Here is a 56,244-nt window from a genome sequence, read left to right as displayed (position 1 = left end):
CAGCAGTTCGTACGACCCACCGAATCCACCGTCCGATAAGCGGGACCCTGAGCAGAAGATCGAAGTTCAGTGAAACGAACGTCGCCGTGACGATATCCATCCCGACAACCCCGAGAAAGATGACCCATACCGGATAGCCGAGAGCGAGGGCGAGGGGGATGATCGTCTCCTTGCCAAACGGCGGCACAAGATAGGCGCCCATCAGACCTATAAGCCCGAGATACTCGGGACTTGGCGGCATACTGAACACGCCTGTCTCTGGAGGAAACACGAACCAGAACACACCGAGGAGAACGAGATAGACCAGGATCGGGGCGACCAGATAGAAAAAACGCAAAAGGATGCGGTATATCAGCTCCTTTCCGGTCCGCCCGTCTGTATTCATGCCTATGTGTTTGTGCGTGGATGATAAAGAGTTGGCGGGTGCCTTTTTGGATCTCCGATAGGATGCGGGCGCAAGGTCCGGCGTAAAACCATTCTGACTCCGGCTATGTGTGCGAATCATTTTTTGTGCGGGCAGGCAATATGTATTCATATGGACTACTCGATTTCGACGCACTGCCTTCACTCAGACCCCCTGGACACCGTGCTGGATACTCTCGCACCCCATACGGATCACGTCGAGATCATGGACGACGGCCCCCACTTCCTCACCGGCGCCGAACTCCTTCACTCATACTCATATACCTACAGTATCCATGCTCCCTCCCGCGGCGTGAACCTCGCGTCTGTCCTGGAACCGATCCGGCGGGCCGCCGTGGAGGTCATCCATGACACCTTTTCGATCGCCGCCGAAGTAGGCGCTCCCGTCGTCATCCACCCGGGATACATCGCATGGGAGTATGAACGCGAACTCGCCGGCAGAAACCTCCGCGCCTCCCTCGCCCAGATCCGCTCGGACGCCGCCGAGTTCGGGGTCACCTACTTCATTGAAAACATGGGGAACTGGGGGTATTTTTACCTCAAGACCCCTGACGACATCGGGCTTTTGGACGGCGCTCTGTTCTGTCTGGACGTTGGACACGCCAACGAGTGCGGCAACCTGCCGGCATTTCTCGAGGTCCCCTTCTCGCATGTCCATCTCCACGACAATGACGGAAAACACGACAGCCACTCAGCCGTCGGCGAAGGCTGCATCGACTTTGACGCTGTTATGAACAAAGTCCGGGAAAACGGCATCCGAAATCCTGTGATCGAGACAGGCACTCTTGAGGGGGCACTCCTGAGTCTTGCACTCCTCAGGGAAAAGGGGTATAAATGAAACCCATCAGACTCACCTGGGAGGCGCGTCTCGCGATTCTTCTTATCGCGATCTCGATCTGCGTGTACGCGGTAAAATTCCTCTTCTTCGGAGATAATGGAGAAAGCAACACCTTATCATACATTTTTAACAGTCTGGGCTTTCTGCCGATCAACATCCTGATCGTTACGCTGATCATCAACCGTCTGTTAACGATGCGGACGAAACGTGAACAGCAGGAAAAGACCCGTATGGTGATCGGCCTCTTCTTCTCCGAGATGGGTGACGCCCTCCTGCGAAAGATGGTCCAATGGGACAAAGCTCCGGAAAAACTGCGCGAAAGCATGCAGGTGACAAAAACCTGGAGCAAAACCGACTACGCTCTGGCGAAACGCCATGCGTCGCTCTTCTGCACCCAGACCCATCCGACCCATAAAGACCTTATCGCGATCAGAGATCTGTTCATGCAGAAGCATGATTTTCTGCTTCGTCTGATCGAAAATCCCGTGCTGCTTGAACAAAACAGCGTCTCCAAACTCCTGCAGGATCTCTTCCACCTGGGTGAAGAACTCGCCTGCCGCACCGATATCCTCTGCGTGCCCGCCTCCGATCTGGCCCACCTCACAGGCGACGTCAACCGGGTATACTGCCAGCTCACTGCCGCATGGCTCGACCACATGGAGTATCTGAGCAGAAACTACCCCTATCTTCTCTCCCTCTCTTTGAGGAAAAGTCCGTTCCTTGTAGAGGATCAGGTGGTTGTCACCGAATAAAAAAAATTTATTTCTTAAAAAAACCGCGGTGCGCGGGTCTGGCCGCCGCCGCATCTTTCTGCAGATTCAGCAGATGATGCATCACCCGCACCTCTTTTTTCAGCTCATCGATGTTTCGGACCAGCATATCGATATTCTTCTGCATCCGTGCCGTCTCTTTAAAGCTCCTCTCCCGCGGCGGCGCGACGATCCCTGCCTGTTCGGCCTGCACAAGGCCGCCTTCGATCAGACGGAGCAGGGCCTCGTTTCTCTCCAGCTCCTGTTTCTTTGCAAAAATATCCACCCGCTCTGCAAGCTCAGGATCCAGAGTAAAAGAAAGATGAAGTGCCATACTGTTACTACTCCATTAGTATTTCGACGGATTATATCTTATGGATGTTCCCGCGCCAGACCCCAGACGCGAAATGTCTGAACGACTCCGTCGGGAACCGGCACGCCGTCGGGCAGCCTCGCTGAGGTCCCGTCATTCAAAATCACGACCCGAAACGAGATATTCCAGCCGTCGATCAAAGCCGCCGATCTGGTTTCATACACCTCGCGTGCCAGATCGCGGGTCAGATAGACGGCATGCTCCGTATCTTCAAAGAGCACCTCCCTCATATAACGCATGATATACCAGCGCAGCTCGCTTGTGAGGGACAGACCGCTCGACACGGTCGCCACCTCGAGCGTTACGCCCCAGGGCATCTCTTTTGGATGGTAGAACCGGAGGATGTGCCGGCTCGTCTCGGAGTCCGAGAGGGTCCGGTACAGATCGATTCCTGCTTTGCCAATACAGACCAGACGCATCAGATATACATTATATCCCGGCGCTCATCATCCTTGTCCTGATGCTTGACCTTCCGGATAGCCTGCATAAAGTTCGTGCTGGTGATCAGATCATCATTGTTTCTGATGGCAAGCATACCTGCCTCGCGGCAGATCGCTTCGATCTCGGCTCCGGTCAGTCCGTCGCTCATACGAACCAGTTCATCGTAATCGACGCAGGAGACAGAGCCTGCCGCCTCCATCATCTTCATGTGGACCTTGAAGATCTGCATTCTTGCTTCGCTGTCGGGCGCGGGGATCTTGATCAGGCGGTCGAATCTTCCCGGGCGGAGGAGAGCGGCGTCCAGCATATCAGGGCGGTTGGTGGCCGCCATGATCCGGATGTTTCCGCGGTTGTTGAACCCGTCCATCTCGGCAAGAAGCTGCATGAGGGTCCGCTGGACCTCGGCTGAGCCGGATGTTCCGTCGTTGGTCCGCATACTTCCGACCGCGTCGATCTCGTCGATGAAGACCACGACGCCGTTGTTCTTTTCTGCAAGATCACGTGCCATCTCAAAGAGGTCGCGGACGAGCTGGGCGCCTTCGCCGATGTACTTGTGGACAAGTTCGGACCCGGCCATTCTCAGGAACGGAACGCCTGCATTATTTGCCACCGCTTTGGCGATCAGCGTCTTGCCGGTTCCCGGCGGCCCGTAGAGAAGCACGCCTTTGGGCGGGACGACGCCGAACTTCTCGAAGGATTCGGGCCTTGTCAGAGGATATTCGACCGCTTCACGGACTTCGGTGATCTCATTTTTCAGGCCGCCGATGTCGGCGAAGGTGATCGTCGGCTTTTCTTCCAGTTCCATCACGCGGACCCTCTCGTCGATGGTGTTTCCAAGGATCTTGACGACCGAAAGCGTGTTGTTGACCGCAACTTTGGTCCCTGCCTTGACTTCGGCATAAAGCACGGGGTTTGCCTGGGTCACATACTCCTGATTGTTGCCGAGCTGACGAAGATACAGCTCATTCTCGTCGAGTTTCTCCAAAACGACCGCAACAAACAAGGGCAGACGTTTCAGCTGGGCATTCTCCTTTTTCAGCTGGGCATTGTCCATCCGGATCTTGTTGTTTTCCTGTCTGAGTGAATCGTTCTCGGTTTTTGTTGTTTTGATTATTTTATGGAGAGAATCGTTCTCTTTTTTCAGGAAGTGTGCTTCTTCGCGTACCTTGGCGTATTGGTCATTGAGATCCCCGAAGTCAAGGGCATCCGGGGAGAAAGGGGACTCGCGCGTGCGGGCAGTATTGGGAGTTGTTATCTCGTCTTCCATATAGTGTAGATACGTTTAGAGTTCGTGATTTAAATTCTATCGCATCTGAGCACTTACCGTGAGAGGGCGGTCAGACCGGTGCGGCCGCGATATTTATCATGACGTATCCATATCCGTCCCGCAGGCTCCCCGTGTCCGGTGAAGGCGCCGCAAAAAACCTATTCGACTTAATACAAAAAACACCAACATAATAATACTATGAACGATGCAGAGGTCCTGATGAACCCCAACGACTTAGTACAGTATCTGAAAAAAAGTCCAGAATACTTTACAAAAGACGATATACTCCGTTTCTGTGAAGAAAATGATGTCAAAATGGTCAACTTCCGTTACGTTGCCTGCGACGGAAAACTGAAGACCCTGAACTTTGCGATCTCTTCCAAAGAGTATCTCGACACCATCCTCTCTGACGGCGAACGCGTCGACGGAAGCAATCTTTTCTCCTTCATCGACGCAGCAAGCTCTGACCTCTATGTCGTTCCGCGGTACAGCACCGCGTTCATGGACCCCTTCTCCGAGGTCCCGACCTTAAACATCCTCTGTTCCTACTATGACAGCACCGGGCGTCCCCTCAATTCATCCCCGGAGTATATCCTTCGTCAGGCCGAAACCGCATTCAAAAAACACACCGGCATGGAGTTCAAGTGTCTTGGAGAACTCGAATACTATGTCATCTGTGAAGAAGAGGCGCTCTATCCGGGACGCGATCAGAAAGGCTACCATGAATCAGGTCCCTTCTGTAAATTCGAAGCAATGCGCACCGAAGCAATGCTTATGCTTTCCCGTGCAGGCGGCCAGATCAAATACGGACACTCCGAAGTCGGCAGTTTCACCAAAGACGGCTACTATTATGAGCAGCATGAGATCGAGTTCCTGCCGACAAGCCCGGTGTTTGCCGTCGAACAGATCATCATCGCCAAATGGATCCTCCGCATGCTCGGCGCCCAGTACGGCGTAGAAGTCTCCTTCGCTCCGAAGATCACCGTCGGTAAAGCAGGTTCCGGCCTCCACTTCCACATGCTTGCCGAAAAGAACGGCAAAAACGTCATGATCAAAGACGGCGTGCTTTCCGACACCGCCAAACGCATGATCGTCGGTATCCTTGACGTTGGCGATGCGGTCACCGCGTTTGGAAACACCATCCCCACCTCCTACCTCAGACTTGTTCCGCACCAGGAAGCGCCGACCTACATCTGCTGGGGTGACCGGAACCGTTCCGTCGTCGTTCGCGTCCCTCTCGGCTGGACAGGTTCCACCGACATGGCGGCCGAAGCAAACTTCGGTCTCAAACGCAAAGCCGACAAACTCTCCAAACAGACCTTCGAATACCGTGTAGCCGACGGTTCGGCCGATATCTACGAAACCGTCGCCTGCCTCATCTGCGGCGCTATCCACGGACTCGGCATGAACGGCGCTCTTACCAAAGCAGATGAACTCTACGCTTCTGGCAACATCTTCAACGAGGAGTACAAATCGTTCCTCAAGACCCTGCGTCAGCTGCCGACCTGCTGTTCCGAGTCTGCCGACATCCTTATCGCCAAACGCAAGATATTTGAACGCGATGAGATCTTCCCGGCAGGCGTTCTCGAAGCGCAGGCTGCAAAGCTGAAGGCATTCAATGATCAGGGTCTCTCCGACCGGATCCTCGGCGACGCAAAAGCCTTCTCGGAACTTGTGGAAAAGTTCATCCACGTCGCCTGAACAATAATATCATATGGGATTATTAGGCAACATCGAACGTGCTCTGGGCGTCTGGTATCCGGATAAGGACACGGAACCAGACGACGGCAACCCCTTGGTAGCTCTGGCGTTTCGCGAGTATGTGATCAAACGGCTTGGCAGCGGCTGGACGGCGACCGGCCGCGAAGAACGGCAATCAGGGGAGCCGGATCTTCTTGCTCTGAGAGATGCGGACGAGGTCCGTTTTGATCTGGTCACCTGTTACCGGAGCAGGATGTTTGTCGGTGAGGACGGCGAAGCCTATCTGCCGTGGACGACGCAGGAGATCTTCGACAAATATCTTGCCTATGCAAAAGCCGAGGGAAATCCCTTCTACGTTGTCTTCGGTCTCCACGGATTTGCCGATGTCCCAAAGTTTCTCTTCGTCCTTCCTTTGGAAAAGGCCGTGACCGATCTGAAAAAAAGTGTTCTTCAGCAGTATGAGATCCCGGCAGACCGGGACCTGTTCTGATCTGCGCGGTTTTCCGGCACTGACCCCGGCGGGGTGCCGATCTCCCTGTTTTTTCGCATTTTCCCTGTTTTCACTCAGTGACCTGCTGACCTGAACCGAACGTGTTATATGTCAACACGTGTCATACTAATGATATGATATTAGGATTACCCGATATTACGGTTTTCGCTGTTGGCGGAGCCATTTTATTGTGCATAATCCTCCTACTGATCTGGGGATTCACGTTCCCTGAGGAGAAGGAGGAGTGATATGGCACTTGCCGGAGAAAGCACACTTATCACGCTTGTACTCATCGCTGTGTACTTTGTAGTTTTACTTGGTATCGGCGTGTGGGCCTCGAAGAAGATCAAAAGCTCTGAAGATTATATGCTTGCGGGCAGAAGTCTCGGGTTCTGGCTGTTTACCCTGCTGATCGTCTGTTCGATCTGCAGCGGCATGACGCTTGTCGGAACCAGCGGGTTCGGTTTTGCGTCAGGCTGGCCGGGCATCTGGGAGCAGATATTCGTCCCCCTGTCAGCAGCATTCTGTATCATCTTCTTTGGGTCCAAACTCAATAAGATCGGAAGAAAAAACGGGTGTATGACCGTTGTGGATTATTTTTCACTCAGATATGAAAACACCCGGGAACTGCGCGCTCTTTCGGCTCTTGCCAGCATCGCCGTTTCTCTGGTTTATCTCGTCGGGCAGTACACCGCCATCAGTATCGTTTTGATCTGGGTGTTCGGTCTGGAACACTGGCAGGCTCTCCTGATAGCCGGAGTCATCATCACCGCATACACGGTCATCGGAGGTCTTTACGCCGTTTCATGGACCGGACTTGTCCAGGGTCTGATCCTTATCTTCGGTGTCATCCTGGTTGCCCCCTTTATCCTCACCTACGCGGGCGGTCTCGAGCATATTAACACGGTTCTCGCAACGATCGACCCGAACCTGGTCATGCCGTGGTTCCCGTCGGGAAGTACTGCGGCGTATGCATACTGCACGCCTGAATATCTGTTCTCGTTTGGCGTGCTGCTGATAGTAGGTCTCGCCTGCGCCCCGCATGTTCTTTCGAATGTGTTTGCCGCACGAAAAACGTCCTACTTCAAGTGGGCGCCGATCGTAGCATTCCTGATCTATCTCGTGATCATGCTGCTCGTGAAGCTCTGCGGCATGGCGGTCAGGTCGATGCAGGTAGACGGACTCCTCGCGGGTGTTGTGCCGGAAGGGGGCAAGGTCGCGGACTTTGCGCTCATGTACGGTATCCAGGCGGCAAGCCCGAGTATCCTGATCACCGGGCTTTTTGCCGTGATTGTACTCTCGGCAGTCATGTCGACGACTGACCGCCTTATGCTGACGGTCGGAACGACCTTCTCCTGGGATATCTTCAAGACCATGCTTCGGCCGAAAGCAAGCGAACGTCAGGTCGTTCTTGTGAGTCAGATCTGCGTTCTTCTTGCCGCAGTCATCTCGCTGATCCTTGCGATCAACCCGCCGGAGATGCTCGCCTTCCTGATCTGGCTCGGTATCGGTCTGATGCTTTCTGCATTTGCCGTCCCGATGATCGCCGGTCTTTACTGGAGACGGGCGACCGCAGCGGGCGCTATTTCCAGTATGCTGATCGGTCTGATCACCTGTCTCGCGTTCGGCGCTTACTACAACTTCGTGGAGAAACTGCCGATGCACTTCTCGATCTATTCGCTGGCCTGTTCGATCGCCGCGATGGTCATCTTCAGTCTGATTACGAAGAAGAACTCCGAGAAGGCGCTTGATCTGACCTACACAGGCATGTACCTTCACCCGAAGGATAAGCCAAACTCATTGACCGAAGAGTCAAAAGAGTAACTTCTTTTTTTTACGCGAACGATTCGCCGATTGCGGACTTTTGCCTTTGCTGAAATATTTTCTATGCTGCCAACGACTTCGTTGACAATTTCACTGAGATGGGGTGGCTGAAAACGTGTGTGGCCCTCGAAAATAAGATATCTCACCGCGGGCCGCTCCGCGCCGAAGTCGCGGCCCCGCACCCCGAGATCAGAAAAAAATTGGGAAATGCGAGATCTATTTTGAAAAGTATATTTCTTGGATCACACAAAAAGAGAACTTGCTTAAAAAAACGGCATGAAAGCCAACGAAGCGAAACGGAGAGTAAATTTCAGATTTGCGAGCAGTTTTTCCGATAGCATTGTTCTAAGAACCAAAGCCTCATGAGACGTTTCGCAAGCTTAGAGTTCGTGGTGTTTTTAATATACAATCGTGAGCCAGTTACTTTTTTAATCCCGGGGTGCGGGAGGGGACTGGCCAAGGGAGCGAAAGCGACGTGAGCCTTGAGCAAATCTTTGATTTGCGATCCGGCGTGGAGCCCGACGCGGTGGAAATATCTTGTATTTCAAATCACTCGCTTTGACTAGAGTAAGTTATCAAACCACAGAAAAAATGCATACGAAAAAAGAAAAAAATGAGAGGCAGACCAGACCGTGCAGATCAGCGATCCGCAGTCCAGCTCAGGTGTCCGAGGGCACGGTAGGTGAACTCCAGCTCCTCGAAGACCAGGATATTGTTCTTCTTCAAAAGATCGACACCCGGCTTTAAGCAGTCTCCTCCAACGAAGGTTCCGACAAGGAGATTATCCGTGCGTTTCGAGTTGTCGATCAGGATCTGGGCGACCCGGTCTGGGGCCAGGACTTTGTTCGGGAAGTTGACGAGGATCGCCATATCCCAAAGATCCTCGTTCTTGCACAGAACATCGAAGACCCCTCTGAAACGTGCCTCCGTGGCATCGCCTAAGAGATCGATCGGGTTGTTCTTGTTCCAGAACGGCGGGAGGAAACTGTTCAGCTCATCGAGCACGTGCTTTGGCAGATCGATGATCTCGATACCCCAGGTCTCAGCGTAATCGTTGGAGAGAACGGCAAATCCTCCTGCATTGGTGATAACGACCGCACGGCGGCCGGTGAGCGGCTTTTTCAGATTTCCAAGGGCCTTGGCGACCTGGAATGCGCCCGGAAGCGTCTTGACCGGAACAACGCCGCACTTTCTGAACGCCTCCATGTAGACCTCAAACGATCCTGAAAGGGAACCGGTATGCGAAGCTGCGGCAGCCTGACCTCTCTTGGAGGAACCTGCTTTGATGGCAACGATCGGCTTTGTCTGGGTGATCTCCTTTGCCATTTCCATGAATGCCACGCCGTTTTTGATCTCCTCAACGTAGAGGATGATCGATTTGGTGTGCGGGTCGCGGGCAGCATAACTCATATAGTCAAGGAAGTCCAGATCACACTGATTGCCGACCGAAACGACCTCTGAGTACCCCATCTCGGAGCCTTCCGACAGGGAGATTCCTACGACTGCGTTGACGATAGCTCCCGACTGGGAGATGAACGCGATGTCGCCCGGCAGGGGCGAGGTGGAAACATACGTCGTATCAAGTTTGTAGGGTGGCAGGATCAGACCAAGACAGTTCGGACCGACGATCCTGATACCGTAGTTCTTGGCGATCTCGACCATCCGGTTTTCAAGGGCGCGTCCGTCCTCGTCCATCTCCTTGAATCCTGCGGTGATAACGACCGCCATCTTCACGCCTTTCTGGCCGCACTCACTCATGATCGCCGGAACCAGCTGAGCGGGAACGGTGATAACGACCATATCCACGTGGCCGGGGATAGCTGAGAGGGTCGGGTAGCATTTGACACCCTGGATCTCGTCGCGTTTGTTGTTCACCGGGTAGACTTTGCCGGGGAACTGAAGGATATTGCGGAATACTGCATAGCCCATCTTGGTCGGATCATCGGATGCTCCGATAACTGCCACGCTTCTTGGCTTGTAGTAGTCGAGCGGCACGATCTTGTTTGGATCATAATGTGCCGGCAGTTCGACCGGACCATCCTGAACGATGACGCGTGCATCGACTGCGCAGCCGCCCTTTTCGTAGAGCCGGAGAGGATTGATATCGAACTCGACAACATTATCGTTTTTCTCGAAGAATGCGCAGGCGTTCTTCAGCGTCTGGAACAGGAACTCCTCGTCGAGCGGAGCCTGGCCGCGGTATCCTCTGATAAGGGTATATGCTTTGATCTGGTGGATGAGGGTCCTGATATCCTCGTCGTCGCAGGGTAAGAGCCGGATCCCGACATCTTTATAGAACTCGACCAACGTGCCGCCAAGACCGAAGGTAAGGACACGGCCGAATGCCGGGTCGATCTTTCCGCCGATGATCAGCTCGAGACCGGGTTTTGCCATCTCTTCGACGATGACTCCTTTGATCTCTGCCGAGGCATCATAGGCTTTTGCCGAAGTTACGATTTTATTGAATGCCTCTTTTGCCTCAGCATCCGTCTTGATCCCGACGATCACTCCGCCCGCATCGCTTTTGTGGATGATCTGGGGGGAGACGATCTTCATTACTACGGGATAACCGATTTTTGTTGCGGCTTTTGCAGCATCGTCTTGTGTCTGGACGATCTCAAAGGCCGGAGCAGGTACATTAAACTGACGCAGAAGGTCATATCCATCCGCTTCAGAGAGCATTTTGGTAGCTTTGACTGACATGTCGGTACTCCAGTAGGTATCTCGTTCGCAGGAGTCATCTCCCGCGAATCCGAATTATACATTATTTATCATGTAGATTTGATATATACTCTGTGGTTTGAGATAATTATTCTGTGATCGCCTGTGCCGTATTTCAACGTTTGTCGAAGGTGCGCGCACATTCCGACGACACACTTTTTGAAAAATACCGGGATATCCTGCGGATCAAAAGTTGCAAATGATGCGGTTTGGCTTTTCAACGATTTTGCAGTGCTGATTCGGTAAAAAAAGATGAAGGGATTTTGAGGTTTAATAACCCGTGTTTTCGGGTTCTGTCTTTTCATACTCTGCTTCGACCGGATCCAAAACGGGTTGTTCGGCCGCGTCGCACCGTGCGGTCTGTTCCTCGGCAAACCGGCTGCGGTAAGCTGCAAAAGCATCCGCACACTCAGAGGAAGAGTAAAAGTCTTTCAGAAGCTTTTCTTCTGCCAGCTCGGCGAGCAGTTCATCGTTCGAGACCTCGATTGCGGCCTGTTCGGTCAGATAGGTGCTCAGGGATCGGCAGTAGTCGATCAGACTCTCAGCGGCCTTTTTCTCTTTCTTGAGCTGTTTTAAGGCTTTCTTCGCCGATTTCGTCTTTTTGGAAAGCTCTCTGGAGGCTTCCCTGCTTGCTTTTTTCTTGTCTTTATCTTTGTTTGATGCCATACTTGTGACTCCTCCGATAAACATCAATTAGGAGTTTCTCTATTAATAGTGTTTGGATGGAGTATGGCAGTGACAGATCCAAAAGCATACGATGCTTTGTAGCTCCGCGTCCAACGGGTATGCAGAAGTATGAAAAACGGAAATCTGCGCAGTAATATTCATCCGGGGGATGCGGTGGCGATAATTCTAAAAAAAGATCAGGGAACGGGGGCTTTGACGTTTGGGCGGGTCGCAGATATTCTGACCAACTCCCCCAATCATCCTCACGGGATCAAAGTCAGGCTCACCGACGGGTCGGTCGGCCGCGTACAGGAGATCTACTGACGCCGGAGAATAGCGATCATCCCGCCTTTTTTTGCGCCGACGTCCCTGCCGACCGCGTCGCATTTTACCATCAGCAGATAAGCGACCGGCGGTCGGAGGGTATACTCGGTCAGACTCTCGTAATTGGCAAGACCCTTTGCTATGATCAGGGTTGCCTGATCGACCGCGTCACGGACTTCAGGCGGGAAGTGCGGGGGATGTGCGCCAAGCTGCGCCCCGCCACCCGAATGGAATACGGCGTCTGCGGCATCTTCGAGACGGATATCTGCCGCTTCTTTCACCGTCACGTCGTTGAGCATCGGTTTATCCTTCACGACAATAGTCACGTGTGAGCCGTTCTTTCGCAGTTCTTCGCAGAACATTTTGTCGAAGATGACCTCGCCGCAGTTGTCGGTGAAGTAGACCACACGGTCAGCCAGCTGGAAAAACTCCTCCGAGTCGTCGAGCGCCAGATCCTTTGCAAGCATTTTTTCGAAGAATGCGACAAGATCTGCCGAGATCTCGTGCCCGGTCACACCGTAATCGATGGTGTTCCCGATGATCGCGGCGGTCATGTAGTCATGCAGGGTGGAAAGTTTCGGACGGACGGCCGAGGCCACACGGATCGCGGCGGCGTTGTCCTCTTTTTTCATAGCAGCATACGGATCGTCTGAACCGATCGCGGCATAACAGGTCCGGTGGACCTCGCCAGCTGCGATCGTTATCCCGGTGTCATGGTCGATAAACCGGTCATACACTTCCGTGCATCTGGCCATGACCCTGGCCAAAATCTCCTCGTCATTCGTTACTATCTGTGATTGTGAACGGACTTTTGTCAGCAGACAAGTCCTGCATTCAGGTGCTAACTTCATAAAAATACTCCAAAACAGGTATGGGGCCGCCGCGATTTGAACGCGAGTCAGAAGACCCCCAGTCTCCTAGGATTCCAGGCTACCCTACGGCCCCTTGCTCCACTAATATTGGCTGTCATCTCTTTATTAAGTTGCGGTTTTGCCGGCTGGAAAAATCCCGGATTCTCTATTTGTCACGTGCCGGATCTTTCACGACCGCCGAGAAGATCAGCGCCGCGGCTCCGATCAGGATACCGACCGCATTCGTGATATGGAATCCGTACATGAAGGTCGCGTAATCCAGATCGGCAAATGAAACGACGCTGCCCGCCGCAGAGGTCATAGCGGTGAAAACCGCGGCATACAGCGCGATCCCGACCACACAGCCGAAGTAGAGGGTCGTGATCATCAGTGAGGAACCGGTCCCTTCTTCGCCTTTCGGCATCTGCTCGACGATCCGGCTGGAGGCCGCCCCCCCGCCGATACCCCAGACGAGACCCATCAGGACCAGACTGCCGACTAAGGGGATCAGACCCCATTCAGGGACGATGAACGCATAGATCAGGTTCGTTGCGGCCAGCACGCCGAACGCGGCGATAACAAACCCGCGCCTTCCGGTCATATCCGACCAGTGACCAAGAGGGATACTTAAGAGAGCAGTGACCGCGGCAGGGATGAAGAGAAGGAGACCGCTCGCTGCCGGATCGAAGTTCATCCCGGCCGATAAATAAAACGGCAGAAGATAGAAAAAGCCGGCACTGGTGATCTGAGCAATCAGAAACGCCGTCACCACGAATGTCAGCGGCCGCTTTTTGAAGACGCGGATGTTGAGGATCGGATGACTGCTCCTCAGTTCGGCTGCACAGAAGAGGACGAGCGAGACAAGAGAGACGCACAGTGCACCGATGATCAGCGGGTCGAAAAGACCCAGATGCGGCAGACGCTCCAGCGCAAACACGCCTGAGACCATCAGACAGAAGAGAGCGAACGCGCCGGTGAAATCGAAGGGGGAACGATCCGGGACCGTAGCACGCGGGATTATTTTGAGGGCAAACAGGACGGCAAATATCCCTATCGGGATGTTGATGAAGAAGATCCAGTGCCAGGAGAGGAAATGGGTGATGATGCCGCCGATCGCGGGACCGATCGCAAACCCGATGGAGCTTGCGGCGGTGAGAACACCCATCGAGACCCCGAGCATCTTTGCCGGAAGATACTTGACGCAGATCATCGGCGTGGAGGCTGCGATCATCGAGGCCCCGACCCCCTGGAAGACCCGTGAGATGATGAGGAGCGTGAGGTCGGGGGACAGCCCGCAAACGACTGAGCCAAGCGTGAACAGAATGAAGCCCGCGATGAAGAGGATCTTTACGTACCCGCGGTCCGCAAGTTTTCCAAAGATGAGAATGAGACCGGCGAGCGTCAGGAGATAGGCGACGCTGACCCAGGAGATCGTGCCGGTATCGGCCCCGAACTCCGCGGCGATCACCGGGAGGGCGATGTTGACGACCGAACCGTCAAGTGCGTCCATGAAGACCGCGATGCCGACGGCTATGAGGAGCAGTTTCTGACGGAACGGGTCTAGAATGATCGCGGTCATAGAGCAGTACTAGGTTGATCTGTGGAGATATAAAGCCCTCCAAAGGCCATGGATACCGCGCATATTTTCGGTTTTCTGCCTGATTTGCCGTAATTTTTCCGGCCTGCAGAATGAGCCCAAAACTCCTTCGGCTCCCGGATATACGTGCCGAAGAAGAGAATAATTTGTATGCAAAATGAATCAGTTCGGTTATGCGATATTCCGACAGGAAAATCCGCATCGGTCCTTGGATTTATCGATGGAACAAATCTCGGCTTCCAGAGCAGGCTTCTCGAACTCGGACTTACCCGCGGCTGCTGCGTGCGGGTAACCGGCGTCGCCCCGTTTGGAGACCCTATGATGATATCGGTCAGAGGATGTCAGCTTGCCATACGAAAAGATGATGCCGCAGATATCTGCGTGGCCGCCGTATGAAAAAGATCACCGTAGCATTGGCCGGCAACCCGAACTGCGGGAAGACGACGCTTTTCAATAACCTCACCGGGATGCGTCACCATGTGGGAAACTGGCCGGGAAAGACCGTCACGGTCGAAAAGAAAGAGGGGAAGATCATCTATGACGATACGATACTCGAGATCGTGGATCTGCCGGGAACCTATAGTCTGAGCGGAAGATCTCTCGAAGAAGAGATCGCAGTCAACTATCTTCTGAACGAAAAACCGGACGTTGTTGTCAACATCGCGGACGCGGCACATCTGGAGAGAAATCTGTATGTCACCCTTCAGCTGATCGAGCTTGGCGTTCCCCTCGTCCTTGCATTAAATATGAATAGATATGCCGATGCCGAAGGGCTCGTGATCGATACCAAGCATCTTTCAAAGATGCTCGGTGTCCCGGTCGTCCAAATCGAAGCGATCGACGAGACCGGAAAGGACGGTCTGATCAAGGCGATCCTTTCACGGCCTGCCCCCTCCACGATGGGCACCAGGTATGATCACGAACTTGAGGAACACATTCGTGAAGTGACCGCGATCACCGGGTCACGCTGGTCTGCGATCCAGGCGCTGATCCACGGATCAGAAGAGCCGGAGATCGAATCGGTCAGGACCCACCTTGCAGGAATCTACGGCGTTTCGCCGGGAGAGGTGTTTGCGGATCAGAGATACGGGTTCATCGCCGGCATTCTGCACGAATCCGTAGATCATATGGAAGCTGGCGGCAAAAATCAGTCCGAGCGGATCGACAGGATCGTGACCAGCAGATGGTTGGGGTTCCCGATCTTTCTGGCCGTGATGTATCTGATCTTCCAGATCGTGTTCACCGTCGGCGCTCCAATCATGGATCTGATCGATGAAGGGTTCGGACTGCTTGCGGGTTTTGCCTCGGCAGGTCTTGCCGGAATCGCCGCTCCCGACTGGGTCGCCTCGCTGATCTGCGACGGAGTCATCGGCGGGGTCGGGTCGGTAGTCGTCTTCCTGCCGAATATATTCCTGCTGTTCCTGCTTCTTGCGATCCTCGAGGACTCCGGATATCTCGCAAGAGTTGCCGTGATCATGGACCGTGTCATGCATAAACTCGGTCTGCATGGAAAATCCTTTATCCCGATGATCCTCGGATTCGGGTGCAGTGTGCCGGCTATCATGGCGGCCCGGACGCTGGAGACGAAACGCGAACGGTTTCTGACTATCCTGATCACGCCGTTTATGTCGTGCGGAGCGAGGCTGCCCGTATACCTGCTGCTTGTCGGGATCTTCTTTGCCGGCTGGTCTCAGGGACTGGTGATGTTTTCTTTGTATCTGCTGGGGATCCTGGTTGCGCTGATCTGCGGGATCCTGCTGAGGAAGACGCTCTTTCAGGGGGAGTCGTCGGCGTTCGTTCTGGAGATGCCGCCTTACCGTCTCCCGACGGTGAAAGGCGTGCTGATCCATGCGGGGGAGCGTTCATGGGAGTTTCTGCGTAAAGCAGGGGTGATCATCTTCCCTGCGGTTCTGCTGATGTGGCTGCTCGCTTCTCTGCCGTTCGGTGTTGAGTATGCCTCGTCGGAATCGCTGATGGGTATTGCCGGGTCAACGATCGCGCCGATCTTTGCACCGCTCGGTTTCGGTTTTGCCGAGGCCGCGATCGCGATCCTGATGGGTCTTGTCGCAAAGGAGGTGGTTGTCGGGGCATTCGGGACACTCTACGGCGTAGGAGAGGAAGGTCTTGCCGATGTGCTGATGAATGTGTTCACGCCGCTTTCGGCCTACTCGTTCATGGTGTTCATTCTGCTCTACATGCCCTGTCTTGCGGCGATGTTCACGATCCGGCAGGAGACCCGGTCGTGGGGGATGACGGGGCTTGCGGCGTTTGGGATGTGTGCGGTCGCCTGGGTCGTGTCCTTCGTCGTGTATCAGGGAGGTGTTCTTCTTGGTTTTGCCTGAAGGGTTCTGGATGATCCTTTTTCTTTTTATCGCGGCAGGGATCGTTTTTCTGTTTCTGCGGGCGGTGAAGAGGAATCTGCGGGGCGAAGCATGCGGCTGCGGGGGAACGTCATGTAAAAACTGCAGTTCGTGTAAGAAGAATCGAAGATAGGAGGATTATTCGGGGTTGGTGTGGGTCCAATTCGGGAAGGGTACGGTTTGGTGCGGAAGCATGAATATATTTAACCGCGAATAAGCCCTAGCGGGCAAAGCCCGCTTGAGGCGGCACGCAAGCCTTTGGCTTGCACGCATCAGCCGGAGCAGAGCGCCCGAACGCAAGAAAAATGCGATTCGCGAGGATTCGCGGTTGGTTTCTCTCTTATGTCTGCACTAATACCTTACACGAAATCGACGTACATCTCATAATGACTTCAGTTTATCTCGGTCGAAATCACAACCCCGCGTAAGTTCTATGAGAAAAAAAGAGGGTGGTTACTCGTTGAGAACCATTTTCGTCAGATCCAGCGGTAAGATGTACTCGCCGTTTCTGTAAGCACGCATGTTTCCGCCGGAGATCTCATCGATCAAAACGACCTGATCACCGATCTTACCGAACTCGAACTTAATGTCATAGAGATCGATGTTCTTGGTTGCAAGCTCTTCCTTCATGATGGTGGCAATCTTCTGAGTCAGGATCTTGAGATTCTCATAATCCTGTGCGGACATGATCCCCAGGATCTCCAGCGCATCTTTGGTTACAGGCGGGTCTTCGCGTGCATCATCTTTGAACGTCGTTTCGACAAATGCCGGCAGAGGAGCTGCCTCTTCCACATAGTCTCCGTAGCGGCGGTAGAAGCTGCCTACTGCGCGGAATCTGCAGATGACTTCCAGACCCTTGCCGAATGTCTTGGCGGGTTTTACGGTCATCGTTACATTCTCGATGTCTGCACTGATGAAATGGGTGGGGACTCCTTTTGCGTTCAGGATCTCCATAAAATACTGTGTCAATCTAAGACCTGCACGTCCGGCACCTTCAATAGTTAGGCCGACTGTGTTCATCCCAGGATCGAATACGCCATCGGCGCCAGTACAGTCATCCTTAAATTTCAGCAGATAGTTCCCATCGTCAAGTGAGAATACATCTTTTGTTTTGCCGGTGTATACCAATTTCATGGTACTTATATGTTGGAACTAACCACGTATAATATTGATGCTACATGACAACAAGTAACACGGCGTAAACCGTTATTTGTGGTAGGGTTCACCGTTCAGGATACGAAACGCGCGATAGATCTGTTCAAAGAGAATCAATCTGCTCATGGTGTGAGTAAAGGTCATTTGGGATAAGGAAAGCTTTTTTTCGACCGATTTGAGCAGTTCAGGCGACAAACCAAGGGGTCCGCCGATGATGAAACAGATATTCTTCCCGGATAATTTCGCCTCGCGAAAAATCCCGGAAAACGCTTCACTCGAAAGAGAAAGCCCATACGGATCAAGAGCTATGGTGACGAATCCCTCTTTCACATTTGCGAGGATCAGCTCTCCCTCCTTCTCTTTTACACGGATCTCTTCCGATGCCGAGGCATTTTCCGGGATCTTCACCTCGGCAAGTTCCGTGATGAATATCTTCGCATACGGGCGCAGACGTTTTTCAAACTCGGCAATGCCTGCGGAAATATAGGAGTCCTTGATCTTTCCTACGCAGAGGATCTGGACCTGCATCTACTCCTCTCCGGATGTTTCCGGATCCTCGCGGGTCTCCGAAAGCTCGACGATCCGGTCGTAGTAGCCGACGGCTTCTTTGAGTCTGCCGACGGACTCGAGCGACCGTGCTTTCAGATGCATGGCGGGGAGGTGATCCTGATCGGTTTTCAGGATGTGATCCGCTGCTTTTTCCGCCATATCGAATCTGCTCTGCTGAAGATAGATGATCCCGCGGCAGAAGTTCAGGTCAGGATCTTTACATCCTGCAGCCTCTGCTTTGTCGAATGCAGCGAGAGCCTCGGTTGGATGGCCGGTGACCATCTGCATGAATCCAAGACCGGAAAGTACATACGGATTTTTTGGATCTGTCTGGGCCGCGGTCGTCATGTCGCTCGTGATATCTTTTGGTTCGCCGATCTTGATCGAGGCAAGGGCTTTTTCGAGATGGAGCAGACTGTTTCTCGGGTATTTCCCGATGAGTTTGTCAAAGTATCTGATCGCTTCGGGATATTTTCCCATGCGTGAAAGCATCTCGGCATAGCCGAAAAGAGCGGCGGTGTTTTCCGGGTCTTTGAGGGTCAGCTCGGCGTACTGTTTGAGCGCTTCTTCCGTTTTTCCGATGTTGGCAAGAGATGCCGCATACATGGATCTGATATTCTGGTCGTTTGGGCGAAGAGCCAGCATCTTTGCACAGGCTTCTGCCGCCTCTTCATCTCTTCCAAGGAACCTGAACGCTTCTGCTCTCAGACGGTGTGTGATAATGTCGTCTGGGTTTGATTCGATCAGAAGCTCATAGCCGGAGAGTGCCTCTTCATACTCTCCTCTCATAAGATAGATCGAGGCAAGTTTCCTGACAACGTCTGCGTTGGGAACGCCTGCATTGAGATATCTTGCATAGACCTCGAGGACCTCGTCATAGTTATGCAGCTGTTCAAGGATCTCTGCGAGTTGAAGCAGGGCTTTTGTGTTGGTTTCGTCGATCTCGGTGAGATGCCGCAGGACTTTTGCCGCATCCTCAAGTCTGCCGAGGTTTACGTAAGCCGCTCCTTTGTCGAACAAAGCCTGGGAATGCTCGGGTGCAAGGCTCAGACACCGGTCCATATATTCGGTACAGAGTTTGAACTCGCCTTTTAACAAGTGGACATGTCCGATCGAGTAAAGATTATGGATGTTATCAGGGTCTGCTTTGAGGGCTGCAGTATAGCAGTCCTGTGCCTGATCAAGCCGGTCGATCGATCTGCAGAGGTCTCCGCCGAGGGTCAAAAGGCCTAGGCCCCCTTCTCCTTTGGATAATGCAGCGGACGCCGCATCCGCCGCCTGTTCGTTTAGACCGAGATCGGCGCAGAGTGTTGTGACGTGGGATGCCGCTCCGGCGATGTCGGGGTGGTCGGTCATGATCCTGATATAGGTCTCGGCAGCTGCCTGACTCTGTCCCGCTGCTGCCCGGGCCCTGCCGAGATCGAGCAGGATCCCGGGGTGATCCGGCAGGATCTCGTCTGCGGAGCTGAATGCTTCCACGGCTTTTTCATACTCGCCGAGCATTTCATATGCGGAGCCGAGACCGAGGTATGCTGCCGGCGTATTCGGGGATAAGATCGCGGCATTCTGGTAATGGATGACCGCCTCCTCATAATTTCCGGCAGAGGCCGCAGCTTCTCCCGCGAGCAGGGTGACTGTGATGTCGCGGGGAAGATACTCTTCACTTAACAGAAGTTTTGCGATCTCCTGTGCCTCTTCGTATCTCCCGGTCCCGCTGCATGCTTTGAGGAGACCGATGTAGGCAAGCGTGTTTTCCGGCGATGCCTCGAGGAGTTTTTTCCATGATCCGGCAGCTTCCCTGTATTTGCCGGCAAGCATCATGGATGCGGCATGCTGCTCTAAAGCGGCGATATTTTCAGGGGATTTTGCAAGAACGCGTGCCGCCGCATCTCCGGCGTACTGATATCTTCCAAGTCCCGCAAGGCATCTGCTGTGCAGAAGTTCCATGTCGAGCCTTGCAGGGGCATGACTCAGCACAACGCCGGCGGCTTTATCGGCTTCGCCGTATCGGCCAAGCGCCGCAAGGGCGTATCCCTGCATAGAAAGAAGCCCTTCGTTCACGACGCCGACCTCGACTTTGATCTGCTCTTTCTGCGATGGGCCGCTGTCGAACAGATCAAGTTCGCTGTCCTCGAACCATTTCATTTTCGCAGGCGAGGGGCCGGCGGAGCCGAGTTTACCCATCTTCCCGAAACTCTCGAGTGCTTCTTTGTATTTTCCGGAGAGGTACTCGGCGCAGCCTTTCATATACCAGACCGCGTTATTCGTCTGATTCAGGTGGATGTATTCGACGAACGCTTCAACGGCACGTCGGAACTCTCCGTTCAAAAACGAGATGGTCCCAAGCAGATGCCAGAGTTCAGCGTTCGCATAGCCTTTTGCCAGGACCTTTTCAAGCTGGATCGCGGCTTCTTTTCCGTTTCCATCCCAGTAAAAGGACAATGCCCGGCGAACCGTGATGGTCACATCATCTCCGGTCGTATAATGCTGGATCATCCCGTATGCGGCGGAAGCGTTCTTAAAGTTTCCAAGACTCTCTTCGAGTCGTGCTCTGCGGTACCAGCCGACCGTATCATTTTCTGCAAGATTGGCATACCGTTTCAGCGCACCTTCGACATCACCCGTCATCTCGCAGCAGAATGCGGCATTGGAGAACATCTCGGTTTTCCCAAGCGAGGAGGCGAGATCGTCGTACACGGATCGTGCTTCGGCAAACATCCCGCTTCTCATCAGCAGATCGGCATATCCGGCGCGATACTGAATATTTCCCGGAAAAACGGCGATGAGCTGCGAGCATACCGCTGCGGCATCCCGGTATCTGCCGCTTTGACGGAGCCACTCGTATTTTCTCTCCTTGAGATATACTTCGCTGTCGGGCAAAACGACATGACCGAGAGCAGAGAGCGCTTCTTCGTATTTTCCTGCATCTCCGAGGAGTAGGGCAAGTGATTTCCAGGCCTGACCGTCATCCGGATTCAGTTCGACAGCTTTGGCATATGACCGGGAAGCCGCATCGCATTTCTGGCAGAACCGCTGGCTTGCGGCAAGGCGTGTCCAGAGTTTTGCCGAAGCCGGCTCAAGTTCCAGGGCTTTTGTAAAATGCTGGGCCGCATCCTCATACTGCCCTTTGTCATATGCCTGTTCTCCGCGTGCTATCCAGGGATTCTGTTTATCATTTTTGCCAAAAAGACCGCCAATATCCACCATCCAATCCTCCTGATACTTTGATACCACTATTTTCGTCCCATGGATATAAAGAATATTCGTGGAGCGTCAGTGCCAGAAACGTTTGGACTTTATAGGACGAGACACAATAGAATTACTATGGAAACCCGTGAAACTGACAAAGATCTGCGTGATGCACAGAATTTGCCGTATGACCCGGAGACACTCCGGAGAATCAATGAGCACCCATGTTACAGTCCGGAGGCACGACATACATTTGGCAGATGCCATGTGGCCGTTGCGCCGAAATGCAATATCCAGTGTAATTACTGTGTAAGGGATTATGACTGTGTCAATGAGTCCAGGCCCGGGGTGACAAGCGAGATCCTTCTCCCCGGTGATGCTCTGGAGCGGATCGATGAAGTCGTTTCACGGATGAAGCACATCAAAGTCGTCGGTATCGCAGGACCCGGGGATCCGCTTGCAAACGAGGAGACGTTTGAGACGCTCCGTCTCGTCCACGAAAAGTATCCTGACGTGATTTTGTGCATCAGCACAAACGGTCTGCTTCTTCCGGAAAAGATCGATATCCTCGAAAAGTACGGGGTCAGAAATATCACGGTCACGCTGAACGCGATCGATGCCGCGATCGGCGAGAAAATTTACTCATTCGTCGAGTATGGCGGGAAAAAGTATCACGGCCGTGAAGCTGCCGAAATTTTACTGAAGCAGCAGCTCAAAGGTATCGAAGAGGCGGTAAAACGCAAGATGCTCGTGAAGATCAATACCGTGTACATTCCCGGCGTAAACGACGGGCATATCCCTGAGATCGCAAAAAAAGTCGGAGCAATGGGCGTGTTCAACTTCAATATCATCCCGCTGATCCCTCAGTACAAATTCAAGGACGTCGTTCCGCCGACCAATGCAGACAAGGCGCGGATGCACGAGCTTTGCGCTCCGTATGTCCGCCAGATGCGTCACTGTCAGAGATGCAGAGCTGACGCGGTCGGATTGCTTGGCAAGGATGTCCAGAATGAGTTCGGCTGCTGCGGAAAAGGCGACGGATCAGGAACCGGATGCAGCGGCGAGTGATCCGTTTTCGCCGGGGCATCCCCTCACCTTTTTTTATTTGCTGATCTTCCGCTTCTGCTCTCTAACATCCTGCAGGTCTGGTATTTTTCCCTTTTTTGCTCCGCTCGTTTGCTCTCCACCCCAACAATTAAAGCCTTTCCCTACCAATAATAATATACCTTACATACACCCGCCCCACGCTTCACAGGTTTGGCGGACAAAAACGGTTAGATGGGGAATCTGGAAATCTTCCCATTATATAACAATGATATCAAAAATACCGGCAGAGCCTAAGGCTACGGAAAAGTCTGTGCGGCTCTCAACACTCTCGGGTATATTTTATCCAAAAAACGGCGATGAGCTGGATGAGCAAATCTCCGCTTTTTTTGCATCTACGGTGACGTCTGTTTCGAATCCATACGGGATCCTCGTTCCGCATGCAGGTTATGTATACTCCGGCACTACGGCAGCATGCGGATATGCAAAGATACCTCCGGCATTTGCCGGGACCTTTGTTCTGATCGGTCCAAGTCACGCGGGAGTGGAAACCTCCACTTCGGATATGATCTGGGAGACACCGATTGGAAATGTCCTCCCGGATCTTGCCTTCATCGAAGCCCTGAGCGGATCAATACCGGTGGATAATGATCTGGTCTCGGTAAAGGAAAACTCTCTCGAAGTTCAGATGCCTTTCATCCGGTATCGGTTCCCGAACGCAAAAATCGTCCCGATCCTCATGGGCGATCAGTCTCCACGCGGAGCAGAACGGGTCGCCCGGGCGGTAATCACCGTTGCGAAGGAAACTGGAACACGCCCGGTCATCATCGCGTCAGGCGACGGTTCGCATTATGTTCCGGCAAAAATTGCTGAGCAGAATGATCTGACGGTCCTTGCGGCTGTGCGGAATCTTGACGTCAACGCTTTCTATGATGCCCTGGTTAGGATCCGCCCCTCCATGTGCGGATACGGCTGTATTGCCGCCATGGCAGAGATATGCGCCGCGTTCGGTGCAAAAGAAGCCCGTGTTCTTGTATATCAGACATCAGGCGATGTCACCGGCGATCAAACCGAAGTCGTAGGATATGCGGCGATGGAAGTGGTCTGACATGGCAACATGGAGCGCTCCGGGCAAAGTCATTCTCTTTGGAGAACACGCTGTCGTCTATGGAAAACCTGCCATCGCGATGGCGATAAAACCCCGCGTTCAGGTCACCGTCCGGCATTCAAGATATTATCAGAAACCAAACTCCCCCTACATCTCGGAATGTTTCCGGATCACGGATGTCAAAGGCAGCGTGTATGTCAGATCCCAGCTGCCGAGTGCGTCCGGTCTCGGCTCTTCGGCGGCCGTTACGGTGGCAACGCTTTTTGCGATCAACGATGAGTTCGAGCTCGGCTACACCCGTGAAGAAGTCGGCGATCTGGCCTATGAGGTGGAAAAAGTCACCCAGGGCGGGCGGGCAAGCCCGACCGACACGTATGTTTCGACATTCGGGGGTCTGGTCTTCATCCGCGGCAGTGAAAAACGCCGCCTTCTTCCTCCGCAGAACCTCTCGATCGTGATCGGAAACTCTCTTATCTCCCACAACACCGCGGAGATGGTGGAAAAAGTTGCTGAACTCAAACGGACGTCGCCGGTTGTTGCAAACGGCATCATGGATGCGATCGGCGGCGTGACCATGGACGCCATGCACAATCTTGAAAATCCCAAAGATCTGGGCGTTCTGATGAACCGGAACCATGCTCTTCTCGATGCTCTCGGCGTTGGTCATCCGGTCTTGTCCCAGCTTGTTCTCGCGGCCCGGAATGCCGGCGCATACGGAGCAAAACTGTCAGGCGCCGGCGGCGGAGGATGTATCTGGGCGTTATGCTCAAAGGGTTCCCGCAACCGGGTCGCCGGGGCGATCGAAGACTGCGATGCCCGCCCGATAACCACGACCATCGATACGGAAGGAGCACGGAGAGAAAAAGATGAATGAACCAGTCATTATCAAACTCGGCGGAAGCATCGTTACGAAAAAATCCGAAGACGGGGTCGTCGATTCGGCAAAGATCAAACTCCTTGCCGAGCAGATCGCGCCGTTTGCCGGAAAATTCCCCCTCATCATCGTGCACGGGGCAGGTTCCTGCGGGCATCCCGAGGCAAAAGCCTATGATATCCCGGGCGGGGTCACGAAAGAAAACGCCGCAGGTATTTTTGTAACGCACACGGCAGTGTCCCGGCTCAACCGCTCGGTCGTTGCCTCGCTTCGTGAAGCCGGCATGGAAGCCGTCTCGCTTCATCCGTTCGGATGCTGCCTTGCGGAGAACGGCCGCCTTGTCTCGGCAGGCGTTTCGCAGATCAAAGAGATGCTTTCCCTAGGACTCATCCCGGTCCTGCACGGAGATGTGGTCATGGACACAAAACGCGGCGCCTGTATCGTTTCCGGCGATCAGATCGTCCCCTACCTTGCCGTCAAACTCGGCGCAAAACGCGTTGGGATCGCGACCGATGTGGGCGGCGTTCTTGCAAACGGCGAAGTCATCCAGGAGATCAACCGGAAAAACGTCGGTGAGATCGATCTCGGCGGCTCTTCGAGCACCGACATAACCGGCGGCATGCGTGGAAAGATCGATGAACTTCTCCTTCTCGCCGATGAAGGGATCGACTCGCACATTTTCGCCGCGAACCGTGTGGCGGATTTCCTCTTGGGAAAAAATTACGGCGGGACACTGGTAAGAAAATGACCACAGACAAACGTACATCATCAAGAAAACTGGATCATCTGCGTCTCTGCAGTGAAACAGACGTTACTGCAGGTAGTGCTGGATTTGAAGACGTCATTCTTGTACACAATGCATTACCCGAATGCGACCTCGATACGATCGACCTCTCCGTCGACTTCCTTGGAAGAAAACTCTCCTCGCCCCTCTTCATTTCTGCGATGACCGGCGGTCACCCGGACACGAAAGAAGTGAACCGTGTCTTAGGGTCTGCTGCGGAAAAATACGGTCTTGGAATGGGTGTCGGTTCCCAGCGTGCGGCTCTCGAAGATCCTGATCTTGCTGACAGTTTCAGCATCGTGAGAGACGCTGCTCCCCATGCATTCCTCTGCGGGAACATCGGCGCAGTCCAGCTGGTCAGCCACGGGATGGAATGGGTCGATGCCGCGGTCGAGATGATCGACGCCGATGCACTCTGTATTCACTTAAACTTCCTGCAGGAAGCCATCCAGCCGGAAGGCGACCACAATGCGGCAGGATGCCTTCGCGCAATCGAACAGGCCTGTAAAGAATCAAATGTTCCTATAATCGTAAAAGAGACCGGATGCGGTATTTCGTCAGAAGTTGCCGCCCGGCTTTTCGATGCCGGTGTTTCAGCTGTAGACACCGGCGGATACGGCGGTACGTCGTGGGCGAAGATCGAGGGTGCCCGTGCACAGAAACGGGATGCTGCCGGTGATAAGGCCCTGGCCGGGTTAGGGAATTCTCTCATATCATGGGGGATACCTACCGCGGTCAGTGTTTTTGAGGTAGCGAAGGTGAGTAAAGGACCGGTCATTGCTACCGGCGGGTTGAAGACCGGTCTTGATATTGCAAAAGGGATCGTGCTCGGTGCAACGCTTGGAGGGATGGCATTATCTCTTCTTAGCCCGGCACTTTCCGGCGAGGAATCCCTTGGATCTGCAATAGACACAATTCACACGGAACTCAGGGCTTCGATGTTCCTCTGCGGGGCAAAAGATATTCCTTCCCTTTCCAAGGCAAGGTATTACCTCTTAGGGGACATCAGGCAGATGATTCGGACATAAAAAAATCAGGAAACACAAATATGGTAGACATAGAAGTAATAGCCGTAGGCGGATACAACGAGGTCGGAAGAAACATGACCGCGGTCCGCGTCGGCAAAGAGATCGTCATTTTTGACATTGGATTATATCTGGACCCGATCACGGGCAGCAACAACGTGGATATGGAGAATATGCACTCTCTGGATCTTATCCAGATGGGGGCAATTCCCGATGACACCGTGATGAACTCGGTCGAAGGGACCGTAAAAGCGATCGTGTGTACACATGGTCACCTGGACCACATCGGTGCGATCCAGAAACTCGCTCACCGATACAACTGCCCGATCATCTCGACCCCGTACACGAACGAGCTGATCAAACAGCAGATCGAAGGCGAACGCAAGTTCTCGGTGATGAACAAGACCTTTGCTCTCAAAGCCGGGGGAAAATATACCATCTCCCAGAGTCTGACCTTAGAGTTCATCCGTGTTCAACACAGTATCATCGATTCGGTGATGGCTGTTCTCCATACCCCGGTCGGCTGCGTCGTGTATGCAAACGATTTCAAGTTTGATATGACGCCGGTCATCGGTGAAGCTCCCGACCTCGCCCGCATGCGTGAGATCGGCAAGCAGGGCGTGAAGGTTCTGATCGTTGAATCCTTAAACCTTGATGACCGCGGCTACTCCCCAAGCGAACAGGTTGCCCGTCTTCGGGTCCGTGACGCGATCATGCGGTGTGAGGACGACAAAAACGCCGTCATCGTCTCGACCTTCGCTTCGCAGATCGCGAGGATCAAGACCATAACCGAGTGCGCCCGTGAGATCGACCGTATCCCGGTCCTTCTCGGACGCAGTATGGAGAGGTACAATACCACTGCCGAGGTTTTAAAGCAGGTAGCTTTCCCGCAGGGGACAAGCATCTACGGAAACAGAAAGACGACGGACCGCATGCTCCGCCGTGTTCTCAAAGAAGGCAAGGACAAGTTCCTTCTCGTCGCGACCGGTCACCAGGGTGAACCCGGATCCATGCTTTCGAGGATCGCATTAAACGAGACTCCTCTTAAGATCGAGAAGGGCGACAAGATCCTGTTCTCGGCAAACATCATCCCGACACCTACGAACTATGCCCAGCGTGCCGAGGTCGACCGCCTTTTGATCCGGCAGGGCGCCCGGATCTTTGACGGACTCCATGTAACGGGTCACGCCTACTATCAGGAGCATTACGATCTTCTCGCGATGCTGAACCCCGAACACATCATCCCGTCCCACGGTCCGTTCTCAATGAAAGCCGGCCATGTGACGCTTGGTTCCGAGTTCGGCTATGCACTGAACAAAGAGATCCATATTATGCAGAATGGTGACCGTCTGGTCCTTCCCAAATGAGATGATCCAATGAAACTTGATGAATATCTGAAAACTGTTGCCGCCAAAGTCGATATGGAGGCGGACGAGTATAGTAAAGCGGTTGACTCGACTCTGCAGAAAGCAGCGTCCCATCTCCTTGTGAGCGGAGGAAAACGTCTTCGCCCGGCTCTTGTGCTGCTTTCGGCAGAGTCGATTCGGAGCGGCGCGTCGGAGGATATTTTTCAGGCAGCCCTTGCTCTGGAATGGACGCATACTTTTACTCTCGTCCATGACGATATCATGGACGGGGATTCACTGCGCCGCGGAAGGCCGACTGTCCATGTTGTCTGGAACGAAGCCACCGCGATCCTTGCGGGCGATGTGTTGTATGCGAACGCATTCGAATACCTCTGCCGCGTGAAAAACGCCACGTCCGAGTCCAAAGTGATCGCCGTCCAGATGCTTGCCCACTCCTGCCATGAGCTCTGCGAAGGTCAGCAGGAGGATGTCTCCTTCGAAACACGGTCGGATGTGACCCTGGAAGAGTATCTTTCGATGGTCCGGAAAAAGACCGGCGTCCTCTATGCGGCGGCAGCCGGGATCGGGGCCGCCCTTGCCGGCGGAGATGTCAAGCAGATCTCTGCTCTGTATACTCTCGGTCTGAACACGGGCATTGCCTTCCAGATCCAGGATGATATCATCGACCTTCTCGCACCGTCCGAGGTTTCCGGGAAAGATCAGGCCTCTGATCTCCGGGAAAACAAGCAGAGCGTGCTCGCAATCCTTGCCCGCGACGGGGGGATCGATCTCTCCGCTTACCACAAGCCTGACCTTTCGAAAGAGGAGATCGCGGACGCGATCAATCTTCTCGAGACGTCCGGTGTTCTGGACAAAGCCCGGGGGATGGCGGAAAAACTCATCAATGACTCCAAAGCAGGCCTGTCTGTTCTTCCGGACTCGGAAGCAAAGACGCTGATCATGGAGATGGCGGACTTCTTCATCGCAAGAAGATACTGACTTTTTTCTTTTTTTTGTGCAGATATTTTCCGGATCGTGTTTTGATCCGGGGTGCGGAGACGCCGATCCGGGACGATCACGGCAGACTTATTACATCGCCAAAGCAAACACAGAATAATGATTCATATCATCCCCAAACCGACCGATACACCAACTGACAACTCCACCGGCATGGTCCAGGCCGAACTCAGACGACGGGGAGTTCCGTTTATCAACCTCGACCTTGCCTCCGTCGATCCGTTCGATCTCCCCGTCTCCGGAGAGACCATCTGGGCCTGCGGTATCAAACAGGACGGTGTCCAGTTTGAACTCCTCAAAGCCCTTGAACTGGAAAACCATGTCATCAACTCCCCGGAAGCCATCGCGATCTGCGCAAGCAAAGTTACGACGACCGCAAAAATAATCAGATCAGGAGCTCCCAGTCCGGCAACCTGTTTTACCAACAGCAAAGAAAAGGTCCAAAAATTTCTCGACGCACACGGCGGAAAAGCGGTCTACAAACCGGTCTACGGCTATGACGGAAACGGGATCTATCTGTTCACCTCCGTAGACGAGATCAAAGAAGAACCGCCTTACTATGTTCAGGAATACGTGAAAAATGATCGTGACTACCGCATCTTCGTCATAGACAACACTGCCGTAGGAGCAATCAAACGTGAGTCCGCACATCTTACCCACAACATCCATCAGGGAGGGTGCGGACAGGCCGTTGAGATCCCCACAGAAATGGCTGACGCCGCAGAAGGAGCCGCACGCGCAGTCGGCATCGACTACTGCGGCGTTGACCTTCTCCCGCTTGAAGACGGAGGATACACCGTCCTTGAAGTAAACGGCACCCCGAACTGGCACTGTATGACTGCCCCCATCCCCAAACTTCTTGCCGATTATCTGATCCGTCAGGATAAAGAAGGGAGAAAATAGAAAGGAGCTATTATTATCTCTGCGGCCGATTCTTCCTCATGGAGAAACACACCGTAATTCTATTCCTGCTTGTGCTTGCCGTACTGACGGGAGGGATCTGCTCTGCAGGCTGCCTATCCTATATGACGGTCAGTGATCCCGAGATCGAATACGAACCGGGACTTGGACCGACGGTGAGCCAAAGCGACCCTCTCGTCGGCACCTGGGTCGGAAGAACAACAAACCCCAACGGGTATGAGGAAAAATATACCCTGATCTTCAACACAGGCGGCACCGGCAGATTGACGGCCGCGACCATGGGATTCACCCAGTCCTCGGATTTCACCTGGACACCGATCGATGACCATACCTACAGAATGGACTTTCCGATCGCCGCATCCGGATTTTCCCAGAAAAATACCCTTACACTCAGTAGCGGCAAAAAAACCTGCTCGGTGATCGGGATCGAGTTCACCAAGAGCTAAAATAGAAAAATCGAAGGCGGATCATAGAGATCCCCGCCTTATTTTACTGTTCCTTTTCGGCTTCCATCTCTTTGAGCGTGCGGTCGGCAAGCTCTTTCATCCGGGTCGGGATCCCGCGTGAAGAGATCGTCTCGATCTCCTTCATAGCGGAGGCGATCTCAGAACCGAGAATAAATATTGCATATTTGTGCTCGAGTTTACTCCGATTGACCATATCCGGAGTGATTTTCAGGGCATTGTATTGAGGAAACTTCAGATCGGGATTCAATGACTCATAGTAGACCTTTATGTCAAAAAATATCTGGTGAAGCTCAAGTAGTTCTTCCTTGTGCATAATGCCAATTAGATAAGGGGTGAAGCGTCTTAATAATTTGCGTGACGAGAAAAATCCCGACGGAAAAAAGTCTATCTAATACACCGCCAAACTATACGCATATGTATCGTCAGGAGAGTCTGAGTTGAAGTCAATATATGTCCTGGGTCATCGTCATCCGGATACAGACAGTATATGCAGTGCTATCGGGTATGCCGCATTTCTGAACAGAGACGGGAAGGACACCTATATCGCTGCACGCTGCGGAGACCTGAACGCCGAGTCGAAGTACGCTCTCGCCAAGTTCGATGTCGAAGGGCCTGCCCTTGTCCTGAGCGTTGAACCGTCTGTTGCCGACATTCCTTTTACTCACCCGGAAAGCGCATATGCCGAAACGCCGACGATCGATGTCATCGAACTGATGGATACGAAGGATCTGCGGAATCTCCCGATCACGGATCCAAACGGGAACCTGATCGGGCTCGTGAGTGAACACGGTCTTGCGCGGGCATATGTATCCAATACCAAAATGGAGACCCTCGCCGTCTCGCCGGTGAGCGTCGATACGCTCGCACGGATCCTGCATGGGACAGTGCGGGTCAAAAATCATACTGTGCTTGAAGGAGCCGTGTATATCTCGATCGATGCCCTGCATGTGATCCTCTCCCGCATCACGAAAAAGGATATCGCGATCGTAGGAGACGACGAACCGACCCAGCTCGCTTTGGTCTCCGCCGGGATCGCGGCACTGATCATTGCGGATTCCGCCCCGGTCGGCCAGCGGCTGCTCGCGTCAGCCTCGGAGAAGGGCGTGACGGTCATCTCGACCGAGGTCGACGCGTTCGGGGTCGCGAAGATGATCCACTTGACACTGCCCGCCGAGACGATCATGACGAAGGACGTTCCGACCGTCCGGATCGCCGATACGATGGAGTATGTCAAACAGATCGTCTCGAACTCGAAGTACCGGACGGCCTGTGTCGTGGACGAGAACGGAAAACTGCTCGGCACGATCTCCCGGAACTCGCTGATGGAGGATGTGGCGAAGTCGGTGATCCTCGTCGATCACAACGAGTACAGTCAGGCGGTCGAGGGGATCGAAACCGCAGACATCATCGAGATCATCGATCACCACAGGCTTGGAGCGATGGCGACCCTTCGCCCGATCCGTTTCGATATGGAACCGGTCGGTTCGACCTCGACGATCGTTACGAGACGGTTCATGGAAGCGGGGATCAAACCCAAAAAGGAGGTGGCAGGGATCCTCCTCTCAGGGATCCTTTCCGACACGCTCGGTCTGAAGATGTCGACGACGACAAAACAGGACGAGGACGCCGTCCTGTTCCTTTCGGAGATCGCCGGCGTCGATCCGATCGCCTACGCAAACGAACTGATCGCGGAAGGGATGTCCCTTTCCGGGGTCTCGCAGGACGAGCTTCTCGAGCGGGACACAAAGGAGTATAATCTCTCGGGCAAACGGGTGATCATCTGTCAGGTCCTTGTCCCGTCGTATGCTTATGCGAAGACCAATGAGGAGGCGATCTTTGCGGCACTGGAGGCAAAGCTCCGCGAGCCGCATGCCCCGGACATTTATCTTGCATTATATACGAGTGTCTCGGAGATGGGATCGGATCTGTTTGCGGCAGCGGACGACGCGACGATGCTTGCGATGCACTGGGAGAGAAAACCCATGCATCTTCCGGGCGTCGTGTCCAGAAAGAAGGACTTCGTGCCCCACATCGGCAGAAGACTGGATTCCACATTTTAATTTTTTTTATCTGGTTCTTTTTTATCCTTCAGATACCTATAAACAGGATATATGTCACGCATTTTGGCAGTACTAATCGTACTATTCGCTGTGCTGCTGGTATTTTCCAGCGGCTGTGTGAGTCCGACAGGATCATTCAACACAACCGAACGCACCGTGGTCCCGGTCAGTCCGGGAGAGAACCTGACCATCACGCCGGAAAATCTCAGCATCTACCATTACAACGGGTTTGGTCAGTGGGCAGACGGTGCGGGCGTGCCGGTCTCCGTAAGAGATGATATCGCAGGCGGAGCGACTCCGTCGGGTGAGGGAACACAACTTCTTTCGTTTGCAGCGATCTCGGATATCCACATCACGGATGAGGAGTCACCGGTCCAGGTGATCGCTCTGGGCTATCTCAGCCCCTTCCCTTCGGCATACTCACCGGTCTCGATGTACTCGACCCAGGTGCTGAATGCGGCAGTACACACGATCAACACCATAAATAAAGAGAATAAGCTGGATCTTGTCCTGTCCCTCGGCGATGCGGCAAACAATAATCAGTACAATGAACTGCGCTGGTTCATTGATGTTCTTGACGGAAAAACGATCGATCCGACATCGGGAGGAAATGCAGGGAAGGAGAATCTCGATTATCAGAAGACGTTTACGGCAGAAGGTCTGGATATGCCCTGGTATCAGACGATCGGCAATCACGATCAGTTCTTTACGGGCGTGTTCGCGGTGGATGAAAACATCAGCAGGATGTATCGCGGCGATACGGTCGCAAATATGCGGCTCGACGTAACGGTGACCGGAGATCCTTCGCTTACCGGCTATTATATGGGTGTCTTTAACGGGTCGGACCAAAACGGCGCCATTATAGGTATTGGCAAGGCTTCAGAATTTGCGTCTGCGCCAAAGGTGGTTGCGGATGCAAACCGTCACGCGATCGCGGAGAACGGGACCCGGATCGGGTTCATGCAGGAGTTTTTGAACTCGAGCTCGCTTCCGTTCGGTCACGGATATACGGAAGAGATGATCGCGGACGATTTCGCCAGCTACTCGTTCGACCCGGCGGAGGGTGTCCGGATCATCATGCTGGATGATACGACGGTCGAAGGTTCAACGATCGGCGATATCTGGGCACACGGCCGCGGTTCTCTGGATGAGGAGCGGTTTGCCTGGCTGAAGGCGGAGCTGGAGAAAGGACAGGAGGAGGATGTTCTGATGATCATCGCGGCACATATCCCGATCGCGACGATGGAGGAGGGAGCACCTTCGGGCTGGAGTCTGAACTCGGAAGTGTCCCAGACGGAACTGATCACGGAGCTGCAGAAGTATCCGAATCTGCTGATGTGGGTCGCAGGACACAATCACCGGAATACGATCATGCCGATCGCGTCGCCGGATCCGGCTCACCCTGAGTATGGATTCTGGGTCGTGGAGACGGCATCGCTGAGGGATTTCCCGCAGGAGTTCAGAACGTTCGAGATCATTCGGTATTCGGATGAGCTTGTGGGGATCAAGACGGTGTGCGTGGATGTGGATGTGGAAGGAGACACGTTAGCGGAGAAGTCACGGTCCTATTCGATCGCGGCGGCACAGATGGTTGGAAATACTGATGTCGCGATCGAGAATGCGGAACTCCTTGTCCGGGTGAAGTGAGAAGCGGGCTTTGACGAGGTCTGCGGCGGATCTTTGTCATGCATCCATTCTCATTTTTTCAGTACACTTTTTTTTGTGTTTTTGTGTACGTCAGTTTCCCTGCCCGGGTCCCGCCGGTCATATGCTTCGTTCCGTCTGCTTCGCAATAATCCGCATACAGAGAAAACATACGGTGCAAAGCAACTGCCTGCATCAGTAAAACAACTTGAAAAAGAAAAAGGGTGAGTTTGTGAGGTGTATTTAGAGGGTGGATCTGTGAATTATCAGGCTGAGGCGTGAGTTGCCGCCGCAGTCATCTTTGGCATATAAATTGCCTGGCGTGCATCGCGGAAGTTGAACTTCTCGATGATCATGCCATTTTCCTTCAGACGTCTGAGCGCATAACGGACCGTGCGCGGGGCAAGTCCTGTGCTTAAGACAATATCTTTGTGCGTCTGAGAACCGGTGCGTTCCAGTAACTGGAAGATCGTGAGACACGACTTGGGCATGTTTGTTCTCTGCATACATCATAATTGACTTAAAAGTATATAATGCTTTTCTACATCTGTTCGTTATAGTTTGAACAAAAATAGACATTGATGCAATATTGTTCGAAACACCTCGAACTAAATTGCCTCCATACCGGCCTTCTTTGGGCAGAATCGCGCCACAGACGAAGATTAATCACGCTTGGATACATACACAAAAATCAGCATGCTCACCCGCCCCGAACGCCGCGCTGCCGGTATCCTCATTCTTGTTATCCTGCTGCTTGCCCTCCTGTATCTTGGCACTGTCCATCTCATACCGGATCAGGGAGCCGCAGATTATCGTCCCGATCTTCCCGACGGAACACTCGTTCGTCTCGAAGGCATCGTGCTGGAGACAAAGATCACCGGGACCGGCGGACATCTGATCGCAAACATCTCGGGAACGGATGTGTTTATCCCAAACGGCGGGAAAGATCCCCTCCTCGTATCAGGAGACCGCGTCAAGGTCATCGGCATTATCGAAACCTATGCCGGGAAAAAAGAGATCATCGCAAACCGGCTCTCCGACATCACGATCCTGGTGTGATCTTAATACTTTCTGCCGACAAACATGACTGGTATGACAGACCTTCCCGCACCCGGCGAAAACATCGACCTGCTGGAGCTTATGGACCTCCGGCGGCGCGAACGGATCAATGTATATCTCTATATGGATGCAGAAATCGCCAAGACCTCGGATCTAACGGCCGATCTGGAGAAGTACCGTCTGACCGATCCGGACTTCCGCCCTGTCCTGGAGATCGAAGACTGGATGAAAAATATGCAGAAACATATGAAGCAGATCCAGGGTCCGGGAGTCAAGGTCGAACAGATGCTGAAAGAACAGCCCCTTGCGGCAGAGATCCTGGAGACCGGAACGATGCAAACCGCCGTCGGTCCGCGGGGATATATCAAAGCGCTTCTGCCGTACCTCGACGAGATGGAAGAGATCGAGGTTCGGGAAGCGAAAGGATTCAAATAAAACCGGTCAGCGTCTCCGCCGGATAACAATGCCTATCAAAAGGATCACGATCCCTCCGGCAAGCAGCAGCCGGAGATCGAAGCCGAGCCCTGCCGAGACCGGATCTTTTTCATACTCCCCGTTCCAGTCAGCAGAGAAGACGGCCGTATAATATCCGGCCGCTTCCCTGCTGTGGATGATTACTCCCGCCTCGCGGTTGTTGTTTGGGGAGTTGAAGTTCCAGTTTATCGAACTGATCAAAACATGCTCGCCGTCAACGATCATCCCTTTATTATGCAGTTTTGTCAGATGCGCGCCCGGCAGAAGGAGCCGTGCGGAGACATCCCCTCCGTATCTGTTGAGCGCGGCCGCCAGTTCATCATTGTCGGCATCATCGGCGGTGTTATAATACATCCCGTCAAGCATCACCCGGATCGAAGCGCCGCGGTCTGCGGCACCAAGAACGGCCGCCATCCAGATGTTTTCCCCGTCTTGATAGGGCGAGATGTAAGCCTGCTGGAGGTCGACTGTGCGGTGTGCCGATCTGATCAGATCGAACACAAGGCTGCTCGTGTCCGGGGAAATGACCGGAGTTATGCTGACATCATACAGCGTCATACCGGCAAAATGCGGAACGATCTTCTCATCGGACCAGGGTGCCGGGAGAGGTTCGTCTCCCGGCACATAGGGATACATGTCGATCCCTCCCAGATCGGCGGCGAACACCTCTGCAAAATATTCTGCCGTCTCCTCATCCCGGATCACTGCTCCCCATCCTCTGTTGCCTCTCGTCCCCGGGAGCGGGATCCCGCTCGGCTTGAAGTTTTCCGAGAGGATTACCGTTGAATACCCGTCGGCCACCAGATACTTTGCATGCAGATACCGGTATCTTGCCGGGATACTGCCTTCGCTTTCGATCGTCAGAATCGAAACACCGCGGCCGGCCAGATAATCCATCACTCCTTTCTCTTCATCGGAGATGCCGCCGACCGGCCCGCCTTCGAGAAGGAGCGTCACATCGACCCCGCGCTTTGCCGCGTCTGCGATCTCGCGGGCGATGTCAGCGTGCGTGAACTCATACATCGAGATCAGCAGAGTCTCTGAAGCTTCACGGATCACGCCGCTCACCGCCTCATAGGACGAATCAGGCGAGACAAACAGCGTCACCGAATCGGCAGTGAACGTTTCCGGTGAAAATCTGCTCTGCCCGATCTTATAGATCCGGTCATCCCAGACCCCGTCCGTGTAAACATGGACGCGGCCGTTTGAACTGCTGAGTTCACCCGGCCAGGAAACGGTCTGGATGACTTCACCCAGATGGAGAAGTGAAAGATCATCGCCGGTGTTTGCCATCTGAAAGCGCCCGGTCTGCAGAACATTTTTCACCGCACTGATTTCCAGGATCTCGTAATCAGGCAAGGTCCCGTGGATCGCGAAAAAAGCCTCTGCGCTTCTCGCGACGACCACCCGCCCGCTTGAAACGGCGCCGGCAGGAAATGTCAGGCTCCCTTCACCGTCAAAGACCGTCCACCCGCTCAGACTGCCGCTTCCTTCCAGGATGAGATACTCATCCCCGTCGCCTGCAGCATATCCGTCCGGACAGAACTCCGCAAGAACGAATCCCGAGGCGGGCGAGATGCACAGGACCAGAAGAAATAGGAGGGCGAGCAGTCTTTTCATACTGGTTTTTCTTTATTTACGTTCTACTATATAGTGTATGACGGCTCGGACGGTGGTCAAATTCGGCGGGAGTCTTATGGACAAAGCAGGAGAGATCCTTGCCGAGATCCCCGACGGGCCGATTCTGATCGTCCCCGGTGGCGGGATCTTTGCGGATTTTGTCCGTGCCCAAGGCGCCGATGACGAGACTTCGCACTGGAAAGCGATCGATGCCATGGAAATCTTCGGCAGATTTCTCTCGACGTTCGGCTATCCCGTCACCCGGGAACTGACGATCCCAAAGGAGCCGTCGATCCTTCTGCCAAAGCGCCTGCTGGAAAAAGCGGATCCTCTCCCCCACACCTGGGACGTCACCTCCGACTCGATCGCGGCATGGATCGCGGGCCTTACCGGCTCGCGTCTTCTGGTCATAAAATCGACAGACTCAGGCGAGGATCTCCTGGATCCGGTTTTTGGCTCTCTCATTGCAGAATACGGGGTCTCTGCCGAGATCCTGAACGGGCGTGTTCCCGGCAGTGTTCGAAGCTGGTTTGAAGCCACACGTTTATAATAATCGGACGCTAATTAACTAAGGAGTTTGATCGTATGGCAACTATAAAATGTACATCATGCAATGCCCCGCTCGCAGAGCGCGGCGCAACCGAGTTTAAATGCCCGGACTGTGGAGAGGTCATCTACCGCTGTGCACGCTGCAGAAAACAGAGTGTAAAATACACCTGCCCGAAGTGCGGATTCCAGGGGCTCTGAGTCTTCAATGGGTGAAGTCGTCGTTATTATGAAGATCATGCCGGAGTCCCCGGAAGTAGATCTCGAAAAACTTCAGGCAGATATCAGAGCTGCCGTGACCGGTATCGAAGATATGAAAGTCGAACCGATCGGATTTGGTCTGTCTGCAATCAAGATTGCAATGATCACCGAGGATGATGAGGGGGCAGGCGACAAGATCGAGGCTCTCTTCTCCCAGATCCCGGGCATCGACCGTGCAGAGATCGAGTCTCTGAACCGGTTGCTCTAAATATCTTTTTTTTTCTTTTCCGCGTAAGGATCCGATCTGCTGTATGCATTTTCGGCACGCTTAGGTCACTGTGGAAAATTATTAACGGCCCCCATCGTATATACATCTACCATGGCGGAAATCACACTTAAAGTGGACAGTGCCTACCCGGAGGATCAGGGGAACGGCAAGGCACGGCTCGACCCGGCGGCGATGCAGGCGCTGGATGTCAGTCCGGGCGATCTGGTCAGGATAACCGGAAAAACACCCACTGTCGCGAAGGTCTGGCGTTCATTTGAAAGCGACTGGAATCAGGATAAGATCAGAATCGATAAATATACGCGGGCGAATGCAGGCGTCAGTCCGGGAGACCGGGTCACTGTGGAGAAAATCGTTGAGGAGATCCCCGCGACCTCGGTCACGCTGGTGGCGCCAACAGAGCTTGCGGACTCTTTCCCGGACGAAGAGGATGAATATCTTGTATCCCTCATCAACTTCCCGGTCGCACTGGATGATATCGTGCCGGTAAAGACGTTCCATCCCGGCCATCCGCCCCTGGAGTTCAAGGTCACGACACTTGAGCCGGAGAATGCCTGCATCCTGACGAAAAATACCGAGCTCATCTTTGACGATGATGATGTTTTTGACGGGACGAAGCCGATAACCTATGAGGATATCGGCGGGCTGAAAGGCGAACTGAGACGCGTGCGTGAGATGATCGAACTGCCGATCCGCCACCCCGAGCTGTTTGAGACGCTGGGTATAGAGCCGCCGAAAGGTGTCCTTATGTACGGGCCGCCCGGGACCGGAAAGACGCTGATCGCCAAGGCCGTGGCAAGCGAGAGCGGGGCGCATTTCATCTCGATCGCAGGCCCGGAGATCATCTCGAAGTATTATGGCGAGTCGGAGCAGAAACTTCGCGAGATCTTTGAAGATGCGGAAGACAACGCTCCGTCGATCATCTTCATCGATGAACTGGATTCGATCGCACCCAAGCGGGAGGATGTCAACGGCGAGGTCGAGCGGCGTGTGGTCGCGCAGCTTTTGACGATGATGGACGGGATCACGGACCGCGGGCAGGTGATCGTGATCGGGGCAACGAACCGGCCTGATGCGATTGATCCTGCGCTCAGAAGACCCGGGAGGTTCGACCGCGAGATCGAGATCGGGGTGCCCGCCGAGGCGGACCGGATGGAGATTTTGCAGATCCACACAAAGGATATGCCTTTCGAAGGGATGGCAAAGCTGAAGGAGCTGCGCAGTCGTGATCCGACACAGGCGGCTCTTGAAAAAGCTCTTGCGGCATATGAGCTTTCCCGGGACAAACTCCTGCAGACACTTGCGGCGCAGGCGAAAGGATTTGTCGGGGCCGATCTCGCAGCATTGGTACGCGAAGCCGCGATCCGGGCGCTTCGGCGGCAGGTGGATGTTTCGGATCTCGATAATGAGACGATTTCTGACGAAGTCCTGCGAAAACTCGAGGTGACGACGGCAGATTTCATCGCGGCTTCCAGAGAGGTGGCGCCGTCAGCTATGCGGGAGATCGCTCTTGAGACGGCTGATGTTTCCTGGGCCGATATCGGCGGAAGCAGAGAGGCTGTTCGCGATGTGCGCGAGTCGGTGGAGTTTCCGCTGACCAGAAAGGAGGTGTTTGCCGAACTTGGGATCCGTCCGCCGAAGGGCGTTCTTCTGTACGGTCCGCCCGGGACCGGGAAAACGATGATCGCCAAGGCAGTAGCTTATGAGAGCGGAGCCAATTTTCTGGCGGTGAAGGGGCCGGAGCTTTTGTCGAAATGGGTCGGCGAGTCGGAGAAAGCCGTCCGAGATATCTTTAAGAAGGCGCGGCAGGTGGCGCCGTCGATCATCTTTTTTGATGAGCTGGATTCTCTCACACCGGCGCGCGGCGCTTCAGACGGGAACCGGGCGACCGAGAATGTGCTGAATCAGATCCTCACCGAGATGGACGGGATCGAGGAGCTGAATGATGTGATGGTGCTTGCGGCTTCGAACCGTCCGGATATCATCGATCCTGCGCTTCTCCGGAGCGGAAGGTTTGACCGGCTGGTGTATATATCCGAGCCTGATGAGGCAGATCGCCGCGAGATCCTGGCCTTGCATATGCAGAATATGCCAATAGAAGGTTCGGTGTTTGATGAGGCAGTGATCTCTACAGCAGGTCTTGACGAGGCGTCGCTTGCAGCGCTGGCGCAGAAACTTTCCGGAAAAACGGTGACGGTCCGTCAGCTGAAAACAGCCGCCGAAAAGTACGGGGCCGGAACGGTCCTTCCGCTTTTCGAAGCCAGAAGACGGCTTTCGGCAGCTCTTTGCAAGGCGGGCATAACACTGAAGGATCCGGTAAAATCAGAACGTATCGCGTCACTTGCCCGTGAAACGGCTGGTTATGTAGGGTCAGATCTGGAAGGGCTCTGCCGCGAGGCGGCGATGCAGGCTCTCAGACAGCAGGCATCCGTCGTGACGGCGGCCGATTTTGATGAGGCGCGAAAGAGGGTCCACCCGACGATGAATGAACGCGTGCGTGAGTATTACACTGCCGTTTCGCAGAAGTTTAAAGGCGGCCTGCCCAAAGAAGCGCAGAATCTGATCGAGTATCAGTGAAGCACAGCGGTTTTAGGAAAGGAGGGGCTGTACACTCTGCTCTTTTTCTTCTGCCTGCGCCTCCATCACGCCCCAATTTTTTTCGCGCTTTGCTGTCCCTTTTCATTGACGACCCTGGCCGGAAGGTCTCTACACAACACATAAGAGTTAGCCGGCCCTAATTATAGGTCAGAGATACCCTCTATATAAGGAAAGAAACAGAATGTTACAGATCGCTCTCGCCGGAAAACCAAACTGCGGCAAATCAACGTTTTATAAATCGCTGACGCTTGCAAATGTCGATATCGCGAATTATCCGTTCACTACGGTGAACCCGAACAAAGGCGTTGCGTACGTCCGGACAACGTGCCCGTGCAGGGAGCTTGACATCGAAGGATGCACTGAATGTGTTGACGGAAACCGGTTCATTCCGATCGAACTGATCGATGTCGCCGGACTTGTGCCTGATGCGCACCTTGGCCGCGGGCTTGGAAACCAGTTTTTAGACACGCTCCGCGAGGCCGATGCGATCATCCAGGTCGTGGATGCATCGGGAAGCACCGATGCCGAAGGAAATCCCGTCGACCTTGGCGCCCGCGATCCGATCGAGGACGTCGAGTTCCTGCGCTATGAGTTTGCGATGTGGATGGCAGGGATCGTCGAGAAACACCGCGCCAAACTCGTCAGACAGGCGCAGGGAAAAGAACAGGTCCTGATCGATCTGCTGGGCGAAGCGCTCGCGGGTCTGCGGATCGATGCGATCCAAATCAGAGAAGCTGTTGACGAATGCGGCATCAATCTTGCCAAAGCAACGCCCGAAGACATCGAAAAGCTGTGCGAGGTGCTGCTCCGCGTCTCAAAGCCGATGATCATCGCCGCAAACAAAGCCGATCTCGCATCGGATGAAAACATCGCCGCATTACAGGCTCTTGGCGCTGTTCCGACGATCGCTGCGGGAGAACTTGCTCTCAAGACCGCTTCACAGGCAAAGCTTCTGAAGTATCTTCCGGGTGACGCGACCTTTGCTCCGATCGAAGGAGCAAAACTCTCAGCTCCCCAGATAAAAGCTCTGACGAAGATCGCCGAGACGATGAAGAAGTACGGGGGTACCGGGGTCCAGACGATCCTGAACCGGATCGTATTCGATGAGATAGGGATGATCGTTGTCTATCCGGTCGAGGATGAGAACAAGTTCTGCAATGCCAAAGGCCAGGTGCTGCCTGATGCGTTTCTGATGCCGGTCGGCTCGACGCCGAAGGAGATGGCGTTTCGTGTCCACACGGATATCGGGAAGGGATTTTTGTATGCGGTCGACGCCCGCACAAAGATGCGGATCAAAGATACGACGGAACTTAAAACCGGCGATATCATCCGGATCGTGAGTGCGGCAAAATAATCTCCTTTTTTGGCAAATCTATATAATGCATAACTCACCAATGTAGATTACTTATGGGAAGCGAAGTGTATCAGGCACAGATCCTCCGGGCGTTCTTCGACACCATCACCGGCACCGACCGGAATCTGACCCGAATATACATGTGCGTGATCTCGCTTGCAAAACTCAGAATGGAGTCTCCCGAGAGGCTTCGCTTCCTCGTCGAGCAGATGCAGGTCAGCAAAACCAAACGCGAACTCTCTATCGACATCCTTGACTACATGGTCGAGGCAGCGAATTCCCTCGAGTCCTGGGCAGGTCAGTCCGCGTTCGGCATCACGTCCCCACAGAAAGCTGACGACTTCGGCGGCGTATCCCTCGATTCACTCTGATCTATCCTGCATCCAGGCTGATTTTTACCGGATGAACGAGGATAAATACTATTTTTTCGAGCGGTCTTTCCGGCAGACAAACCATACGGGTTAATCATCCATTATAGAGAAACGATTTAACTCATGAGTGTTTTTGAGGCAATCAACGACGCTGTTTCAACAGTCAACGGCGAAGTCAATACGTATGCATGGTATCTTGCATTCGTATTTCTGATCGGTATCGGTCTCTACTTTACCATCAGAACGAAAGGCGTTCAGATCAACAATCTGGGCGAAGCATGCAGAGTCGCCTTTACCGGCATCCGCGCGCAGAAAGGCAAACAGACCATCTCATCGTTCCAGGCCTTCTGCGTCAGCATGGGTGCGAGGATCGGTGTCGGAAATATCGCCGGTGTTGCCGTGGCAATCGTCATGGGAGGTCCCGGAGCAGTATTCTGGATGTGGATCTTCGCCCTCATCGGCGCAGCAACCAGTTTCGTTGAAACGACCGTCGGTCAGATCTACAAAGAAAAGAAAGCAGACGGCCAGTTCCACGGCGGTCCGGCATTCTATATCAGAAACGGTCTTGGCAAACCAAAGTTCGCCGCTTTTATCGCTCTTCTGATCATCTTCACCTATGGTCTGATGTTCATCGGTGTCCAGGCAAACACGGCGACCATCGCCTTTGCCAACGCATTCGGCACTGAACAGATCGTCTTTGCGGTCATCATCACTGTCCTTGCAGCTCTCGTTGTCTTCGGCGGTATCAAACGCGTTGCAAAAGTTTCGACTTGGATGGTTCCGGCAATGGCCATCATCTGGCTCCTGCTCTGTCTTGCCATCGTCCTCGTCAACTTCACCCAGGTCTCTCTGGTCATCCAGACCATCTTCTCCTACGCATTCGGTGTTCAGGCATTCGTCGGCGGAGGAATCGGAGCAGCCATCATGTGGGGTCTGAAGCGTGGTGTCTTCTCGAACGAAGCCGGTATCGGTTCTATCCCGAACGTCTCCTCGTCCGCAGATGTCAAGCACCCCGTAAAGCAGGGACTTATGCAGTCTGTCGGTGTCCTGATCGATACACTCGTCGTTTGTTCCGCAACCGCCTTTGTTGTCATCATCTACACAAACGTCGCCTACCCCGGATATGCCGGCATCCCGGTCTCCGGAGCGGTTCTTGTTCAGGAAGCGATGAGCGCTACCTTCCTTGGAGCAGCAGGTCCTTATGTCATTGCCGTCTTCATGCTGATCTTTGCATTCAGCAGTCTCATCAGCTACTACTCCATGAGTGAAACCAACACCAAGTTCATCACCGAAAGAAAAGAAGCGGTTGTTGTTCTCCGTGTTGCGATCGTTATCATGGTCTTCGTCGCATCCATGATGTCCATGGGCCTTGCCTGGGACCTTGCAGATACCTTCCAGGCATTCATGGGTATCTTCAACATGGGTGTCTTACTCATCCTCGGCAAACACGCCTTTGAAGCACTCAAAGACTACCTTGACCAGAAAGCTGACGGCGTCGAAGAACCTGTCTTCAACGCCTCCTGTCTCAGTGACTCAACAGGTGTTACCTGCTGGTCCGGCGAAGACGAAGAGAAGAAATAATCCTTTGGGATTTTTCTTTTACTTTTTCATCCGCTTTTTTTCCTGCCCTCTCTCAGAAAATCCTTGGGTCTTTTTCTCTTAGTAGATCCAATACTGTAGCAATGGATTGTGTCCTTCTTGCAAGCGGCAGTAAAGGAAACTGCATCTATATAGGCAATGAATCTGATTCGATCGTAATTGACGCCGGCCTTGGATATCTTATGCGGACACTGCAGAGTCTGCACCTGAATATCGATAATCTCCGCGGGCTTTGTGTTACCCACGAACACTCGGATCATGTCAGATCCGCAAAGGCTTTTGTAAAAGCTGCGCGTGTTCCGGTTTTTGCTTCAGGCGGGACACTGAACGCCCTTGAGCGGGAAAATATCATTTCGGCCTCTGCAAAGCGGACCGTCTGTCATGAACACATCCCGGTCGAAGCCGGCGGTCTGAAGATCACCACGTTTCGGGCATACCATGATGCGGCCGAGCCGACCGGATTTGTCATCGACGACGGCGATGCCCGGATCGGCATATGTCTTGACACCCACGAGGTCTCGGATACGATGAAAACGATCCTTTCCGCCTGTGATGCCGTCGTGCTGGAGAGTAACTACTGCTCAGAAGCAATGAAATCGGACCGGTTCCCCGAATGCGAAACCTGCCGGTCGTGCGGGGCGAACTGTCAGGGGAACAACTGCGTCCTTCGGGTGTATCCCCGATATCTCAAAGACCGGATCCAAAACGACGGCCATCTCTCGAACGAGGATTCGTCAGCATGCATCGCCGAGCTCTCGCAGGATGTCGGGATCATCGCCCTCGCACATCTTTCGGAAAATTACAATCGTCCAAACATCGCCCGCGAGACGGCCCTGGATGCTGCGGGTGAAAGCGGAACGAAAATATTTGTCAGTGACCAGCTTGCAGAATACCGGGAACGCCGGCTCGTAAAGTTTCAGGTGTAAATACTATGCTGTTTGTCGAGTTTGCAGAGATATGTAATACCATCGAGGAAACTTCCTCGCGTCTGGCGACAGCAGATATCCTTGCCGAGAAGTTCCCAAGCCTCACCGAGGAGGAACTGCCCGTCTTCGTCAGATTCATGCGCGGGAAACTGTTTCCCGACTGGTCATCCGAAAAACTTGGGTTCGGTCCGAACCTTTTGTACGATGCCCTCGCCTATGTTATCGGCAAAAAACGGGATTATGTGGTCTCGGCAATAAACAATGCGGGCGATGTTGGAAAAGTTGTCGAGAGCCTTCTCGAAAAACGTGAACAGACGATGTTCTTCTCGGAAGAACTGGATATTTTGGATGTGAACGAGCGTTTTCTGCTGATGGCAAAATCCTCCGGCAGGAGATCCCAGCAGGAACGGCTCAGATCCGCCCAGTATCTCCTCTCGAACGCGACCCCGCTCGAAGGAAGATATCTTGCGAGACTCATGCTCGAAGAGATGCGTATCGGCGTCGGGGAAGGGGTCGTTAAGGATGCGGTCTCGAAAGCATTCGGCATCCCGGCAGATGTGATCGAACATGCCCACCAGGCACTGAATGATCTGGGAGAAGTGGCATCTCTCGCGAAATCCGATCCATCTCAGCTTACCGAGGTCCATATCACGGCTTTTCGGCCGGTGAAGATGATGCTTGCCCAGCAGGGTTCCATCACCTCGATGGTGGAAACCCACGGCAAACTTGCGGCTGAAAATAAATACGACGGCAGCCGGTTCCAGTTCCACAAATCCGGAGGAAAATGCGCGATCTACTCCCGGCGTCTGGAAGAGATGACGGCTTCTCTTCCCGATGTTGTCGGGATGCTGGACAAAGCGACCGACCATGACGTCATCATCGACGGCGAAGTGATCGCAATCATGAATGGAAAACCCATGCCTTTCCAGACGATCCTAAGAAGGATCCGCAGGAAGCATGATGTCGGGGATGCGCAGGAAGCAATCACCCTTCTCCCCTGGGTATTCGACATCCTCGCGGCCGACGGAGAGACCCTGATCGATCAGCCGTTCCTCCGCCGCCGGCAGATCCTCGAGTCGGTGATGAACGCGTATGTCGCTCCGCAGCTCGTCAGTGATTCCGTTGACGAGATCGAAGCATACTATCACACATCGCTCGACAACGGAAACGAAGGCATCATGCTCAAAGTGCTCGACTCGCCGTATCTTCCGGGAAACCGGGGCAAGCTCTGGATCAAGATCAAGCCCGAGGTCGATACGATCGATCTGGTAGTTACCGGCGCCGAGTGGGGCGAAGGAAAACGTGCGAAGATGTTCGGCTCGTTCCTTCTCGCATGTCAGGATGAGAATGGGGATCTCCTGGAGATCTCGCGGGTGGCGACCGGTATCGATGACTCGATGCTTTCGACCCTGTATGATCTGTTCAAGGAAAAGATCATTGCAGAAAAAGGAAAGACGGTCTCGTTCGAACCTGACGTCGTCTTCGAGGTCGGGTATGCCGAACTGCAGAGGAGCACGAACTATGCGGCAGGATATGCGCTCCGGTTCCCGCGTTTTGTCAGACTGCGGGACGACAAGGATGTGTATGAGATCGAGACGCTCGAGAGCCTGACACGCAGGTATTCTCTCCAAAACAAAGAAGAGTAAGGCCGATGCCGCTCGCAGAGGATTTTTCCCTTGGGAGAATAATAGTATGAATATGAAAATCCTAGTGTTGTTTACGGTGATGTCTCTCATTCTGCTGTCCTGTTTTTCGGCAGGATGTGTTGAACAGACGGCTTCCCAGACGGATGTTCTGGCAGATGTGATCTCATCGCTGCACGAAACCCTCACTACGACGGCAGACGAGGCGGCCTTTGCCTCCCGATATTATGCCGCCGACCCGACACCTGAAAACGGCAGGCAGGCTCTGGCAACGCTCTATCAGAGAACAACACTGACCCATGATCTGCTGATCGCCGATGAGAACGGGATCGTGCGTGCGGTCTATCCAAATAATATCATAAGTGCACTTGGTCAGAACCTGAGCAGCTATCCGCCGAACAAAGAGATCTTTGCCGGGACGGATGTGTATGTCTCCGAATATATGGTTCTGGAAAACGGCATGGAAGCATATCTTCTCTCGGTCCCGATCAAGATCTCAGAGGAGTATGCCGGGTATATCAGTCTGAGTTTCGATCCGTATCGTCTCTTTGGCCCGGAAGAGCAGAAAGTCTTTGAAAAAGGGTACAACCTCTGGGTCATGCAGATGAACGGCGTCCAAGTGTTCGATGCGGATGTTTCGGAAGCCGGCGTCGATCTCCTTACCGATCCGGATTATGCGATGATCCGGGAAATGGCAGAGCTCGTCGCAGCAAATCCCTCCGGCGAAACGAAATACGTGTATACTGCCGATATAGGTACAGACGTTGTTGAAAAAACAGCAGTATGGGATACCCTCTCCTTTGGCGAGACAGATTGGCGGGTCGTCCTGACGTCAGTTCCGGCGGCGAGCTAAAAACGCAGCGGAGAAAAGATTCTCCGAGAAAAAATACATTTCAGATACTCCTGGGCGGACTCGAACCACCGTCTCCGGCTCCAAAGGCCGGAATGATTGACCACTACACTACAGGAGTTTATCTCCCCTATATTTTCGCAGGACATCTACATCAAACTACTGATGTATTTCCGCTCTCTTTTTTATGTAGAAGCATCAATGTATTAGGGTAGGCGAGGGTAGCCAAGCCAGGCCAACGGCGCCAGACTTAAGATCTGGTCTTCAGTAGTTCATGGGTTCGAATCCCTTCCCTCGCATTTTTATGAAACCTATTCGTTTACGTGATTTTGTTATGACCAAAGACGGCTGTCTGTACGCCGTTTCCGGGTATGAAAACGATTCCCGCGCTGAGTGCGTGCTCCGCTATGTCCCAACACCGGACGGGGACCGGACGGCGCCGTCCGGAACCAGATACACGAAATATGATTTTGCCGATGCGTTCGCCTGGGTGAAAGAACACAGACCCGAATACCTTGATCTGGTCCACCGTGTCCCGCTTTCCGACATCGTCCGCGTGTTAAAGCCCGAGGAAGAGGCGGCAGGCATCGCGGCGGGAAACCCCAGAGTAGCCCGGCTGTTTTCCCACTTCGATCTGCCTCCGATGAGCTACGGATGCACGGGGTCCCTTCTAGCTGGTCTTGAAAATTCTGCGTCCGATATCGATATGGTCGTCTACGGCTCGGCCTGGTTTCTGGCCCGCGAACAGCTGATGGCCGCGGTGAAGGCGGGAAAGATCCCTGCGATGAGCGAAGAGATGTGGCAGAAGGTGTATCGAAAACGCGTTCCCGACATCAGCTTCGACGAGTTCGTGCTGCACGAGAGCCGGAAGTTCAACCGCGGAGAGTTCGAGGGGACCTACTTCGATCTGCTCTACTCGCGTGGATACGACAATCTCCACTCGGTCCCGCCGATCACGCTTGGCGAGAAGACGGGCGTGATAACGATCGAAGCGAAGGTCACGGATGCAAGTCTTGCATTCGATTCGCCCGGTATCTACAAAGTCGATCACGAAGAGATCGACATGGTCCTTTCTTTTACGCACACCTACTGCGGTCAGTGTTTCACGGGAGAGACGCTTGAAGCAAAAGGGGTGGTCGAGGAGCACGGGGATCAGACCTGGCTGATCGTTGGAACGACCCGCGAAGCCCACGGTGAGTATATCGTTTCGAGAACGTTACTCGACCGGTAAGTATTCGGGTTAGGCGGGGTTTCCCTCAGCCAAAAAAAACGTAGGTATGTGATCTCCGATGATCTCGTGAAAAACCTGCTCAAGTCTTTTACGTGAGAAACAGATCTTTTCTGGCCCTGCTTAAACAATTCCCGGTCTTCTTTTTTGATTTAGGGAGTTATTCTTGGTTGGATTTATGATGTTTACGCGATTTTGGAAAATGCAGAGGGACGTGGAGTCCGGAAAGTCCGCACACTACCAGACAGTGGGTTCGCAGATGTCTGTTTTCCAATTTTAATGCCCTGAATACGGCGATACTCGGACTAAAATTCAGGTTGGATAGGTGGATGAGAGGTACCTGTCAAAATCTATAGGTGCGAGGGCGCTACATGGCGGGGAAATTGCCAAATGTCAAAGTTAGGTTATAATTGGTCAAAATATGGCAGAAGTGACCGCTGTCTCTGTCACCCGAAAAAGTCCAGCTGCTTTTGCCTGACGCCGACTTTACTCTTCGTCATCTCCTCAAACGACCGCCGGAGGGCAAGCTCCATATCCGCATTCTCACTTCTGACCGCCGCGATCGTCTCCTCCCAGGTCCCCGGCGTCACAACATATCCATAGATGGCCGCCATCCTGAAAAAAAGCTCGGCCGAAAGAAGAGCCTCATCCGGAAACAACGCAGAAAACGCTTCATAAAAAAGAAAGCACTGCTCAAACGGGTGGGACTTTTCCCTGATCCTCTGATGAAAACCCGCGATCATTTTCTTCAGCTCATCTCCTGCCGCCAACGATCCAGTTCCGGTTTCGCTATTCGTGTGCAAAACATCCTGCAGACGAAGCACCATACGCATGCCCAGCCGCTCCTTTGTTTCCCGCTGCAGATATGCAGTTCTCAGATTCTGCAGAACATTCACTTCAAACAGCCGTTTTCCGCGCGGGATTTCCCCGGATGAAAACATGCGCGCAGTCTCTGCCGGCGTTATCTCCACCCCGGCAAAACGCGCCAGTGCGGCAATATGTGCCGCAGTCTCCTTTTCAGGATCCTTCACCGGCCGGCGGGCATGCAGATATCTGTGCCGTTCCAGCTCAAAATACTCATCCTCGTCTGCGTATCGTTCGAATGAAAACTTTTCTGCACGAAACTTCGTGACCTTTATGAGACACTTCATCTCCAGATCGAAACCAAACATAGAGATACACCGCGTGATCTCAGCTTTGGTCGGCTTCGCCCCCGACTTGATCAGGTGCGTCGCTGCAAACTTTCTTGCATCGGTGTTGACCTCACGCACCAGATAATATCTCTTCAGCCCGTTTTTCAGACGAACTTCGACACGATACGGTTCATGCGCAGACATATAGTATAAAAATATTGGACGGGATCTAATGTGTATGTTTCGTTTGCGAAAGGATCAGGGGTCCCGTTTGACGGTGATCTCAGCCAGATGTTCCCAGTAGGATCGGCGATCCTCCTTTGGCCCGACGCCGCAGACGAAGACATACTCCGGATCGAACGAGCCGAGCACCGTCGTTAGCGATTCGGCATCGGGGTCGCAGACATAGACCCTGCGGATATCGTATGAGTCCAGAAGATCAGGCAGCTGCGCCGTATTTTCCCGTGAGATAACAATGTCGCGCTGATACTCGAGCGCCATCTCCAGAAAAGTATCCGGGACTGCCCACAAATATTTCTTTCCGGTAAACTCCGTCAGTTCTTCTTCGTTCGGGGTGTTCGTTGTCAGGATATGGCCGGCGATTCCCGCATCCCGCATCAGACGGCAGACCGATGCGAATGCTTCTAAAAGCGATGCGGCACACTCCTCTGTATCGCCGAAGTATTCATCCCTCACATCCAGTCCTGAGGGAGCAGACATACTCCACCAGCAGTGTTTTCTCAGACCATTGACCAGATCGCTGTCGGCCCGCACTGCTTTTTGGTCCACATCGAACTCGCGAAAGATCGCTCCTTCGCGGACGTTTGTGAATGCATCCAGAAGTCTGGCGGCATAATACTCGCCGCCGGCCGCCGGATATTCCACTGCGGGCAGCTGATCTTTGAGAGTTGTTTCAATGTTCCAGGTGATAAGATCGGTTTCCTGACCATACCTGGAGATGATCCAGGCTGATAGTAACGAAGCATCGGGAGCTGCTGGCAGGACCGAGCCGAGTGATTTTACAGGAAAGCTGCATGTACGCATTACAGTATTAGATGAGAATCTGAGATGTAATACTTTTCTTCATAGGGTTTATGCAGGAACCGGGTGTTTGCGGGATGTGGTTTTTTTCTTTTCGATTTGTACCCGGCTTTCATCAACGTCGTGCAGTGTCGTCTTCGGTCCGAATAGGAATGCTGATATCACCCCCGCACCATAAAACATCATACGGAGACCATTATCCCATGCAATATCTCATCACCGGCGGCGCAGGCTTCATCGCATCCCATATAGCAGAAGAACTCATCCGGCAAAACCATGACGTCACGCTCCTCGACGACATGTCGGCCGGGAACGTCAGAAATATCCAGTCCGGCGCCGAGTTCATCAAAGGCTCGGTCACCGACCGTCCCCTGCTCAGCGAGATCTGCAAAACCCATGCCTTCGAAGGGATCTTCCATCTTGCAGCGGTAGCAAGCGTGCAGAAATCCATCGAAGATCCGCTCCTCGTTCACGAAGTCAATGCTACAGGGACACTTAATATCCTTTCCGCCGCAAAAGAACACGGCATTCGAAAAGTCGTCCTTTCTGCCTCAGCCGCGGCATACGGCGACAACCCGGTGTTTCCGAAACGAGAGGACATGCTTCCTGAGCCTCTCTCACCTTATGCGGTCTCAAAGATCGCAGGCGAGATGTACTGCAGAAACTTTGCAGACCTCTTCGGCGTCGAGACGACAGCTCTTCGCTACTTCAATGTCTTTGGCCCGCGGCAGGATCCGAACGCCGAGTATGCGGCGGTCATCCCGAAGTTCACCGAAAAAATCGTCGGGGGCAAAAACCCTGTCATTTATGGCGACGGGAACCAGACCCGCGACTTCGTTTTTGTGAAAGATGTCGTTTATGCAAATATTCTGGCGATGAACTCAGCTGCATGCGGCACATTCAACATCGGCACCGGTATCCAGACCTCCTTAAATGATCTTGCAGCAATGATCATGCGTGCGGCGGGGATCAGCTGCGATATAATCTATGAAGCGCCAAGACCCGGCGACATCAGATACTCGGTCGCCGATATAACGAAAGCGAAACAGGAGCTCGGCTATGCTCCGAAGTACTCGATCGAAGACGGGATCAAAGAGACGGTGGGATACTTCAGAGATATCCTCTGAGCAGAAGAGGGAAACGGAAGCTTCCGTGATGAAAGGCACAGGCGGTGAAACACGCAAGCCCTCTGTTTGCCCGCAATGCAAAGCCTTGATCGCAAGTCTGACGACTTGCTCGGCTAAGGGACCTAAAGGTCCCCGCCTCAGCTGAGGTCGGGTCCTTACGTACCCGACCCGCAAGGTCGCAAGTTCTCGCTTACGCTCTAACTAGCTCAGCTGAGGTCGGGTCCTTACGTACCCGACCCGCAAATACCATAATCTCACAACGACAACGTATACAGAACTAAACGAGTTGAAAATGTCGGATTATCGAGTGACGCTGGAGGCAGGGTGGACGGTCAAAGACGTAGAATCGGTCCAGGATGCCATAGGAATAGCAGTAAGTGAAGCAGGCAAACGCCTGCACCCGTCGGCAAAATTCGTCGACGTCGATGTAATGAACACCCCCTGTCCGTACTGCGGAAAAGAGATCAACACCGCGCTCGTGATCGCACGGACCGGTCTGGTCGGCCTTCTTCTCTCAATGAAGGTATTCAAAGCTGAAAACCCCGAACATGCAGAGCACATCGCCAAATCCGTCATAGGCAAAGCCCTTCGGGACATCTCCCTCTCCACCTATGCTGTGGAACCGATCGAAGGTGACGCCGTTGAAGAGTAACACCGTCTCCGTCTCAGGGCATCTCTGCATAGACTATATCATCACCGTTGACGAATACCCCCCGGTCGGCGAATCAAGACGCGTATTTGAACGCAAGATCTACTTCGGCGGCGGCGCGGCAAACATCGCCGCCGGCATCGCCCGACTCGGCGGAGAGGCCGAACTCATCTGTGCGGTCGGACAGGACTATCCCGGCAGCGAATACGAAAAATATCTCGATGAACTCGGCGTTGCCACCACACTTTTTACCAGCGACAAAAACTGCTCGACCGCCTTCATGGTGAACAACGCCGCCGGTGAACAGATAACCTACTTCGAGTGGGGCGCAGGCGAAGCCTTCTCCCGCGCCGCTGCGCCTGCCCGCGACTTCATCCACATGGCGACAGGCGACGCCGCATTCAATATCAGCATCGCCAGACAGGCAAAGTTCGCCTCGCTCGATCCGGGTCAGGACGTCAAATATTATACCGCAGACGATCTCACGTCCCTTCTTGGCGAGATCGATATCCTCATCTGCAACAACTATGAGATGGAAATAATCAAAAACACCCTCGGCTGGAGCGAAAAAGATATTCTTGATTCGGTGCCTTTCACCATCATCACGCATGGAAAATCAGGCAGCAGCCTCTTCTTCGACGGCCGCGCCGAACAAATTCCTGCCTTCAACGTCGAAGCAAAGGATCCCACCGGCGCAGGGGATGCATATCGGGCAGGCTTTTTTACCGCCTGGAAAAAAGGTCTCGACCCCGTCACCTGTGCAAAAGTTGGTACGACCGCCGCCTCGTTCGCGGTCGAAAAGACCGGGACCCAGACCAACCTGCCGGACTGGGAGACGATGGCAGAACGCTATCGGTCCGCATTCGGCCGGCTGGAGAGCTAGGATGAGCTGGGCCGCACTCACCTCCGGAGGCAAGGACTCGATCCTTGCCATGCAGAAAGCGATCGACGCAGGCATGCATGTATCCCATCTCGTTACCGTCATTCCGAAAAACACCGAATCATACATGTTCCACTCTGCAAATCTTGCCGCCGTGCCGGTGATCGCAAAGCGATGCGGAGCCGTTTATGTGGAGATCGCCTCCGCCGGCGAGAAGGAACAGGAGGTCGCTGATATGGAAATCGGACTCGCGGCCCTTGATGTGGAAGGCGTCATCGTCGGGGCAATAGAGTCCGAGTATCAGCGGTCCCGCGTCGCCGCCGTCTGTGAACGGCTCGGCCTCAAAATGTATGCTCCGCTCTGGAAGATGGATCCCCTCGCTCTCATGCGTGAGGTCGCCTCCCGGATGGATGCAGTGATCGTCGTCTGCGCAGCAGATGGGCTGGGAGAAAACGTTCTGGGCAAAAAGATCGATGACGCCCTCATCGACGTCCTGCTCTCCGTCCGGAAAAGCCGGCGGATCCATATCGCCGGAGAGGGCGGGGAGTATGAATCGCTCGTGCTGAACGCTCCATGCTTTTCAGCGCCGCTCAACTGCTCGGAGATGAAATCCGCGTATGAAGGACTCCGCGGCGAAGTCTTTATCGAAAGGTTCTGGTAACATGAAACGCGAAGTAAAAACCGAATCATTAACGAAGTATCTCTTCGACGCTCCGAAATGGCAGGCTTCTTTGGCAGCGATCATTCTGCTCGGCTTTGCCGTCGACGGGGTCGTCTTCCTCGCCTCCGGCGAGATGCGGGGGATCGGATTTGCCTTCTCGATACCCGCCGTCGCTGCGCTGATCCTTACAAAACCCTTCGTCAGCGCGACCGCACGCCAGGAGTTCACCTGGAACAGATCGGGTCTGCTGGCGCTTGCAGGCGAAGTGTTCATGCTGCTTTGGATGTTCACCGGCATCTTCCTTGGAGCGGGATTTGCCTACGTATTCGGCGTGGGTTTCATTCTGGCGATCAGGCTCGTGGTTCTCGCTGCAGTCGCCGACTACCGGTTTGGAAGGATGTATGCGCCTGCCGCTATCCAGACATTTGCCGGAGCGGTCGTCGGGGTCTGGTTCTTCGGCCCTGAATTCGTTATTCCGGCCGTTGTTTCAATAATCGTGTTCTCGGTAGGGGTCATCGTATTTTTACTGCTGTTCGATCTGCCGATGAAACGGACCAGCGGGGTCGGAGCGATGCATTTCGTCAACGCGTTTCTTGCTCATCTGACGAACGGATCCAACGATCTCGAGGAGTATTTCCATCACATCAGCGAGTATGTCTCGGTCCCCGAGACGACATTCTTCTTCAAACGTTCCGGCAAACCGGATGTCTGGTTCGTGATCCCGAATCTTCACCCTGGTCCGATGGCAGAGATTGGCGGCAGCAACTTTCCCAAGGTCCTGCATGATACGTTTGCAGCTGACGCGATCCTTCTTGTTTCCCACGGCTGCGCCAGTCATGATCTGAACCTCATCTCCAACCGTGAGACGAAAACGATTGCGAAAGCGATACAAACCACCCGCGACTCGGTCGTTTATACGGATATGGCGAGCCGTCCAGTCAGAACGAAGCACGGTACGGTGTCTATCCTTTCCCAGAGGTTTGGCAACTCGCTTCTGATGGTCACGACCCGGTCGCCTGAGATGACGGAGGATATGGACTACTCGATCGGCAGGATCGTAATGGGTGAAAGCAAAGGCAGATACGAAAACGTCGGGTTCGTGGATGCCCATAACTGTATGACCTCGGTCACCAACATCATCTATCCTTCGACCAAAACCGGCAATGAGTTTATCGCCGGAGCGGATGAGGCGATGAATCTGATGCTGGATGTAAAGATGCATCCGTTCTCGGTTGGAGCGGCGCAGGTCATCCCGCCGTTTGAACGGAGCGAGGGATTTGCCGATATGGGGATCATTGCGATGGTCACTGATGTCGATGGGATAAAAACGGCATACATCCTTTTTGACGGCAATAATGTTCATCTGGGGGTCAGAGAGATCCTGCGCAGCGCTGTTCTCGGGCTCGGTCTGGATGAGGTCGAGATCCTGACGACCGATTCGCATGTCGTGAACTCGGTCTCAGGCAGGAATCCGATCGGCGATGCGGTGTCACCGGGCGAGATCATCCCCTACGTGTCAGAAGCGGTGTTAAAAGCGGTCGAAGATCTTTCTCCGGCGTCAGGAGGGGCAGCAACCGGTATCTGCGAAGAGGTGGAGGTGTTTGGCCCGTCCCGGATCGTGCAGCTGACTTCGACCGTGAATGCGATCGTTACGAATCTTCTTCCTCTGGCAACACTTCTGCTGACGACGGCATTTCTGCTGATCATGGTCGTCTGCATGATCGTGCTGTAAAAAAATCCTTATTTTTTGATCTGCCGATCATGGTCGTCTGCATGATCGTGCTGGAAAAAATCCTTATTTTTGGACATGTTCGACCTCGATCGCACAGGAACTTCGTCTGATCCGCGGGAGCGAAGCCAGCTTATTTTCATATTTATCGCAGGTAAGACCTGATTTCGGCACCGGATCGGGAAGAACCACACCCAGTTTGCAGACGATGCGGTAATTGTAAAAATCCCGCTCTTTATCAAATATATACTCATGAGAATCCATATGCAGACAGGTCAAACAGGGCACAACCATAATGATTAAAGATACATCCACCCCATACATTAACCTGCCGAAAATGCCCCCCTTCGATCTTGCCGATATCCCCCATTCGCCGGGCTGCTACCTGTATAAAGACGGCGAAGGAACGATCATCTATGTCGGCAAGGCAAAAGACCTGCGAAAACGGGTCTCTTCGTATT

At 53.6% G+C, this 56,244-nt stretch carries 55 protein-coding genes and 3 tRNA genes (2 of these 58 cut by a window edge); 39 read left to right on the top strand and 19 right to left on the bottom strand.

The genetic code is table 11. The features are described from left to right. On the bottom strand, positions 1–385 hold the 5' portion of the coding sequence (locus tag EYA77_RS03205; protein WP_167815852.1) for a small multi-drug export protein. Its footprint begins 338 nt before the window's first position; the window shows 385 of its 723 coding nt (coding positions 1–385); its start codon is at positions 383–385; its stop codon lies off the left edge, out of view. 150 nt (positions 386–535) lie between these two features. Here EYA77_RS03205 and EYA77_RS03200 point away from each other — a divergent pair, with 150 nt between their 5' ends. Further along, a complete protein-coding gene (locus tag EYA77_RS03200; protein WP_167815851.1) occupies positions 536–1,261 on the top strand; it encodes a sugar phosphate isomerase/epimerase family protein in 726 nt (241 codons plus the stop codon). Continuing rightward, a complete protein-coding gene (locus EYA77_RS03195) occupies positions 1,258–2,013 on the top strand; it encodes a hypothetical protein (protein WP_042697350.1) in 756 nt (251 codons plus the stop codon). The genes EYA77_RS03200 and EYA77_RS03195 overlap by 4 nt, the downstream gene beginning before the upstream one ends. Positions 2,014–2,020: 7 nt before the next feature. On the opposite strand, the gene EYA77_RS03190 is transcribed toward EYA77_RS03195, so the two are convergent. From EYA77_RS03190 to EYA77_RS03180, 3 genes are read right to left on the bottom strand one after another with little or no spacing between them, the layout of a single operon-like run. Next, positions 2,021–2,344, bottom strand: coding sequence for a hypothetical protein (locus EYA77_RS03190; protein ID WP_052319922.1), 324 nt, complete (start codon positions 2,342–2,344; stop codon positions 2,021–2,023). 38 nt (positions 2,345–2,382) lie between these two features. Continuing rightward, a complete protein-coding gene (locus tag EYA77_RS03185; protein ID WP_095642302.1) occupies positions 2,383–2,802 on the bottom strand; it encodes a DUF5804 family protein in 420 nt (139 codons plus the stop codon). Continuing rightward, a complete protein-coding gene (locus EYA77_RS03180) occupies positions 2,802–4,091 on the bottom strand; it encodes a proteasome-activating nucleotidase (RefSeq protein ID WP_167815850.1) in 1,290 nt (429 codons plus the stop codon). Before EYA77_RS03180 ends, EYA77_RS03185 begins: the two co-directional genes overlap by 1 nt. A gap of 198 nt (positions 4,092–4,289) precedes the next feature. On the opposite strand from EYA77_RS03180, the gene EYA77_RS03175 reads away from it, so the two are divergent. The 3 genes from EYA77_RS03175 to EYA77_RS03165 all read left to right on the top strand — a co-directional run bounded on the left by EYA77_RS03175 (position 4,290) and on the right by EYA77_RS03165 (position 8,106). Continuing rightward, entirely contained in the window at positions 4,290–5,792 is a 1,503-nt protein-coding gene (locus tag EYA77_RS03175) for a glutamine synthetase family protein (protein ID WP_042697354.1), read from the top strand. Between the two features lie 13 nt (positions 5,793–5,805). Further along, positions 5,806–6,282 (top strand): hypothetical protein, encoded by a 477-nt coding sequence (locus EYA77_RS03170; protein ID WP_042697356.1) that lies wholly within the window; start codon positions 5,806–5,808, stop codon positions 6,280–6,282. A gap of 249 nt (positions 6,283–6,531) precedes the next feature. Next, the gene (locus tag EYA77_RS03165) at positions 6,532–8,106 is read left to right on the top strand and encodes a sodium:solute symporter (protein WP_167815849.1); all 1,575 of its coding nucleotides are present in this window, start codon (positions 6,532–6,534) and stop codon (positions 8,104–8,106) included. 639 nt (positions 8,107–8,745) lie between these two features. Here the strand turns inward: EYA77_RS03165 and EYA77_RS03160 are convergent. Continuing rightward, a complete protein-coding gene (locus tag EYA77_RS03160; RefSeq protein WP_042697362.1) occupies positions 8,746–10,809 on the bottom strand; it encodes an acetate--CoA ligase family protein in 2,064 nt (687 codons plus the stop codon). A 288-nt stretch (positions 10,810–11,097) separates the two neighbouring features. Further along, positions 11,098–11,493 (bottom strand): hypothetical protein, encoded by a 396-nt coding sequence (locus tag EYA77_RS03155; RefSeq protein ID WP_155897835.1) that lies wholly within the window; start codon positions 11,491–11,493, stop codon positions 11,098–11,100. A 129-nt stretch (positions 11,494–11,622) separates the two neighbouring features. Between EYA77_RS03155 and EYA77_RS03150 the strand changes: the two genes are divergently transcribed. After that, on the top strand, positions 11,623–11,817 hold the full coding sequence (locus EYA77_RS03150; RefSeq protein ID WP_042697369.1) for a YwbE family protein: 195 nt from the start codon (positions 11,623–11,625) through the stop codon (positions 11,815–11,817). Here the strand turns inward: EYA77_RS03150 and EYA77_RS03145 are convergent. The 3 genes from EYA77_RS03145 to EYA77_RS03135 form a co-directional block, all read right to left on the bottom strand. Next, positions 11,811–12,668 carry a DUF89 domain-containing protein gene (locus EYA77_RS03145; RefSeq protein WP_167815848.1) on the bottom strand — a complete coding sequence of 286 codons (858 nt, stop codon included), beginning with the start codon at positions 12,666–12,668 and terminating at the stop codon, positions 11,811–11,813. The genes EYA77_RS03150 and EYA77_RS03145 overlap by 7 nt on opposite strands. A 21-nt stretch (positions 12,669–12,689) precedes the next feature. Then, a tRNA-Pro gene (locus EYA77_RS03140) sits at positions 12,690–12,762 on the bottom strand. A gap of 72 nt (positions 12,763–12,834) precedes the next feature. Next, positions 12,835–14,247 carry a DHA2 family efflux MFS transporter permease subunit gene (locus EYA77_RS03135; RefSeq protein WP_167815847.1) on the bottom strand — a complete coding sequence of 471 codons (1,413 nt, stop codon included), beginning with the start codon at positions 14,245–14,247 and terminating at the stop codon, positions 12,835–12,837. 168 nt (positions 14,248–14,415) lie between these two features. Here EYA77_RS03135 and EYA77_RS03130 point away from each other — a divergent pair, with 168 nt between their 5' ends. Beyond that, complete coding sequence (locus EYA77_RS03130) at positions 14,416–14,661, top strand: FeoA family protein (protein WP_167815846.1); 246 nt, start codon at positions 14,416–14,418, stop codon at positions 14,659–14,661. After that, positions 14,658–16,607 carry a ferrous iron transport protein B gene (gene feoB, locus EYA77_RS03125; protein ID WP_167815845.1) on the top strand — a complete coding sequence of 650 codons (1,950 nt, stop codon included), beginning with the start codon at positions 14,658–14,660 and terminating at the stop codon, positions 16,605–16,607. Before EYA77_RS03130 ends, feoB begins: the two co-directional genes overlap by 4 nt. 471 nt (positions 16,608–17,078) lie before the next feature. Here feoB and EYA77_RS03120 read toward each other — a convergent pair whose 3' ends face one another. The 3 genes from EYA77_RS03120 to EYA77_RS03110 all read right to left on the bottom strand — a co-directional run bounded on the left by EYA77_RS03120 (position 17,079) and on the right by EYA77_RS03110 (position 21,536). Further along, positions 17,079–17,759 (bottom strand): phosphoribosylaminoimidazolesuccinocarboxamide synthase, encoded by a 681-nt coding sequence (locus EYA77_RS03120; RefSeq protein WP_042697388.1) that lies wholly within the window; start codon positions 17,757–17,759, stop codon positions 17,079–17,081. A 72-nt stretch (positions 17,760–17,831) separates the two neighbouring features. After that, positions 17,832–18,308, bottom strand: a complete 477-nt coding sequence (gene rlmH, locus EYA77_RS03115; protein WP_167815844.1) for a 23S rRNA (pseudouridine(1915)-N(3))-methyltransferase RlmH — start codon at positions 18,306–18,308, stop codon at positions 17,832–17,834. Further along, complete coding sequence (locus tag EYA77_RS03110; protein ID WP_167815843.1) at positions 18,309–21,536, bottom strand: tetratricopeptide repeat protein; 3,228 nt, start codon at positions 21,534–21,536, stop codon at positions 18,309–18,311. It lies immediately after the preceding gene. 117 nt (positions 21,537–21,653) lie between these two features. Between EYA77_RS03110 and nifB the strand changes: the two genes are divergently transcribed. The 9 genes from nifB to EYA77_RS03065 all read left to right on the top strand — a co-directional run bounded on the left by nifB (position 21,654) and on the right by EYA77_RS03065 (position 30,083). Then, positions 21,654–22,586, top strand: a complete 933-nt coding sequence (gene nifB, locus EYA77_RS03105) for a nitrogenase cofactor biosynthesis protein NifB (RefSeq protein ID WP_042697398.1) — start codon at positions 21,654–21,656, stop codon at positions 22,584–22,586. Between the two features lie 244 nt (positions 22,587–22,830). Continuing rightward, complete coding sequence (gene amrB / locus EYA77_RS03100; RefSeq protein ID WP_167815842.1) at positions 22,831–23,670, top strand: AmmeMemoRadiSam system protein B; 840 nt, start codon at positions 22,831–22,833, stop codon at positions 23,668–23,670. 1 nt (position 23,671) lies between these two features. Then, positions 23,672–24,544, top strand: coding sequence for a mevalonate kinase (gene mvk / locus EYA77_RS03095; protein ID WP_167815841.1), 873 nt, complete (start codon positions 23,672–23,674; stop codon positions 24,542–24,544). Then, positions 24,537–25,292 (top strand): isopentenyl phosphate kinase, encoded by a 756-nt coding sequence (locus EYA77_RS03090; protein WP_167815840.1) that lies wholly within the window; start codon positions 24,537–24,539, stop codon positions 25,290–25,292. Before mvk ends, EYA77_RS03090 begins: the two co-directional genes overlap by 8 nt. Continuing rightward, positions 25,289–26,356 (top strand): type 2 isopentenyl-diphosphate Delta-isomerase, encoded by a 1,068-nt coding sequence (gene fni, locus EYA77_RS03085; protein ID WP_167815839.1) that lies wholly within the window; start codon positions 25,289–25,291, stop codon positions 26,354–26,356. Before EYA77_RS03090 ends, fni begins: the two co-directional genes overlap by 4 nt. A gap of 20 nt (positions 26,357–26,376) precedes the next feature. Further along, entirely contained in the window at positions 26,377–27,720 is a 1,344-nt protein-coding gene (locus EYA77_RS03080) for an RNase J family beta-CASP ribonuclease (protein ID WP_042697415.1), read from the top strand. 9 nt (positions 27,721–27,729) lie between these two features. Then, positions 27,730–28,698 carry a polyprenyl synthetase family protein gene (locus tag EYA77_RS03075; RefSeq protein WP_167815838.1) on the top strand — a complete coding sequence of 323 codons (969 nt, stop codon included), beginning with the start codon at positions 27,730–27,732 and terminating at the stop codon, positions 28,696–28,698. A gap of 117 nt (positions 28,699–28,815) precedes the next feature. After that, on the top strand, positions 28,816–29,619 hold the full coding sequence (locus tag EYA77_RS03070; RefSeq protein WP_167815837.1) for a RimK family alpha-L-glutamate ligase: 804 nt from the start codon (positions 28,816–28,818) through the stop codon (positions 29,617–29,619). Positions 29,620–29,657: 38 nt separating this feature from the next. Next, positions 29,658–30,083, top strand: a complete 426-nt coding sequence (locus EYA77_RS03065) for a hypothetical protein (RefSeq protein WP_167815836.1) — start codon at positions 29,658–29,660, stop codon at positions 30,081–30,083. Between the two features lie 43 nt (positions 30,084–30,126). Here EYA77_RS03065 and EYA77_RS03060 read toward each other — a convergent pair whose 3' ends face one another. Beyond that, a complete protein-coding gene (locus EYA77_RS03060; protein WP_042697428.1) occupies positions 30,127–30,417 on the bottom strand; it encodes a UPF0058 family protein in 291 nt (96 codons plus the stop codon). A gap of 124 nt (positions 30,418–30,541) precedes the next feature. On the opposite strand from EYA77_RS03060, the gene EYA77_RS03055 reads away from it, so the two are divergent. Continuing rightward, positions 30,542–32,164: a putative manganese-dependent inorganic diphosphatase gene (locus EYA77_RS03055; RefSeq protein ID WP_095642287.1), complete on the top strand. Its 1,623-nt coding sequence runs from the start codon at positions 30,542–30,544 to the stop codon at positions 32,162–32,164. 63 nt (positions 32,165–32,227) lie between these two features. Further along, positions 32,228–33,811: a TIGR03768 family metallophosphoesterase gene (locus EYA77_RS03050; RefSeq protein ID WP_167815835.1), complete on the top strand. Its 1,584-nt coding sequence runs from the start codon at positions 32,228–32,230 to the stop codon at positions 33,809–33,811. Between the two features lie 263 nt (positions 33,812–34,074). Here EYA77_RS03050 and EYA77_RS03045 read toward each other — a convergent pair whose 3' ends face one another. Further along, entirely contained in the window at positions 34,075–34,299 is a 225-nt protein-coding gene (locus EYA77_RS03045; protein ID WP_245241148.1) for a winged helix-turn-helix domain-containing protein, read from the bottom strand. Between the two features lie 181 nt (positions 34,300–34,480). On the opposite strand from EYA77_RS03045, the gene EYA77_RS03040 reads away from it, so the two are divergent. Both EYA77_RS03040 and EYA77_RS03035 read left to right on the top strand, forming a co-directional pair. Further along, entirely contained in the window at positions 34,481–34,867 is a 387-nt protein-coding gene (locus EYA77_RS03040; protein ID WP_143745011.1) for a hypothetical protein, read from the top strand. A 33-nt stretch (positions 34,868–34,900) separates the two neighbouring features. Beyond that, positions 34,901–35,302 carry a hypothetical protein gene (locus EYA77_RS03035; protein WP_167815834.1) on the top strand — a complete coding sequence of 134 codons (402 nt, stop codon included), beginning with the start codon at positions 34,901–34,903 and terminating at the stop codon, positions 35,300–35,302. 6 nt (positions 35,303–35,308) lie between these two features. Here the strand turns inward: EYA77_RS03035 and EYA77_RS03030 are convergent, their stop codons facing one another. Then, positions 35,309–36,961 (bottom strand): phospholipase D-like domain-containing protein, encoded by a 1,653-nt coding sequence (locus EYA77_RS03030; RefSeq protein ID WP_167815833.1) that lies wholly within the window; start codon positions 36,959–36,961, stop codon positions 35,309–35,311. Positions 36,962–36,998: 37 nt separating this feature from the next. Between EYA77_RS03030 and EYA77_RS03025 the strand changes: the two genes are divergently transcribed. The 10 genes from EYA77_RS03025 to EYA77_RS02980 all read left to right on the top strand — a co-directional run bounded on the left by EYA77_RS03025 (position 36,999) and on the right by EYA77_RS02980 (position 47,338). Beyond that, on the top strand, positions 36,999–37,511 hold the full coding sequence (locus EYA77_RS03025; RefSeq protein ID WP_167815832.1) for a uridylate kinase: 513 nt from the start codon (positions 36,999–37,001) through the stop codon (positions 37,509–37,511). Positions 37,512–37,546: 35 nt separating this feature from the next. After that, complete coding sequence (locus tag EYA77_RS03020; protein WP_042697446.1) at positions 37,547–37,708, top strand: zinc finger domain-containing protein; 162 nt, start codon at positions 37,547–37,549, stop codon at positions 37,706–37,708. Between the two features lie 7 nt (positions 37,709–37,715). Further along, positions 37,716–37,976: an elongation factor 1-beta gene (locus EYA77_RS03015; RefSeq protein ID WP_042697452.1), complete on the top strand. Its 261-nt coding sequence runs from the start codon at positions 37,716–37,718 to the stop codon at positions 37,974–37,976. Positions 37,977–38,087: 111 nt separating this feature from the next. Further along, complete coding sequence (locus EYA77_RS03010; RefSeq protein ID WP_167815831.1) at positions 38,088–40,571, top strand: CDC48 family AAA ATPase; 2,484 nt, start codon at positions 38,088–38,090, stop codon at positions 40,569–40,571. Between the two features lie 202 nt (positions 40,572–40,773). Beyond that, positions 40,774–41,946: a redox-regulated ATPase YchF gene (locus tag EYA77_RS03005; protein WP_167815830.1), complete on the top strand. Its 1,173-nt coding sequence runs from the start codon at positions 40,774–40,776 to the stop codon at positions 41,944–41,946. Between the two features lie 53 nt (positions 41,947–41,999). Continuing rightward, entirely contained in the window at positions 42,000–42,317 is a 318-nt protein-coding gene (locus tag EYA77_RS03000) for a hypothetical protein (protein ID WP_042697459.1), read from the top strand. A gap of 123 nt (positions 42,318–42,440) precedes the next feature. After that, a complete protein-coding gene (locus EYA77_RS02995; RefSeq protein ID WP_167815829.1) occupies positions 42,441–43,898 on the top strand; it encodes a sodium:alanine symporter family protein in 1,458 nt (485 codons plus the stop codon). 101 nt (positions 43,899–43,999) lie between these two features. Next, positions 44,000–44,842 carry an MBL fold metallo-hydrolase gene (locus EYA77_RS02990; RefSeq protein WP_167815828.1) on the top strand — a complete coding sequence of 281 codons (843 nt, stop codon included), beginning with the start codon at positions 44,000–44,002 and terminating at the stop codon, positions 44,840–44,842. A gap of 5 nt (positions 44,843–44,847) precedes the next feature. Beyond that, positions 44,848–46,488, top strand: a complete 1,641-nt coding sequence (locus tag EYA77_RS02985) for an ATP-dependent DNA ligase (protein WP_167815827.1) — start codon at positions 44,848–44,850, stop codon at positions 46,486–46,488. Between the two features lie 52 nt (positions 46,489–46,540). Then, a complete protein-coding gene (locus tag EYA77_RS02980) occupies positions 46,541–47,338 on the top strand; it encodes a cache domain-containing protein (protein WP_209314994.1) in 798 nt (265 codons plus the stop codon). Positions 47,339–47,383: 45 nt separating this feature from the next. On the opposite strand, the gene EYA77_RS02975 is transcribed toward EYA77_RS02980, so the two are convergent. Beyond that, positions 47,384–47,456 (bottom strand) — tRNA-Gln (locus tag EYA77_RS02975). Between the two features lie 94 nt (positions 47,457–47,550). On the opposite strand from EYA77_RS02975, the gene EYA77_RS02970 reads away from it, so the two are divergent. Continuing rightward, a tRNA-Leu gene (locus EYA77_RS02970) sits at positions 47,551–47,634 on the top strand. Positions 47,635–47,669: 35 nt separating this feature from the next. Continuing rightward, entirely contained in the window at positions 47,670–48,566 is an 897-nt protein-coding gene (locus EYA77_RS02965; RefSeq protein ID WP_245241146.1) for a DNA polymerase subunit beta, read from the top strand. A 443-nt stretch (positions 48,567–49,009) separates the two neighbouring features. Here the strand turns inward: EYA77_RS02965 and EYA77_RS02960 are convergent, their stop codons facing one another. Together EYA77_RS02960 and EYA77_RS02955 are read right to left on the bottom strand one after the other, a co-directional pair. Next, positions 49,010–49,900 carry a hypothetical protein gene (locus EYA77_RS02960; RefSeq protein ID WP_167815824.1) on the bottom strand — a complete coding sequence of 297 codons (891 nt, stop codon included), beginning with the start codon at positions 49,898–49,900 and terminating at the stop codon, positions 49,010–49,012. Positions 49,901–49,954: 54 nt separating this feature from the next. Continuing rightward, positions 49,955–50,740 carry a hypothetical protein gene (locus tag EYA77_RS02955; RefSeq protein WP_167815823.1) on the bottom strand — a complete coding sequence of 262 codons (786 nt, stop codon included), beginning with the start codon at positions 50,738–50,740 and terminating at the stop codon, positions 49,955–49,957. A gap of 200 nt (positions 50,741–50,940) precedes the next feature. Between EYA77_RS02955 and EYA77_RS02950 the strand changes: the two genes are divergently transcribed. From EYA77_RS02950 to EYA77_RS02930, 5 genes are all read left to right on the top strand, one after another. After that, entirely contained in the window at positions 50,941–51,864 is a 924-nt protein-coding gene (locus tag EYA77_RS02950) for an SDR family oxidoreductase (RefSeq protein ID WP_167815822.1), read from the top strand. Positions 51,865–52,156: 292 nt separating this feature from the next. Beyond that, positions 52,157–52,516 carry a DUF555 domain-containing protein gene (locus EYA77_RS02945; protein ID WP_042697482.1) on the top strand — a complete coding sequence of 120 codons (360 nt, stop codon included), beginning with the start codon at positions 52,157–52,159 and terminating at the stop codon, positions 52,514–52,516. Further along, entirely contained in the window at positions 52,506–53,396 is an 891-nt protein-coding gene (locus tag EYA77_RS02940; protein WP_245241144.1) for a PfkB family carbohydrate kinase, read from the top strand. The genes EYA77_RS02945 and EYA77_RS02940 overlap by 11 nt, the downstream gene beginning before the upstream one ends. A gap of 1 nt (position 53,397) precedes the next feature. Further along, positions 53,398–54,054, top strand: coding sequence for a diphthine--ammonia ligase (locus tag EYA77_RS02935; protein ID WP_042697488.1), 657 nt, complete (start codon positions 53,398–53,400; stop codon positions 54,052–54,054). Between the two features lies 1 nt (position 54,055). Continuing rightward, entirely contained in the window at positions 54,056–55,786 is a 1,731-nt protein-coding gene (locus EYA77_RS02930) for a DUF2070 family protein (protein WP_167815821.1), read from the top strand. Positions 55,787–55,849: 63 nt separating this feature from the next. Here EYA77_RS02930 and EYA77_RS02925 read toward each other — a convergent pair whose 3' ends face one another. After that, complete coding sequence (locus EYA77_RS02925; RefSeq protein ID WP_042697495.1) at positions 55,850–56,077, bottom strand: hypothetical protein; 228 nt, start codon at positions 56,075–56,077, stop codon at positions 55,850–55,852. 43 nt (positions 56,078–56,120) lie between these two features. Between EYA77_RS02925 and uvrC the strand changes: the two genes are divergently transcribed. Next, on the top strand, positions 56,121–56,244 hold the 5' portion of the coding sequence (gene uvrC / locus EYA77_RS02920; protein ID WP_167815856.1) for an excinuclease ABC subunit UvrC. 1,436 nt of this gene lie beyond the right edge of the window; only the first 124 of its 1,560 coding nucleotides appear in the window; the start codon lies at positions 56,121–56,123; its stop codon lies off the right edge, out of view.

The sequence above is a fragment of the Methanocorpusculum sp. GPch4 genome (assembly GCF_012062385.1).
Taxonomy (GTDB): domain Archaea; phylum Halobacteriota; class Methanomicrobia; order Methanomicrobiales; family Methanocorpusculaceae; genus Methanocorpusculum; species Methanocorpusculum parvum.
The sequence above is the reverse complement of the archived record's forward strand: the minus strand, read 5'-3'. Positions and strand labels throughout refer to the sequence as shown.

Excerpts from the sequence above, each read along its gene's own strand:
- EYA77_RS03010 (WP_167815831.1), top strand. The coding sequence starts at position 38,088 with ATGGCGGAAATCACACTTAAAGTGGACAGTGCCTACCCGGAGGATCAG.
- EYA77_RS03000 (WP_042697459.1), top strand. The coding sequence starts at position 42,000 with ATGGGAAGCGAAGTGTATCAGGCACAGATCCTCCGGGCGTTCTTCGAC.
- EYA77_RS03020 (WP_042697446.1), top strand. The coding sequence starts at position 37,547 with ATGGCAACTATAAAATGTACATCATGCAATGCCCCGCTCGCAGAGCGC.
- EYA77_RS03180 (WP_167815850.1), bottom strand. The coding sequence starts at position 4,091 with ATGGAAGACGAGATAACAACTCCCAATACTGCCCGCACGCGCGAGTCC.
- EYA77_RS03160 (WP_042697362.1), bottom strand. The coding sequence starts at position 10,809 with ATGTCAGTCAAAGCTACCAAAATGCTCTCTGAAGCGGATGGATATGAC.
- EYA77_RS02990 (WP_167815828.1), top strand. The coding sequence starts at position 44,000 with ATGGATTGTGTCCTTCTTGCAAGCGGCAGTAAAGGAAACTGCATCTAT.
- EYA77_RS03030 (WP_167815833.1), bottom strand. The coding sequence starts at position 36,961 with ATGAAAAGACTGCTCGCCCTCCTATTTCTTCTGGTCCTGTGCATCTCG.
- EYA77_RS03070 (WP_167815837.1), top strand. The coding sequence starts at position 28,816 with ATGATTCATATCATCCCCAAACCGACCGATACACCAACTGACAACTCC.
- rlmH (WP_167815844.1), bottom strand. The coding sequence starts at position 18,308 with ATGCAGGTCCAGATCCTCTGCGTAGGAAAGATCAAGGACTCCTATATT.
- EYA77_RS03165 (WP_167815849.1), top strand. The coding sequence starts at position 6,532 with ATGGCACTTGCCGGAGAAAGCACACTTATCACGCTTGTACTCATCGCT.
- EYA77_RS03170 (WP_042697356.1), top strand. The coding sequence starts at position 5,806 with ATGGGATTATTAGGCAACATCGAACGTGCTCTGGGCGTCTGGTATCCG.
- EYA77_RS03035 (WP_167815834.1), top strand. The coding sequence starts at position 34,901 with ATGACAGACCTTCCCGCACCCGGCGAAAACATCGACCTGCTGGAGCTT.
- EYA77_RS03065 (WP_167815836.1), top strand. The coding sequence starts at position 29,658 with ATGGAGAAACACACCGTAATTCTATTCCTGCTTGTGCTTGCCGTACTG.
- EYA77_RS03185 (WP_095642302.1), bottom strand. The coding sequence starts at position 2,802 with ATGCGTCTGGTCTGTATTGGCAAAGCAGGAATCGATCTGTACCGGACC.
- EYA77_RS02930 (WP_167815821.1), top strand. The coding sequence starts at position 54,056 with ATGAAACGCGAAGTAAAAACCGAATCATTAACGAAGTATCTCTTCGAC.
- EYA77_RS03120 (WP_042697388.1), bottom strand. The coding sequence starts at position 17,759 with ATGAAATTGGTATACACCGGCAAAACAAAAGATGTATTCTCACTTGAC.
- EYA77_RS03155 (WP_155897835.1), bottom strand. The coding sequence starts at position 11,493 with ATGGCATCAAACAAAGATAAAGACAAGAAAAAAGCAAGCAGGGAAGCC.
- EYA77_RS03130 (WP_167815846.1), top strand. The coding sequence starts at position 14,416 with ATGCAAAATGAATCAGTTCGGTTATGCGATATTCCGACAGGAAAATCC.
- EYA77_RS03110 (WP_167815843.1), bottom strand. The coding sequence starts at position 21,536 with ATGGTGGATATTGGCGGTCTTTTTGGCAAAAATGATAAACAGAATCCC.
- EYA77_RS03195 (WP_042697350.1), top strand. The coding sequence starts at position 1,258 with ATGAAACCCATCAGACTCACCTGGGAGGCGCGTCTCGCGATTCTTCTT.
- EYA77_RS02995 (WP_167815829.1), top strand. The coding sequence starts at position 42,441 with ATGAGTGTTTTTGAGGCAATCAACGACGCTGTTTCAACAGTCAACGGC.
- EYA77_RS02925 (WP_042697495.1), bottom strand. The coding sequence starts at position 56,077 with ATGGTTGTGCCCTGTTTGACCTGTCTGCATATGGATTCTCATGAGTAT.
- EYA77_RS03075 (WP_167815838.1), top strand. The coding sequence starts at position 27,730 with ATGAAACTTGATGAATATCTGAAAACTGTTGCCGCCAAAGTCGATATG.
- EYA77_RS03145 (WP_167815848.1), bottom strand. The coding sequence starts at position 12,668 with ATGAAGTTAGCACCTGAATGCAGGACTTGTCTGCTGACAAAAGTCCGT.
- amrB (WP_167815842.1), top strand. The coding sequence starts at position 22,831 with ATGATATCAAAAATACCGGCAGAGCCTAAGGCTACGGAAAAGTCTGTG.
- EYA77_RS03090 (WP_167815840.1), top strand. The coding sequence starts at position 24,537 with ATGAATGAACCAGTCATTATCAAACTCGGCGGAAGCATCGTTACGAAA.
- mvk (WP_167815841.1), top strand. The coding sequence starts at position 23,672 with ATGGCAACATGGAGCGCTCCGGGCAAAGTCATTCTCTTTGGAGAACAC.
- EYA77_RS02980 (WP_209314994.1), top strand. The coding sequence starts at position 46,541 with ATGAAAATCCTAGTGTTGTTTACGGTGATGTCTCTCATTCTGCTGTCC.
- EYA77_RS02965 (WP_245241146.1), top strand. The coding sequence starts at position 47,670 with ATGACCAAAGACGGCTGTCTGTACGCCGTTTCCGGGTATGAAAACGAT.
- EYA77_RS03190 (WP_052319922.1), bottom strand. The coding sequence starts at position 2,344 with ATGGCACTTCATCTTTCTTTTACTCTGGATCCTGAGCTTGCAGAGCGG.
- EYA77_RS03005 (WP_167815830.1), top strand. The coding sequence starts at position 40,774 with ATGTTACAGATCGCTCTCGCCGGAAAACCAAACTGCGGCAAATCAACG.
- EYA77_RS03060 (WP_042697428.1), bottom strand. The coding sequence starts at position 30,417 with ATGCACAAGGAAGAACTACTTGAGCTTCACCAGATATTTTTTGACATA.
- EYA77_RS03200 (WP_167815851.1), top strand. The coding sequence starts at position 536 with ATGGACTACTCGATTTCGACGCACTGCCTTCACTCAGACCCCCTGGAC.
- nifB (WP_042697398.1), top strand. The coding sequence starts at position 21,654 with ATGGAAACCCGTGAAACTGACAAAGATCTGCGTGATGCACAGAATTTG.
- EYA77_RS03045 (WP_245241148.1), bottom strand. The coding sequence starts at position 34,299 with ATGCCCAAGTCGTGTCTCACGATCTTCCAGTTACTGGAACGCACCGGT.
- EYA77_RS03135 (WP_167815847.1), bottom strand. The coding sequence starts at position 14,247 with ATGACCGCGATCATTCTAGACCCGTTCCGTCAGAAACTGCTCCTCATA.
- EYA77_RS03150 (WP_042697369.1), top strand. The coding sequence starts at position 11,623 with ATGAAAAACGGAAATCTGCGCAGTAATATTCATCCGGGGGATGCGGTG.
- EYA77_RS02960 (WP_167815824.1), bottom strand. The coding sequence starts at position 49,900 with ATGTCTGCGCATGAACCGTATCGTGTCGAAGTTCGTCTGAAAAACGGG.
- feoB (WP_167815845.1), top strand. The coding sequence starts at position 14,658 with ATGAAAAAGATCACCGTAGCATTGGCCGGCAACCCGAACTGCGGGAAG.
- fni (WP_167815839.1), top strand. The coding sequence starts at position 25,289 with ATGACCACAGACAAACGTACATCATCAAGAAAACTGGATCATCTGCGT.
- EYA77_RS03175 (WP_042697354.1), top strand. The coding sequence starts at position 4,290 with ATGAACGATGCAGAGGTCCTGATGAACCCCAACGACTTAGTACAGTAT.
- EYA77_RS02955 (WP_167815823.1), bottom strand. The coding sequence starts at position 50,740 with ATGCGTACATGCAGCTTTCCTGTAAAATCACTCGGCTCGGTCCTGCCA.
- EYA77_RS02950 (WP_167815822.1), top strand. The coding sequence starts at position 50,941 with ATGCAATATCTCATCACCGGCGGCGCAGGCTTCATCGCATCCCATATA.
- EYA77_RS03080 (WP_042697415.1), top strand. The coding sequence starts at position 26,377 with ATGGTAGACATAGAAGTAATAGCCGTAGGCGGATACAACGAGGTCGGA.
- EYA77_RS03015 (WP_042697452.1), top strand. The coding sequence starts at position 37,716 with ATGGGTGAAGTCGTCGTTATTATGAAGATCATGCCGGAGTCCCCGGAA.
- EYA77_RS03025 (WP_167815832.1), top strand. The coding sequence starts at position 36,999 with ATGACGGCTCGGACGGTGGTCAAATTCGGCGGGAGTCTTATGGACAAA.
- EYA77_RS02985 (WP_167815827.1), top strand. The coding sequence starts at position 44,848 with ATGCTGTTTGTCGAGTTTGCAGAGATATGTAATACCATCGAGGAAACT.
- EYA77_RS02945 (WP_042697482.1), top strand. The coding sequence starts at position 52,157 with ATGTCGGATTATCGAGTGACGCTGGAGGCAGGGTGGACGGTCAAAGAC.
- EYA77_RS02935 (WP_042697488.1), top strand. The coding sequence starts at position 53,398 with ATGAGCTGGGCCGCACTCACCTCCGGAGGCAAGGACTCGATCCTTGCC.